This window comes from Mycolicibacterium brumae (assembly GCF_025215495.1).
GTDB lineage: Bacteria > Actinomycetota > Actinomycetes > Mycobacteriales > Mycobacteriaceae > Mycobacterium > Mycobacterium brumae.
This window is the reverse complement of sequence record NZ_CP104302.1, coordinates 1,752,732-1,807,533: the sequence shown is the minus strand read 5'-3', so window position 1 is coordinate 1,807,533 and position 54,802 is coordinate 1,752,732. Positions and strand designations below refer to the sequence as shown.

General features: G+C 70.0%; 59 protein-coding genes and 1 pseudogene (2 of these 60 only partly in view). 35 read left to right on the top strand and 25 right to left on the bottom strand.

The genetic code is table 11. The features are described 5' to 3' along the window. The 5 genes from L2Z93_RS08770 to L2Z93_RS08750 form a co-directional block, all read left to right on the top strand. Positions 1-650, top strand: the 3' portion of a protein-coding gene (locus L2Z93_RS08770; protein WP_090593100.1) for a MalY/PatB family protein. Its footprint begins 559 nt before the window's first position; 650 of the gene's 1,209 nt are visible here — the last part of the coding sequence; the start codon falls outside the window, past its left edge; it ends in the stop codon at positions 648-650. 39 nt (positions 651-689) lie between these two features. Further along, positions 690-1,016 (top strand): hypothetical protein, encoded by a 327-nt coding sequence (locus L2Z93_RS08765; protein WP_090593098.1) that lies wholly within the window; start codon positions 690-692, stop codon positions 1,014-1,016. A gap of 106 nt (positions 1,017-1,122) precedes the next feature. Then, complete coding sequence (zwf, locus tag L2Z93_RS08760; RefSeq protein WP_090593096.1) at positions 1,123-2,589, top strand: glucose-6-phosphate dehydrogenase; 1,467 nt, start codon at positions 1,123-1,125, stop codon at positions 2,587-2,589. Positions 2,590-2,617: 28 nt separating this feature from the next. Continuing rightward, positions 2,618-3,238: a class I SAM-dependent methyltransferase gene (locus L2Z93_RS08755; protein WP_090593094.1), complete on the top strand. Its 621-nt coding sequence runs from the start codon at positions 2,618-2,620 to the stop codon at positions 3,236-3,238. A gap of 15 nt (positions 3,239-3,253) precedes the next feature. After that, positions 3,254-3,850 (top strand): FKBP-type peptidyl-prolyl cis-trans isomerase, encoded by a 597-nt coding sequence (locus L2Z93_RS08750; RefSeq protein ID WP_090593161.1) that lies wholly within the window; start codon positions 3,254-3,256, stop codon positions 3,848-3,850. A gap of 113 nt (positions 3,851-3,963) precedes the next feature. On the opposite strand, the gene L2Z93_RS08745 is transcribed toward L2Z93_RS08750, so the two are convergent. Beyond that, positions 3,964-4,413, bottom strand: a complete 450-nt coding sequence (locus tag L2Z93_RS08745; RefSeq protein WP_090593158.1) for an Hsp20/alpha crystallin family protein — start codon at positions 4,411-4,413, stop codon at positions 3,964-3,966. Positions 4,414-4,555: 142 nt separating this feature from the next. Here L2Z93_RS08745 and L2Z93_RS08740 point away from each other — a divergent pair, with 142 nt between their 5' ends. Then, entirely contained in the window at positions 4,556-4,885 is a 330-nt protein-coding gene (locus L2Z93_RS08740) for a MerR family transcriptional regulator (protein ID WP_090593091.1), read from the top strand. Here L2Z93_RS08740 and L2Z93_RS08735 read toward each other — a convergent pair. Beyond that, positions 4,837-5,076, bottom strand: a complete 240-nt coding sequence (locus L2Z93_RS08735) for a hypothetical protein (RefSeq protein ID WP_234786263.1) — start codon at positions 5,074-5,076, stop codon at positions 4,837-4,839. The genes L2Z93_RS08740 and L2Z93_RS08735 overlap by 49 nt on opposite strands. Positions 5,077-5,163: 87 nt before the next feature. Here L2Z93_RS08735 and L2Z93_RS08730 point away from each other — a divergent pair, with 87 nt between their 5' ends. Then, a complete protein-coding gene (locus L2Z93_RS08730) occupies positions 5,164-6,162 on the top strand; it encodes an SMP-30/gluconolactonase/LRE family protein (protein WP_090593089.1) in 999 nt (332 codons plus the stop codon). A 10-nt stretch (positions 6,163-6,172) separates the two neighbouring features. Here the strand turns inward: L2Z93_RS08730 and L2Z93_RS08725 are convergent, their stop codons facing one another. After that, the gene (locus tag L2Z93_RS08725) at positions 6,173-6,700 is read right to left on the bottom strand and encodes a hypothetical protein (RefSeq protein WP_090593088.1); all 528 of its coding nucleotides are present in this window, start codon (positions 6,698-6,700) and stop codon (positions 6,173-6,175) included. Positions 6,701-6,888: 188 nt separating this feature from the next. Here L2Z93_RS08725 and mgtE point away from each other — a divergent pair, with 188 nt between their 5' ends. Then, on the top strand, positions 6,889-8,271 hold the full coding sequence (gene mgtE / locus L2Z93_RS08720) for a magnesium transporter (protein ID WP_090593087.1): 1,383 nt from the start codon (positions 6,889-6,891) through the stop codon (positions 8,269-8,271). 50 nt (positions 8,272-8,321) lie between these two features. Here the strand turns inward: mgtE and ripD are convergent, their stop codons facing one another. Both ripD and tpx read right to left on the bottom strand, forming a co-directional pair. After that, complete coding sequence (gene ripD, locus L2Z93_RS08715; RefSeq protein ID WP_090593086.1) at positions 8,322-8,960, bottom strand: NlpC/P60 family peptidoglycan-binding protein RipD; 639 nt, start codon at positions 8,958-8,960, stop codon at positions 8,322-8,324. 191 nt (positions 8,961-9,151) lie between these two features. After that, on the bottom strand, positions 9,152-9,643 hold the full coding sequence (tpx, locus tag L2Z93_RS08710; protein WP_090593084.1) for a thiol peroxidase: 492 nt from the start codon (positions 9,641-9,643) through the stop codon (positions 9,152-9,154). A 111-nt stretch (positions 9,644-9,754) separates the two neighbouring features. Here tpx and L2Z93_RS08705 point away from each other — a divergent pair, with 111 nt between their 5' ends. Beyond that, positions 9,755-10,588 carry a cutinase family protein gene (locus L2Z93_RS08705; protein ID WP_090593081.1) on the top strand — a complete coding sequence of 278 codons (834 nt, stop codon included), beginning with the start codon at positions 9,755-9,757 and terminating at the stop codon, positions 10,586-10,588. Here the strand turns inward: L2Z93_RS08705 and L2Z93_RS08700 are convergent. After that, positions 10,581-11,513 carry an enolase C-terminal domain-like protein gene (locus L2Z93_RS08700; protein ID WP_234786261.1) on the bottom strand — a complete coding sequence of 311 codons (933 nt, stop codon included), beginning with the start codon at positions 11,511-11,513 and terminating at the stop codon, positions 10,581-10,583. The genes L2Z93_RS08705 and L2Z93_RS08700 overlap by 8 nt on opposite strands. A 156-nt stretch (positions 11,514-11,669) precedes the next feature. Between L2Z93_RS08700 and L2Z93_RS08695 the strand changes: the two genes are divergently transcribed. Together L2Z93_RS08695 and katG are read left to right on the top strand one after the other, a co-directional pair. After that, positions 11,670-12,128, top strand: coding sequence for a Fur family transcriptional regulator (locus L2Z93_RS08695; protein WP_090593076.1), 459 nt, complete (start codon positions 11,670-11,672; stop codon positions 12,126-12,128). 90 nt (positions 12,129-12,218) lie between these two features. Beyond that, entirely contained in the window at positions 12,219-14,369 is a 2,151-nt protein-coding gene (katG, locus tag L2Z93_RS08690) for a catalase/peroxidase HPI (protein ID WP_162562030.1), read from the top strand. 50 nt (positions 14,370-14,419) lie between these two features. On the opposite strand, the gene L2Z93_RS08685 is transcribed toward katG, so the two are convergent. Then, positions 14,420-16,237, bottom strand: a complete 1,818-nt coding sequence (locus L2Z93_RS08685; protein ID WP_090593070.1) for a fatty acyl-AMP ligase — start codon at positions 16,235-16,237, stop codon at positions 14,420-14,422. Positions 16,238-16,448: 211 nt separating this feature from the next. On the opposite strand from L2Z93_RS08685, the gene L2Z93_RS08680 reads away from it, so the two are divergent. Further along, positions 16,449-16,865 (top strand): STAS domain-containing protein, encoded by a 417-nt coding sequence (locus L2Z93_RS08680; protein WP_090593066.1) that lies wholly within the window; start codon positions 16,449-16,451, stop codon positions 16,863-16,865. Between the two features lie 55 nt (positions 16,866-16,920). Here the strand turns inward: L2Z93_RS08680 and L2Z93_RS08675 are convergent, their stop codons facing one another. Further along, positions 16,921-17,715: a serine hydrolase gene (locus L2Z93_RS08675; RefSeq protein WP_090593155.1), complete on the bottom strand. Its 795-nt coding sequence runs from the start codon at positions 17,713-17,715 to the stop codon at positions 16,921-16,923. A 158-nt stretch (positions 17,716-17,873) separates the two neighbouring features. Between L2Z93_RS08675 and L2Z93_RS08670 the strand changes: the two genes are divergently transcribed. The 3 genes from L2Z93_RS08670 to L2Z93_RS08660 all read left to right on the top strand — a co-directional run bounded on the left by L2Z93_RS08670 (position 17,874) and on the right by L2Z93_RS08660 (position 19,213). Further along, positions 17,874-18,380: an Rv1352/Rv1906c domain-containing protein gene (locus L2Z93_RS08670; RefSeq protein ID WP_234786260.1), complete on the top strand. Its 507-nt coding sequence runs from the start codon at positions 17,874-17,876 to the stop codon at positions 18,378-18,380. Positions 18,381-18,396: 16 nt separating this feature from the next. Then, positions 18,397-18,735, top strand: a complete 339-nt coding sequence (locus tag L2Z93_RS08665; protein WP_090593057.1) for a DUF732 domain-containing protein — start codon at positions 18,397-18,399, stop codon at positions 18,733-18,735. A 64-nt stretch (positions 18,736-18,799) separates the two neighbouring features. After that, entirely contained in the window at positions 18,800-19,213 is a 414-nt protein-coding gene (locus L2Z93_RS08660) for a DUF5078 domain-containing protein (RefSeq protein WP_234786269.1), read from the top strand. 595 nt (positions 19,214-19,808) lie between these two features. Here L2Z93_RS08660 and L2Z93_RS08655 read toward each other — a convergent pair. Continuing rightward, a complete protein-coding gene (locus tag L2Z93_RS08655) occupies positions 19,809-22,727 on the bottom strand; it encodes an MMPL/RND family transporter (RefSeq protein WP_090593049.1) in 2,919 nt (972 codons plus the stop codon). Next, a complete protein-coding gene (locus L2Z93_RS08650) occupies positions 22,724-23,152 on the bottom strand; it encodes an MmpS family transport accessory protein (RefSeq protein WP_090593046.1) in 429 nt (142 codons plus the stop codon). The genes L2Z93_RS08655 and L2Z93_RS08650 overlap by 4 nt, the downstream gene beginning before the upstream one ends. Before the next feature lie 206 nt (positions 23,153-23,358). On the opposite strand from L2Z93_RS08650, the gene yaaA reads away from it, so the two are divergent. Both yaaA and L2Z93_RS08640 read left to right on the top strand, forming a co-directional pair. Beyond that, positions 23,359-24,162, top strand: a complete 804-nt coding sequence (gene yaaA / locus L2Z93_RS08645) for a peroxide stress protein YaaA (RefSeq protein ID WP_090593042.1) — start codon at positions 23,359-23,361, stop codon at positions 24,160-24,162. 37 nt (positions 24,163-24,199) lie between these two features. Further along, a complete protein-coding gene (locus L2Z93_RS08640) occupies positions 24,200-25,150 on the top strand; it encodes an alpha/beta fold hydrolase (RefSeq protein WP_090593038.1) in 951 nt (316 codons plus the stop codon). Here L2Z93_RS08640 and L2Z93_RS08635 read toward each other — a convergent pair. Next, a complete protein-coding gene (locus L2Z93_RS08635) occupies positions 25,147-26,421 on the bottom strand; it encodes a competence/damage-inducible protein A (RefSeq protein ID WP_090593033.1) in 1,275 nt (424 codons plus the stop codon). The two genes, L2Z93_RS08640 and L2Z93_RS08635, sit on opposite strands and share 4 nt — an antisense overlap. A 116-nt stretch (positions 26,422-26,537) precedes the next feature. Here L2Z93_RS08635 and L2Z93_RS08630 point away from each other — a divergent pair, with 116 nt between their 5' ends. From L2Z93_RS08630 to L2Z93_RS08620, 3 genes are read left to right on the top strand one after another with little or no spacing between them, the layout of a single operon-like run. Further along, positions 26,538-27,032, top strand: a complete 495-nt coding sequence (locus L2Z93_RS08630) for a hypothetical protein (protein WP_128111750.1) — start codon at positions 26,538-26,540, stop codon at positions 27,030-27,032. 38 nt (positions 27,033-27,070) lie between these two features. Then, positions 27,071-27,733 (top strand): hypothetical protein, encoded by a 663-nt coding sequence (locus L2Z93_RS08625; RefSeq protein WP_090593025.1) that lies wholly within the window; start codon positions 27,071-27,073, stop codon positions 27,731-27,733. Then, the gene (locus L2Z93_RS08620; RefSeq protein ID WP_090593021.1) at positions 27,697-28,041 is read left to right on the top strand and encodes a hypothetical protein; all 345 of its coding nucleotides are present in this window, start codon (positions 27,697-27,699) and stop codon (positions 28,039-28,041) included. Before L2Z93_RS08625 ends, L2Z93_RS08620 begins: the two co-directional genes overlap by 37 nt. A 12-nt stretch (positions 28,042-28,053) precedes the next feature. Here the strand turns inward: L2Z93_RS08620 and L2Z93_RS08615 are convergent, their stop codons facing one another. After that, positions 28,054-28,716, bottom strand: coding sequence for a GNAT family N-acetyltransferase (locus tag L2Z93_RS08615; RefSeq protein ID WP_090593017.1), 663 nt, complete (start codon positions 28,714-28,716; stop codon positions 28,054-28,056). A 154-nt stretch (positions 28,717-28,870) separates the two neighbouring features. Here L2Z93_RS08615 and L2Z93_RS08610 point away from each other — a divergent pair, with 154 nt between their 5' ends. Further along, the gene (locus L2Z93_RS08610; protein ID WP_090593013.1) at positions 28,871-29,464 is read left to right on the top strand and encodes a hypothetical protein; all 594 of its coding nucleotides are present in this window, start codon (positions 28,871-28,873) and stop codon (positions 29,462-29,464) included. A 287-nt stretch (positions 29,465-29,751) separates the two neighbouring features. On the opposite strand, the gene L2Z93_RS08605 is transcribed toward L2Z93_RS08610, so the two are convergent. Then, a complete protein-coding gene (locus L2Z93_RS08605; RefSeq protein WP_193438879.1) occupies positions 29,752-30,315 on the bottom strand; it encodes a hypothetical protein in 564 nt (187 codons plus the stop codon). Between the two features lie 67 nt (positions 30,316-30,382). Next, positions 30,383-30,937, bottom strand: a complete 555-nt coding sequence (locus L2Z93_RS08600; RefSeq protein WP_090593009.1) for a DUF7157 domain-containing protein — start codon at positions 30,935-30,937, stop codon at positions 30,383-30,385. 286 nt (positions 30,938-31,223) lie between these two features. On the opposite strand from L2Z93_RS08600, the gene L2Z93_RS08595 reads away from it, so the two are divergent. After that, positions 31,224-31,640 carry a transglycosylase family protein gene (locus L2Z93_RS08595; protein WP_234786268.1) on the top strand — a complete coding sequence of 139 codons (417 nt, stop codon included), beginning with the start codon at positions 31,224-31,226 and terminating at the stop codon, positions 31,638-31,640. 25 nt (positions 31,641-31,665) lie between these two features. Here the strand turns inward: L2Z93_RS08595 and bfr are convergent, their stop codons facing one another. After that, positions 31,666-32,145: a bacterioferritin gene (gene bfr / locus L2Z93_RS08590; RefSeq protein WP_090593001.1), complete on the bottom strand. Its 480-nt coding sequence runs from the start codon at positions 32,143-32,145 to the stop codon at positions 31,666-31,668. 259 nt (positions 32,146-32,404) lie between these two features. Here bfr and L2Z93_RS08585 point away from each other — a divergent pair, with 259 nt between their 5' ends. Further along, positions 32,405-32,611, top strand: a complete 207-nt coding sequence (locus tag L2Z93_RS08585) for a (2Fe-2S)-binding protein (RefSeq protein WP_090592996.1) — start codon at positions 32,405-32,407, stop codon at positions 32,609-32,611. A gap of 44 nt (positions 32,612-32,655) precedes the next feature. Next, positions 32,656-34,599 (top strand): FUSC family protein, encoded by a 1,944-nt coding sequence (locus tag L2Z93_RS08580; protein WP_090592992.1) that lies wholly within the window; start codon positions 32,656-32,658, stop codon positions 34,597-34,599. Between the two features lie 40 nt (positions 34,600-34,639). On the opposite strand, the gene L2Z93_RS08575 is transcribed toward L2Z93_RS08580, so the two are convergent. Further along, positions 34,640-35,650: an ABC transporter ATP-binding protein gene (locus L2Z93_RS08575; RefSeq protein WP_090592987.1), complete on the bottom strand. Its 1,011-nt coding sequence runs from the start codon at positions 35,648-35,650 to the stop codon at positions 34,640-34,642. Between the two features lies 1 nt (position 35,651). Beyond that, the gene (locus tag L2Z93_RS08570; RefSeq protein ID WP_090592981.1) at positions 35,652-36,701 is read right to left on the bottom strand and encodes an ABC transporter permease; all 1,050 of its coding nucleotides are present in this window, start codon (positions 36,699-36,701) and stop codon (positions 35,652-35,654) included. Positions 36,702-36,823: 122 nt separating this feature from the next. On the opposite strand from L2Z93_RS08570, the gene L2Z93_RS08565 reads away from it, so the two are divergent. The 3 genes and pseudogenes from L2Z93_RS08565 to L2Z93_RS08555 form a co-directional block, all read left to right on the top strand. Then, positions 36,824-38,122, top strand: a complete 1,299-nt coding sequence (locus L2Z93_RS08565) for an alpha-amylase family glycosyl hydrolase (protein ID WP_090592977.1) — start codon at positions 36,824-36,826, stop codon at positions 38,120-38,122. 178 nt (positions 38,123-38,300) lie between these two features. After that, positions 38,301-38,429, top strand: coding sequence for a hypothetical protein (locus L2Z93_RS08560; protein ID WP_260575548.1), 129 nt, complete (start codon positions 38,301-38,303; stop codon positions 38,427-38,429). A gap of 48 nt (positions 38,430-38,477) precedes the next feature. Further along, positions 38,478-38,588 (top strand): annotated as a pseudogene (locus L2Z93_RS08555) (hypothetical protein); the annotation flags it as partial. 124 nt (positions 38,589-38,712) lie between these two features. Here L2Z93_RS08555 and L2Z93_RS08550 read toward each other — a convergent pair. Next, entirely contained in the window at positions 38,713-40,461 is a 1,749-nt protein-coding gene (locus tag L2Z93_RS08550) for a Rossmann-fold NAD(P)-binding domain-containing protein (RefSeq protein ID WP_090592972.1), read from the bottom strand. Between the two features lie 189 nt (positions 40,462-40,650). Here L2Z93_RS08550 and L2Z93_RS08545 point away from each other — a divergent pair, with 189 nt between their 5' ends. Together L2Z93_RS08545 and L2Z93_RS08540 are read left to right on the top strand one after the other, a co-directional pair. After that, the gene (locus L2Z93_RS08545; protein WP_090593151.1) at positions 40,651-41,439 is read left to right on the top strand and encodes a CPBP family intramembrane glutamic endopeptidase; all 789 of its coding nucleotides are present in this window, start codon (positions 40,651-40,653) and stop codon (positions 41,437-41,439) included. A gap of 82 nt (positions 41,440-41,521) precedes the next feature. Then, positions 41,522-42,511, top strand: coding sequence for an Acg family FMN-binding oxidoreductase (locus L2Z93_RS08540; RefSeq protein WP_090592967.1), 990 nt, complete (start codon positions 41,522-41,524; stop codon positions 42,509-42,511). A gap of 42 nt (positions 42,512-42,553) precedes the next feature. Here the strand turns inward: L2Z93_RS08540 and L2Z93_RS08535 are convergent, their stop codons facing one another. Beyond that, on the bottom strand, positions 42,554-42,880 hold the full coding sequence (locus L2Z93_RS08535; RefSeq protein WP_090592963.1) for a GlsB/YeaQ/YmgE family stress response membrane protein: 327 nt from the start codon (positions 42,878-42,880) through the stop codon (positions 42,554-42,556). 154 nt (positions 42,881-43,034) lie between these two features. Then, positions 43,035-44,030, bottom strand: a complete 996-nt coding sequence (locus tag L2Z93_RS08530) for an APA family fibronectin-binding glycoprotein (RefSeq protein ID WP_234812022.1) — start codon at positions 44,028-44,030, stop codon at positions 43,035-43,037. A gap of 178 nt (positions 44,031-44,208) precedes the next feature. Between L2Z93_RS08530 and L2Z93_RS08525 the strand changes: the two genes are divergently transcribed. The 3 genes from L2Z93_RS08525 to L2Z93_RS08515 all read left to right on the top strand — a co-directional run bounded on the left by L2Z93_RS08525 (position 44,209) and on the right by L2Z93_RS08515 (position 47,300). Further along, positions 44,209-44,886: an SDR family oxidoreductase gene (locus tag L2Z93_RS08525; RefSeq protein WP_193438882.1), complete on the top strand. Its 678-nt coding sequence runs from the start codon at positions 44,209-44,211 to the stop codon at positions 44,884-44,886. Between the two features lie 55 nt (positions 44,887-44,941). Then, positions 44,942-45,853, top strand: a complete 912-nt coding sequence (locus L2Z93_RS08520) for an LLM class F420-dependent oxidoreductase (protein WP_090592929.1) — start codon at positions 44,942-44,944, stop codon at positions 45,851-45,853. A gap of 82 nt (positions 45,854-45,935) precedes the next feature. Further along, positions 45,936-47,300 (top strand): type II NADH:quinone oxidoreductase Ndh, encoded by a 1,365-nt coding sequence (locus L2Z93_RS08515; RefSeq protein WP_090592925.1) that lies wholly within the window; start codon positions 45,936-45,938, stop codon positions 47,298-47,300. A 12-nt stretch (positions 47,301-47,312) separates the two neighbouring features. Here the strand turns inward: L2Z93_RS08515 and L2Z93_RS08510 are convergent, their stop codons facing one another. After that, positions 47,313-47,726 carry a PaaI family thioesterase gene (locus L2Z93_RS08510; RefSeq protein WP_090592920.1) on the bottom strand — a complete coding sequence of 138 codons (414 nt, stop codon included), beginning with the start codon at positions 47,724-47,726 and terminating at the stop codon, positions 47,313-47,315. A 188-nt stretch (positions 47,727-47,914) separates the two neighbouring features. Further along, entirely contained in the window at positions 47,915-48,655 is a 741-nt protein-coding gene (locus L2Z93_RS08505; protein WP_090592916.1) for an iron reductase, read from the bottom strand. Between the two features lie 226 nt (positions 48,656-48,881). Between L2Z93_RS08505 and L2Z93_RS08500 the strand changes: the two genes are divergently transcribed. From L2Z93_RS08500 to L2Z93_RS08490, 3 genes are read left to right on the top strand one after another with little or no spacing between them, the layout of a single operon-like run. Further along, positions 48,882-49,298, top strand: a complete 417-nt coding sequence (locus tag L2Z93_RS08500; RefSeq protein WP_090592911.1) for a BlaI/MecI/CopY family transcriptional regulator — start codon at positions 48,882-48,884, stop codon at positions 49,296-49,298. 15 nt (positions 49,299-49,313) lie between these two features. Beyond that, positions 49,314-50,231 (top strand): M56 family metallopeptidase, encoded by a 918-nt coding sequence (locus tag L2Z93_RS08495; protein WP_090592908.1) that lies wholly within the window; start codon positions 49,314-49,316, stop codon positions 50,229-50,231. A 21-nt stretch (positions 50,232-50,252) separates the two neighbouring features. Further along, positions 50,253-51,689 carry a GuaB1 family IMP dehydrogenase-related protein gene (locus tag L2Z93_RS08490; RefSeq protein WP_090592904.1) on the top strand — a complete coding sequence of 479 codons (1,437 nt, stop codon included), beginning with the start codon at positions 50,253-50,255 and terminating at the stop codon, positions 51,687-51,689. A gap of 78 nt (positions 51,690-51,767) precedes the next feature. Here the strand turns inward: L2Z93_RS08490 and L2Z93_RS08485 are convergent, their stop codons facing one another. The 3 genes in view from L2Z93_RS08485 to L2Z93_RS08475 are tightly spaced (at most 5 nt apart) and all read right to left on the bottom strand, a layout consistent with a single transcriptional unit that may run on beyond the window. Then, positions 51,768-52,787 (bottom strand): ABC transporter ATP-binding protein, encoded by a 1,020-nt coding sequence (locus tag L2Z93_RS08485; RefSeq protein ID WP_090592901.1) that lies wholly within the window; start codon positions 52,785-52,787, stop codon positions 51,768-51,770. After that, a complete protein-coding gene (locus tag L2Z93_RS08480) occupies positions 52,780-54,300 on the bottom strand; it encodes an ABC transporter permease (RefSeq protein ID WP_370745787.1) in 1,521 nt (506 codons plus the stop codon). The genes L2Z93_RS08485 and L2Z93_RS08480 overlap by 8 nt, the downstream gene beginning before the upstream one ends. Before the next feature lie 5 nt (positions 54,301-54,305). Next, on the bottom strand, positions 54,306-54,802 hold the 3' portion of the coding sequence (locus L2Z93_RS08475; RefSeq protein WP_234786258.1) for an iron ABC transporter substrate-binding protein. Its footprint extends 547 nt past the window's final position; 497 of the gene's 1,044 nt are visible here — the last part of the coding sequence; its start codon lies beyond the right edge, outside the window — the gene reads right to left on this strand; it ends in the stop codon at positions 54,306-54,308.

Below are 54,802 nucleotides of genomic sequence, written 5' to 3'. Positions count from 1 at the left end.
CCACGCTGGCCGACCGGCACGGACTGCGGGTGGTCTCCGACGAGATCCACGCGCCGCTGATCTTCGACGACGCGGTGTTCACCCCGTACCTGTCGGTCGACGGATCGGAGGCGGCGTTCGCTCTGCTCTCGGCGACCAAGGGCTGGAACCTCGCCGGCATCAAGTCCGCCCTGATCATCGCGGGCCCGGCCGCGACCGCGGATCTGCGGGCGCTTCCGGAGGTGGTCGAGTACGGACCCAGCCACCTGGGCGTCATCGCCCACACCGCCGCGCTGCGCCACGGCGGCCCGTGGCTGGACGACCTGATGGCCGACCTGGAACGCAATCGAACGCTGCTGGGCGAGCTGCTCAGCGCGCGGCTGCCCGAGCTGGGCTACCACCGGCCCCAGGGCACCTATCTGGCCTGGCTGGACTGCGCGGCGCTGGGCGTCCCGGATGTCGATCACCCGACGCCGGGGGTGCTTGATCCCGGCGCCGGACCGGGCGCCTTCTTCGTCGAGCGGGCCCGGGTGGTGTTGAATTCCGGCCACGCTTTCGGCGCCGGCGGACGCGACCACGTCCGGCTCAACTTCGCCACCTCGCCCGACATCCTCACCGGGGCGGTCGAGCGGATGGCCGAAGCCGTGCGCACCCACCTGGACCAGCGGTGATGGTTGCCCGAACCCCGCCGGCGGTGTACTAGTCGAGGTATGGGGTTCTGGCGATGGGGACGCACCCGGGCCGACGGCGATCACGCCGTCGTCGGCGTCGTCGCCCCGGCCGAGTCGCTGTCGCCGCCCGAGTTCGCCGTCGTCGCCTACCTATTCGCGGCGCCCGGGCACATCGGTTCCGCGCAATGCGCCCGCGCGCTGGGCCGTGACGTGACCGACCTGCTCACCACCTTCGCCGACCTCGCCGAGCGGGAATTGATCGAGACTCGCCACGACAACGCAGGCGATATCGACTACGTCGCGGTCACCGACGCCGGTCGGCGCGCGTTCATCCGGGCCCAGAGCCCGTGCTGCGCCCGGTTCTGACGCCAGTCAACTTTGGGCTTATCCTGCGCGATCGGCGCGCAGTCACGATCATTGTCCAAGGTCGAAAAAGAGTCCCCTCGCCGCCGGTGACCGCGCCGCACAGACCATCGCCTACCCGAGTCCCACCGCCCGTTCACGCAAGGACGGTCCGGAGGCCGGGCCGCACGTCGTCGTGCTGTTCGGCGCGACCGGAGACCTGTCCCGCCGGAAGCTGCTCTGCGGACTGGGATTCCTGGCCGTCTCAGGGCTGGTCGCCGGTCTGCGCGTGGTCGGCACCTCGCTCGACTACATGTCCGACGACGAGTTCCGGGAGTTCGTGCGCACGTCCATCGAGGCCGTCGGCGCGCGGAAGCTGACCGACGAGCAGTGGGCGGTGTTCGCGCCGATGCTGTCCTATGTTCCGCAGACGGCGGGCCCGAAAGCGTTGGCGGACAAGGTCGCCGCCGCCGAGGCCGACCTCGGCCCCGGTGCCCGGCGGCTGCACTATCTGAGCGTGCCGCCGCGCGCGGCGACCGCCTGTATCGAGACGCTGCGGGAGTCGCAACTGGTCAAGCACGCGGGCGTCATCATGGAGAAGCCGTTCGGCCAGGACCTGGAAAGCGCGGTCGCGCTCAACGCCGACATCCACCGGACCTTCCATGAGAATCAGATCTTCCGGATCGACCACTTCCTCGGCAAGGAGGCGGCGCAGAACATTCTCGCGTTCCGGTTCGCGAATGGCCTGTTCGAACCGATCTGGAGCCGCAACTTCATCGATCACATCCAGATCGATGTTCCGGAGTCGCTCGGACTCGACGAGCGCGCGGCGTTCTACGAGCCGACCGGCGCCTACCGCGACATGGTGGTCACCCACCTGCTCCAGGTGATGGCGTTTGTCGCGATGGAACCGCCCACCGCGCTGGAGTCGGGCCCCATCTCCGAGGAGAAGAACAAGGTCTTCCGCTCCCTGGAGCCGATCCTGCCCTCGGATGTGGTGCGCGGCCAGTACAGCGGGTACCGCCAAGAGCCCGGTGTGCACCCCGAATCCGACACCGAGACATTCATCGCCATGCGCGCCCGCATCGACAACTGGCGCTGGGCCGGTGTCCCGTTCTATCTGCGCACCGGCAAGCGGATGGCCGAGGGCATGCGGATCATCTCCATCGCGTTCAAGGAAACCCCGAAGTCGATGTTCCCGGCCGGCTCGGGGATCGGCGGCGAGGGCCCCGATCACCTGACCTTCGACCTGGCCGACGAGACGAAGGTGTCGCTGTCGTTCTACGGCAAGCGTCCCGGGCCTGGCATGCGCCTGCAGAAGCTGTCCATGCAGTTCTCGGTGCGTGAGACCGACCACGCCGACGAGGTGCTGGAGGCCTACGAACGGTTGATCCTCGACGCGATGCGCGGCGACCACACTCTGTTCACCACGGCCGACGGCATCGAGTCGCTGTGGGACCGGTCGATGCCGCTGCTGGACAATCCGCCGCCGGTGAAGATGTACGCGCCCGGCACCTGGGGTCCCAACGCCATTCACCAATTGGTCGCGCCGCATGCGTGGCGGCTGCCGTTCGAGCGGTCCTCGCGCGGCGCATAGCGTTCGGGGCGCCTGCGACAATGGGCTGATGGTCGAGCAGAGCTTGTGGATGCGGAAGGTCGCTGAGGATCCCGGACACTCGAGCTGGTACGTGGAGCGTTTCCGCGCCCTGGCCCGCGACGGACAGGATCTGGTCGGCGAGGCCCGCCTGATCGACGCGATGGCCGCCCGCGGCTCCCGGATTCTGGACGCCGGCTGCGGCCCCGGGCGCGTCGGCGGCTACCTGGCCGCAGCCGGTCACGACGTCGTCGGCGTGGACGTCGACCCGGTGCTGATCGAGGCGGCCGAGGTGGACCACCCCGGACCCCGCTGGTTGGTCGGCGATCTCGCCGAACTGGATCTGCCCGCGCGCGGGATCCCGGAGCCGTTCGACCTGATCGTGTCGGCCGGCAACGTGATGACGTTCGTCGCGCCCAGCACCCGGGTGGCGGTGCTGTCCCGGCTGCGCGCGCATCTAGCGCCCGAGGGGCGGGCGGTGATCGGGTTCGGGGCCGGCCGCGATTACGAGTTCGGCGATTTCTTCGCCGACGTCTCCGAGGCCGGCCTGACCCCGGAACTGAAGCTGTCCACCTGGGACGTGCGACCGTTCGCGCCTGACTCGGAGTTCCTGGTCGCGGTGCTGCGCGCCGCCGCGGGCCGACGCCGCTGAGGTAGCGTGGCCCGGGTGACTTCCTCTCGCGTTAGCGCTCCCCTGGTTCTCGCGGCCGGCGCCGCCCTCGTCCTGACGCTGGGCGCCTGTAGCTCCGGCTCGGACAACTCCGCGTCCGTCACCCCGGTGTCGACGGAAACCGCGTCGGCCGAGGGCTGCCCGATGGCGGCGCCGACCGACACGGGCACGCCGGAGTGGACCCTGGATGGCGCCACCGGCAGCGTCGCGGTGATTGGTTCGACCGACACCGCCGCCCCCAGCGTAGCGGTGCAGACGCCCTTCAGCGTGACCGAGACCCAGGTGAAGACGCTGCACGCCGGCGACGGCCCGGTGGTCCCGGACACCGCGATGGTGTCGGTCTGCTACCTCGGCGTCAATGGCCGCGACGGGTCGGAATTCGACAGCGCCTACAAGCGTGGCGAGCCGGCCGAATTCCCGCTCGACGGTGTGGTGCCGGGCTTCCAGAAGGCCATCGCCGGGCAGACCGTCGGCTCGACGGTGGCGGTCGCGATGACGCCGGCTGACGGCTACCCGCAGGGCATGCCCGCCGCCGGCATCGAGCCCGGCGACTCACTGGTCTTCGCGATCAAGATCCTGGATATCACCGGCTGACGTGATTCGCGCTAACGAATCCGCTCGGGACTCCGGAGAGTCCCGAGCGGTTGGTTCCTGATTGATTTCGTAGCGCTTTCCGATCCGGTCCTCCTCTCACTCGTTATCAAGGCCTAGGTGCTGACAGGCTCGCCGGCGAGCGAATCCGCGTCGATCACCTTCGGCTGATCAGGGCGATCGATGGCGATCTTGCGCGGCTTCGCCCGCTCCGCCACCGGAATTCGGAGAGTCAGCACGCCGTCGGCGTACTCGGCTCGCACCCGCTCGGTGTCCAGGTTGTCCCCCAGCACCAACTGGCGGGAGAAGACGCCGCGCGGCCGTTCACTGGCGAGCATCTCGCGGTGGGGGTTCACGCCCGGGCGCTCGGCGCGGACGGTGATCACGTTGTGCTCGATGTCCAGATCGAGTGAGTCCGTCGCGATGCCCGGCAGGTCGAACTCGACGATGAACTCCTGGCCTTCGCGCCACGCGTCCATCGGCATCGCCGCCGGGCGCGCAGCCGTCCCCAGCACCTGTTGTGTGAATCGCTCGAAGTCCCGGAAGGGATCCGTGCGCATCAACATGGTGGCCACCTCCCACATATCCTTCCTGTGCAGTGTCAGTTGATTACCTATGCCAGCCGACATTGAGTATCTATGCCAACTGTCATAGATTTTTATATAGCACTGCCGCAGTGGCGACGCAAGAGCGGATCGAGGACGCACTATGGACACCGGAGAACGCCCCTCCCCACGGTCTGATCAAGGCGTCTACGGCATCTCGGTGGCAGCCGAGCTTTCCGGCGCCGCGACTCAGTCGCTGCGCTTGTGGGAACGCCACGGCCTGCTGGCCCCCGCGCGCACCGACGGCGGAACCCGTCGTTACAGCGCCGAGGATCTGGCCCGTATCGAACGGATCGTCGCCCTCGTTGGCGAGGGGGTCAACATCGCCGGGATCGTGCGCATCCTCGACCTGGAGGACGCCAACGCCGCGCTACACGCGCGTTATCAGCGAACGATGATCTCGCAGGTGCCCGTCCACGGATTCCACCAATGATTCGGTCCGCAGTTCTGCGGGTTGGTGAAGTTCGAGTTCGGGACGCAGATCCCCTGGTTCGGATCCCAGATCCCGTTGCCGCAGTTCGGCACTGCGTTGGCCACTGGGCTCACGCCCATCACCGCGGCCATCGGCAGGGTCGCGATCGCGGCGGCCGAAGCCATCTTCTTGAGCATCATCTTCTTCGTCATCAGCGTGCCTCCGACTTCAGTTTTGCTTCTATGGCTTTACTGAGCTTACCCATGCGGGTCGTCAGTTAATCATGCGACGATCCACCGATGCCCGCACCTAAACCGTCGCTGAAGGCAGTCCGCCGCACCGACTTTCCGCCGCGCCCGAAGCGAGCCGACGATCAGCGCAGCCGAACAGCGTTCCCGCAAGCGCGGCTGATCCCAGTGCCCGGGCACGGCCCCGAGGACGTCGTGTTCGACGATGCCGGCCGAGCGATCACCGGGCTGGAGACCGGCGCCATCGTCGCCGTCGACCTCGACACGTCGAAGACTTCTGTCCTCGGCAACACCGGCGGCCGTCCGCTCGGTCTGGAAATGCTGCCCGACGGACGACTGATCATCTGCGACGCCCACCGCGGGTTGCTCCGAATGGATTGCGTGACAGGGGAAATCGAAGAGTTGGTCCGCACAGTCCAGGGCAAGCCGCTGGTGTTCTGCTCGAACGCCACCGCGGGATCCGACGGAACCATCTGGTTCACCGAGTCCACCAGCCGGTTCACCTTCGAGCACTATCTGGGCGCGGTGCTCGAACAGCGCGCGACCGGCCGGCTGATGCGCCGCGATCCCGACGGTTCGGTGCACGTGCTGTTGGACGGGCTGGACTTCGCCAACGGCGTCACCCTGACCGGCGACGAGTCCGCCGTGATCTTCGCCGAAACCATGGGCCCGACGCTCAAGCGCTATGACCTCGCCTCCGGCGAGGTGACCGTGCTGGCCGACAACCTGCCCGGCTACCCGGACAATGTGTCCCGGTCTGCCGACGGCCGGTTCTGGGTGGCGATCTGCAATCTCCGGGACAAGCTGCTGGAATCCCTGGCGCCACGTCCGACGTGGATCCGCCAGGCGCTGTGGGCGCTACCGGACCGGTTCAAACCCGAGGGCGTGCGCACCACCTGGGTGATGGCCTTCGGCGAGAACGGCGAACTGCTGGCGGACCTTCAGGAACCGCGCGACGACTTCCACATGGTCACCGGGGTGGCCGAGCGCGGCGGGCGACTGGTGCTGTCCAGCATCAAGCGCGACGGGCTGCTGGTGCTGGACCGGTGAGGGCGCCCGGCTACTGCGCCGGGGTCTCGGCGGGCGGCTGAACCGGCACCCCGCCGGGAACGAACTCGTAGTCCGGCGGCGGCGGCCCGTCGAGGGAGTAGTACCCCTCGGGCAGCGCGGGACCGGTGACGGTCTCGTCGGGCGCCTTCGCCGGCGCTTCCGAACCGGGGGCGTTGGTCGACAGGTACCCGGGCGGCAGTTGCGGGGCCGGGCCGGCGCCCGCGGGCGGCGCGGCGCCGACGACCTGCGCCTGCTCCGGGTTGGTCATCCCGTAGGGGTCCTGCGCCTGGTGCCACAGATCCCGGATGGTGCCGAAGAACCCGACGCCGTTGCGGTCGGCGCCGTAGGCGGCGTTGGGGATCTCGGGCACCTGCTGCGGCATGATCGGGCCGGGCGCGGGCTGCTCGGCGGGCGGCGGCCCGGGCGGGGCCGGCTCGTTGTCGGCGGCGGCCGATCCGGCGGCGGCCAGCGCGGCGCCGGCCATCAGCGCGCCGGCCACCGCGATCTTCACCCCGCGCGCGTGTGCTGGAAATGTCATTGCCCTCAGCCTTCCGTACTCCGGGCAAGGCTAGTACGCCCGGGGCCGGCGCGCGCGGCTTCGCCCTGGTTGAACGGCGTCTGAACCCCCGCCCAACAAGCGGCGCCCACCTCGGCGCCGACCGTCAGGCTCGGGCGCGTCGACTTATGCTCGTCGGGCCCGCCGCCACCGCAACCACGAGGACGAGCATGGGGAACCCGCAGAGCCACCTTCACCCCGCGGATCTGGACGACGTCGTCGCGACCGCCGACCCAGCCGCCGTGACCGACTGGTTGCGTCGCACTCCGCTGCCCGCCGACCGCTCCCACGAGATGGCGCGATTGTCCCGCGAGCAACTCGCCGAGCTCGCTGCGACCGCCTCCGACGAGGACGCGATCGACATCCTGGAGTCGGTTGACGAGGAGCTCGCCGCCCGGCTGCTGCGCGTGGCCGATCCCGCGACCGCGGCCCGTTTCCTCGACGCCAGCGACAGCGACCGCGCCGCCGAGATTCTGCGCGAACTCAAGGAGGGCCCGCGGCAACAGATCCTGGACGCGCTGCCGCCGGAGCGGGCGGCCGGGCTGGCCGGGTTGCTGAGCTGGCCGCCGGACAGCGCCGCGGCGCACATGGTGCCCGAGGCGCTGACGGTTCCGCTCGCGACCACCGCCGCCGAGGCGATCGACCGAGTGCGCGCCGAAGCCGCGGCTCTGCGTTCCGACGCGCGCACCGGTGCCTACATCTTCATCGTCGACGAGGGTTCCCGGCTTCTTGGCGTGGTGGGGTTCCGGGACCTGGTGCTGGCCGAACCGGGACGGCCGCTGCGGGAGTTGATGGACACCGAAGTCCACTCGGTGCGCGCCCTCGACGACGCCGAGGACGCCGCGCGCACACTCGACGCCTTCGATCTGGTGGCGATCCCGGTGCTCGACGCGCACGGCCGGCTGCTGGGCATCCTCACCGAGGACGACGCCGCCGACATCGCCGAGGAGGAGGCCACCGAGGACGCCGAACGCCAGGGCGGTTCGGCCCCTCTCGAGGTGCCGTACCTGCGCGCCTCGCCGTTTCTGCTGTGGCGCAAGCGGATTGTCTGGCTGCTGCTGTTGTTCGTGGCCGAGGCCTACACCGGCACGGTGCTCCGGCATTTCGAGGAGGAGATGGACGCCGTCGTCGCGCTGGCGTTCTTCATCCCGCTGCTGATCGGCACCGGCGGCAACACCGGCACCCAGATCACCACCACCCTGGTGCGCGCCATGGCGCTCGGCCAGGTGCGATTGCGCGACGTGCCCGCCGTGCTGGCCAAGGAACTGTCGACCGCGTCGATGGTGGCGGTGACGATGGCGCTGGCCGGGCTGATCCGCGCCTGGACACTCGGTGTCGGCATGGAGATCGCCATCACGGTGACGCTGACCATCGCGGCGATCGTGCTGTGGTCGGCGTTGGTCTCCTCGGTGCTGCCACCGCTGCTCAAGAAGCTCCGGATCGATCCGGCCCTGGTCTCGGCGCCGATGATCGCAACCATCGTCGACGGCACCGGTCTGATCATCTACTTCATGATCGCCCACGCGACCCTGTCGCAGCTACAGGGGCTGTGACCCCCGTCGGCTGCGACAGCGTCGTGGTGAATTCGGTTGGGACTTAACGCTCAGGCGATGATCCGGACGAGGTACGGCGTCATGTCGTTGGTGCGCACCGGGGACACGGTGACGCCCGCACTGCCCACCTCCAGCATTTGGGCGTTGCCCAGGAACATCGCGACGCTCTGGGTGCCTTCGGGCCCGTAGAACAGCAGGTCGCCCGGCAGCGCCTGGGACGGCAACACCTTCTGGCCGACCTTGTACTGATCGCCGGAGGACCGCGGCAGCTTGATGCCGGCGCCGGCGTAGGAGTAGACCATCAGGCCGGACGCGTCGAAGCCCGCGACGTCGGGGACCGCCGGCGCGGCGGGGGTGTTGCCGAGGTTCAGCCCCGGGATCTGCAAGGTCGGCGCGGGCGCCGGGTTCAGCACCGAGGCGTCGGTCTGGCCGGGGCCGAGCTGCGGCGCGCCCTGAGCGCCCGGCGCCGCGGCGGCCGGCGCGGTCGGTGTCTGCGCCCGGGCCTTGGTCGGCCCGTTGATGTCGCCTCCGCCGTAGACGAACGGCACCCCGCGCTGGGACAGCCCGCGTTGGATCACCTGAGCGATCGCCTGCTGGTTGGCCGGCGATCGGTAACTGTCCGCCGACGCGATCCCGGGCAGGGACACCAGCATGATCGCAGCGGCTACTAGGGCATATGCGCGCTTCATTTGAATCGACCTTCTCTCCGCACAGCGCACCATGTGAATCTGTGGTCACACTGACCACACCATTCACTTTTACAACAGGTGCGGCAGAGCAGGCCAATCGCGGCGAGGGCATCGGCCGAGAGGTTCTCAGACCGTGACGCAACGGCAACGGGGTCGCGACCCTGAGGCGGGACCCTTACCCGCAGAACGGACTACAGAGCGGCGAGCGCTGCGTCGTAGTTCGGCTCGCTGGCGATCTCGGGCACCAACTCGGTGTAGACCACATTGCCGTCGGCGCCCACCACGACCACCGCGCGGCCCAGCAGACCGGCCAGCGGCCCGTCGGTCATGGTGATGCCGTAATCGGACCCGAAGTCACTGCGGAACGTCGACGCCGAGGTGACATTCTCGATGCCCTCCGCGCCGCAGAACCGCGCCTGGGCGAACGGCAGATCCGCCGACACGCACAGCACCGACACACCGGTGCCGGCGACGCGCTCGTTGAACGTGCGCACGCTCGTCGCACACACCCCGGTGTCGACGGACGGGAAGATGTTGAGCACGACCGGCTTCCCATCGAACTGTCCGTCGGTCACCTCGGCGAGGTCGCTGCCGGTCAGCGTGAAGGACGGCGCCGGGCTGCCGACGGCCGGCAGTTCGCCGGAGGTGTGGACGGGGGTTCCGCGGAATGTGATCTGAGCCATGGGCCCAGTCTGCCAACATCGGCGGCATTTGTTAACCACCGAGCCCCGCTGAACCACCGGTAGCATCGATTGGGGCCGAGGGTCGGGGTGATTCCAAGGTGGTGGTTGACCATGCAAGGCACGCTCAACAAACCGAGCGACAATCGATGGCGGTCCAGGGGGTGCGCGTCGTTGCTCTTCGCGGTGGCGCTGTCACCGCTCGGCGTCGGCCAGGCCGGCGCGGAGCCGGAGCCCGAACCCGCGGTCGAGCCCGGCTGTCCGCAGACCGAGGTGATCTTCGCTCGGGGCACCGATCAAGCACCGGGCCCCGGTGACGTCGGCCAGTTGTTCATCAACGCCTTCCAAGCGCGCACCGCCGGCATCGCGTCGGACGTGTATTCGGTCAACTATCCCGCCTCGCAGCAGTACTCGCTGGCCATCGACGGCGTCGTCGACGCGCGAAACCGCTTGCTGGACATGGCCAATCGGTGCCCGGACACCCAATTGGTGCTCGGTGGCTTCTCCCAGGGCGCCGCGGTGATCGGCTATCTGACCGCCGACAAGGTCCCGCCCGGGGTGACGCTGCCGGACGGCGTCGACGGGCCGCTGCCCAACGCGATCGCCGATCACGTCGCCGCCGTGGTGCTGTTCGGCAAGCCGGACAAGGACTTTCTGACGAGCTTCGCCGGCGGGGCGCCGGAGATCATCATCGGCGAACCGTTCAAGGCCAAAACCCTCGAGCTTTGCGCCCCGGGCGATTTCGTCTGCAGCGATGGCGGCGACCTGTTCGCGCACACCACCTACCCGTTCAACGGGATGATCGATCAGGCCGCCGATTTCGCCGTCCCGCGGGTGCGGGCGGGATTGGGCATCGACGGCGAGCCCGCCGCGCCGTCCGCCGACGCCGCGCCGCCCGCCGACGTCGCGGCCCAGGCGCCCGAGGGCACTCCGCACGGGGTCAACTGACCCGGCGCAACCGCTCGCGCCACCGGGCGAGCTCGGTGGCGTCGGTGATCGCGAAGCGCTCCAGCATGGCCGGATCCGGCGCCGGCGGCATCGGCGCCACCGGCAATCGGCCCGCCCGCGGACGTAATTGCCGCGCGGACTCGACCAGATCTCCGGCCAGCCACCCGAGGTCGCCAAGCGCGCAGGCGTAGGGCAGTTCCGGCAACGCGCCGGCCAGCGCCAGTCCGGCCGAGAGTCCGATGCTGCTCTCCCCCGCGGAGGCCACCACGACCGGTTTGCCGATCTGCTCGGCGATCCGCAGGCATCGGCGGGCGCCGCCGAGGGCCGCCACCGACAGCACCACCACGTCGAGGGACCGGGCGAGCTCTGCCCATTCGGCGCCGGTCAGGTGCGCGGCGATCGGCGCGCCTGTGCTGCGGCGCAATTCGACCGCGCGGTGCGCGCTGCCATGACCCAGTTCGATGAATTCGACGCCACCGGCCGACTCGGTCAGCGCGGCGAGCCCCGGCCCGGGGTCAGCAGAATCGGCGGCGAGCACCAGGCGCAGCCCGCCGTCGGCGCCGAGCGCGGCGCGCACCGACCGGATGGCCGCCGACTCGGCGGCGGCCAACTCCGCGCGGCCGGTGACCGGCAGCCGGACGGTGCGGCAACCGCTGTCGGCGATCCGGCCGGCAGCGCGCTGCGCGGCGCCTACCGGGATCGTCAGCGCCACCGGCGCCCAGCCGCGGACCGGATCCGGCCAACCCACGGTCCCCGGCTCGATCGCCGCCACCACGGCGGCCGCCGCATCGGCGTCACCGCGGGGGCTGAACTCGCCCCACCCCTGCGGTCCCTCCAGCAGCAGTCCGGACACTCCGGGAATACCGGCGTCGGTCGACGGCACCGAATACGCCGGGGCCGCTGTGAAATCCACCAAGGCTCGCACCGACGCAGACGCTAATCCGGAAAAGCCGCACATGCCCCCGGTTTTCTCTCTACCGTCGAACACACAGCCCCGGTTCCCGCCCATACAGCACGCGTGCGGGTCGATACATCCAGCCAACTCTTGACTCAGTCCAGAAAAGGGCGTAAGTGTGAAGAGGTGAACGTGCCGTCGGATTTCCCGGCTCAGCTGCGCGCAGCCCAGCTGCGCGTCACCCAACCACGGCTGGCCGTGTTGGAGGCCGTTCACGCCCACCCGCACGCCGACACCGAAACCGTCCTGACCGCCGTCCGCGAACACCTTCCGGCGGTGTCCCGGCAAGCGGTCTACGACGTTCTCAACGTGTTGGCCACCACCGGGGTGCTGCGCCGGATTCAGCCATCCGGCTCATTGGCCCGGTACGAGGCGCGGGTCGGCGACAACCACCACCACATCGTCTGCCGCTCCTGCGGCGTCATCGCCGATGTGGACTGCGCGGTCGGCGAGGTGCCATGCCTGACCGCCGCAGACGATCTCGGGTTCGTGATCGACGAGGCCGAGGTCATCTACTGGGGCATCTGCCCCGATTGCGCGGCCGCACCGGCCGCGCCCGCACAAATTTCGGGATCACAACCGTGATCACAGCCCGATTCACCCCTCCCGAAAGGAAATGCAGTGCCTGAGGAAACCCCTCCCATCGGAGAAGCCCAGACCGAGAGCGGCTGTCCGATGCGGATCAAGCCTCCCGTCGAGGGCGGCAGCAACCGCGACTGGTGGCCCAACCAGGTCAACCTGAAGATCCTGCAGAAGAACCCCGACATCATCGATCCCGAGGATGAGGGCTACGACTACCGCCAGGTCGTCCAGACCCTCGACTTCGAGGAGTTCCAGGCCGACTTCGACGCGCTGCTGACCGACTCGCAGTCCTGGTGGCCGGCCGACTTCGGCCACTACGGCCCGCTGTTCGTCCGGATGAGCTGGCATGCCGCCGGCACCTACCGCGTTCAGGACGGCCGCGGCGGCGCCGGACGCGGCATGCAGCGCTTCGAGCCGCTGAACAGCTGGCCGGACAACGTGCTGCTGGACCAGGCCCGTCGCCTGCTGTGGCCGCTGAAGAAGAAGTACGGCAACAAGATCTCCTGGGCAGATCTCATCGCCTACGCCGGCAACCGCGCGATGGAGCACATGGGCTTCAAGACCGCCGGCTTCGCCTTCGGCCGCGCCGACTGCTGGGAGCCGGAGGAGGACGTCTTCTGGGGCGCCGAGGCCGAGTGGCTCGGCTCGCAGGACCGCTACCAGGGCAGTGACCGGACCAAGCTGGACAACCCGCTGGCCGCCACCATGATGGGTCTGATCTACGTCAATCCCGAAGGCCCCGAGGGTGTTCCGGATCCGCTGGCCGCGGCCATCGACATCCGCGAGACGTTCGGCCGGATGGCGATGAACGATGTGGAGACCGCCGCGCTGATCGTCGGCGGGCACACCTTCGGCAAGACCCACGGCAACGGCGACGCCGAGGCGCTCGGCCCCGAGCCGGCCGCCGCTCCGCTGCAGGAGATGGGCCTGGGCTGGAAGAACCCCAACGACACCGGCAACCCGAACGACCGGGTCGGCAGCGGTCTGGAGGTCATCTGGACCCACACGCCGACCAAGTGGGACAACAGCTTCCTGGAGATCCTGTACAGCAACGAGTGGGAGCTGTTCAAGAGCAAGGCCGGCGCGCAGCAGTGGCGTCCCAAGGACAACGGCTGGGCGAACTCGGTGCCGACCCCCGATCTCAAGGGCCGCACCCACCCGGCGATGCTGACCACCGACCTGTCCATGCGCGAGGATCCGATCTACGGCAAGATCACCCGTCGCTGGCTCGATCACCCCGACGAGCTGGCCGAGGAGTTCGCCAAGGCCTGGTTCAAGCTCATGCACCGCGACATGGGCCCGGCGGTCCGCTACCTCGGGCCGTTCGTGCCCAAGGACACCTGGGTCTGGCAGGACCCGGTGCCGGCTGGCAACGCGAATCTGTCCGACGCCGACGTCGCCGCCCTCAAGGCCGCGATCGCCGACTCCGGTCTGACCGTGCCGCAGCTGGTCTCCACCGCGTGGAAGGCCGCGGCCTCCTACCGCAACAGCGATATGCGCGGCGGGGCCAACGGCGGCCGGATCCGGCTGCAGCCGCAGCTGGGCTGGGAATCCAACGAGCCCGATGAGCTGGCTCAGGTGATCCGCAAGCTCGAGGAGATCCAGGCGTCCTCCGGCGTCAACGTCTCCTTCGCCGACGTGGTGGTGCTGGCCGGCAATGTGGGCGTTGAAAAGGCCGCCAAGGCAGCCGGATTCGACATCGACGTGCCGTTCACCCCGGGTCGCGGTGACGCCACCCAGGAGATGACCGACGCGGACTCGTTCTCCTACCTGGAGCCCAAGGCCGACGGATTCCGCAACTACGCCGGCAAGGGCCTGAACCTGCCCGCGGAATACCACCTCATCGACCGGGCCAACCAGCTGAACCTGTCGGGTCCGGAGATGACCGTGCTGGTCGGCGGCCTACGGGCGCTGGAGGCCAACCACGGCGGGTCAAAGCTGGGTGTGCTCACCGAGCGTCCGGGCGCGCTGACGACGGACTTCTTCGTCAGCATCTGCGATATGGGCCTCAAGTGGGCGCCGTCGTCGGCCGACGACGGCACCTACGTCGGTTCCGATCGCGCGACCGGCGAGCCGAAGTACACCGCCAGCCGGGTGGACCTGCTGTTCGGCTCCAACTCGCAGCTGCGGGCGCTGGCCGAGGTCTACGCCGCCGACGACGCGAAGGAGAAGTTCGTCCGGGACTTCGTCGCCGCGTGGACCAAGGTGATGGACGCCGACCGGTTCGATGTGAAGAACAGCTAGTCGCAAGGAACAGCGCCCCGCAGGCCTCGGCCTGCGGGGCGCTGTCGCGTTCAGCTCTTCTTGCCCAGCGTTCCGTCGAGGTAGCTCTCGCGGCAGGCGCGTCGGCGCAGCTTGCCGCTGGTGGTCCGCGGGACGGCGCCCCCGGGCAACAGCAACACGTCGGCGACGGACAGCCCGTGCCGCTTGGCGACCGCGGCGCGCACCGCGTCGATGCCCGGCTGCGGGTCCTTGCGGGCGGTGCCCGGGGCCCGTTCGCAGGCCAGCACCAGCTTCTGTCCCCCACTGCCGTCGGGAACAGAGAAGGCGATGATGTAGCCACGGCGCAGCAGCGACGACGCGTCGGCGGCGGTCAGCTCGATATCGTCCGGATAGTGCGCGCGGCCGTCGATGGTGATGAGGTCGATGAGGCGGCCGGGCACGAACAACTCGCCGTTCAGGAAGAAGCCGAGGTCGCCGGTGCGCAGCCAGCGGGCGTCGGTGGGCACGGCGCGGGCCCGACTGTGCGCGCCGTCGCGCGCAGTCAGCCGCGCGCCGAAGGTCTGCTCGGACTCGGCGCGCCGCCGCCAGTAGCCGCGCCCGATATTGGCCCCGTGCAACCAGATCTCACCCACCGAGCCGTCGGGCAGTTCCGCGCCGGCGGCCGGGTCGACGATGACCGCCTGCAGGTTGTTGGCCAGCCGCCCGCACGACACGTGCGGCACCGCGGCGGGATCGTCGGCGTTGACCGGCGCCGCTCGGCCGCGACCCAACTCGGCGCGATCGAAGTGCACCACGGCGGGCGCCTGTTGCGGCCCGGTGGTGGCCACCATCAGCGTCGCCTCGGCGATCCCGTAGGACGGCTTGATGGCGGAGGCCGGAAGCCCGTGCGGCGCAAAGGCGTCGGTGAACGCCGCGATCGCGCCGTAACTGACCGGCTCGGAGCCGATGATCATGGTGACATTGCTCAGGTCCACGGTCTCGCCGTCGTCGGGCAAGCCACGCTGGGCCGCCCAGTCGTAGGCGAGGTTGGGCGCCGCGGTCACCACCGGCCGGCCGAGCCGGATCTCGTCGGACATCGCCTTGATCCAGCGCTGCGGCCGACGGATGAAGGCCGTCGGCGACATCAGGGTGGTGTGACCGCCGTAGACCGTCGGGAAGCCGATCATCGACAGGCCCATGTCGTGGTAGAGCGGCAGCCAGCTGACGCCGTGGGTGTTGCGGTCGTGCAGGTCGATCGCCAGGATCATCTGCACCAGGTTGGTGACCATCGCCCGGTGGGTGATCTCGATGCCGACGGGCGCGCGGGTGGCGCCGCCGCTGTACTGCAGGTGGCACACATCGCCGATATCGATGTGAACCGGATTGAAGTCGCGTGCGCTGGTGTCGGGAAGCTCGTCGAGCAGGATCACCTGCGGCCGCGGCATTCCGGTCAGCCGGTCCAGGAAGCCAACGATGAGGTCACGGACCGAACTGGTGGTCAGCACCACCGACGGGCGCGCGTCGCGCATCGCGGTGTCCAGCCGCTCGGCCTGGCCGGCCAACTCGGGCGCGAACAGCGGGACGGCGACCGTGCCGGCCTTGATCGCGCCGAAGAAGCCGGTGATGTAGTCGAGGCCCTGCGGCGCCAGCACCGCCACCCGGTCGCGAGGATGAGCGTGGCGCTGCACCGCGGCGGCGACCGCGGTGGCCCGCACCCCCACCTGATTCCAGGTGATCTCGGAGACCACGCCGTCGGAGACCCGGGAGAAATCGATGTAGCGATAGGCGGTCTGCTCCCCGACGCTGTAGATGCAGCGCTCGATGAGGGCGTCGATGGTCAGGGTCGGCGGTACGACGACCAAACCGTCGCCGTCCAGGCAATCGTCGACCTGCAGCAAACCGGGATACATGCCAGGCAGTCTATGAGCCGCCGGATCCGGTCCCCGAAGCGGCTGCGTTCGGCGCTACCCGTAGGTAGCTGGGCAAACACCGATTTCGTTTCTTAGCAAAGCGTTAGATGCTGCTCCCCAAGACCTTAAATTCGGCGCATACCGTCATTGTCATATCGCGGCGACGTTGCGATTGAACCGTCGGCAAACCGATCTCGAAGCGAGGCTCGACATGACTGGTTACGGAAATCCTGCGATCATCTGCGGCGGCGCCCAGATTCGGGTGCAGTGCCGGCATCTCGCCACCGTCGTGACCATCAGCGGCGTGCTCGACGAGGCCAACGCCGCGCAAGCCATGACCGAGACCCGCCGGTTCGTCATCGCCGAAAAGCCGGTGGTGCTCGATCTGACCGCCGTGGAGTCCGCGCCGGATGACTACCTGCCGGTGCTGGAGTCGGTCGACTCCGCCTGTGCCGCAGCCGGTGTGGAGTGGCTGCTGGTCACGTCTCCGGCGGTGGCCGCCCAGATCCGGATCGGCGAGGACGGCTTCGCGGTCGCGACCTCGGTGCCCGAGGCGCTGCAGTGGCTCGCCGACGACGTGTTCATCCGCCGCCGGATGCTGCTGCCGCTGCTGCACCGCACCGCGTGAGTCGAGGAGCAAGCGAAAAAGGCGCCCGCCCACCCGGCGGACGCCTTTTTCGTCGTCAAGGCCCGAGCAGAATCTTGCTGAGCCCGGTGGTGGTGGTGACGCCGTCGTCGTAGCCGCCGGCGTCACCGAGCGCGTTGAACACCACCAGGGTGAAGCGCTGCCCCGGTCCGGCGAACCCCACGGAGTTGACCACCCAGCCTCCATGCTCGGGAGACCAACCGTTCTTCACCCCGGGCGCCATCGCCGGGCCGGCGCCCCAGACGCCCCATTGTTGTGCGCCGCCCACGCGCTGCATTTCCGCGACGATCGCCGCGGTGTCGGCCGGGTTCATCTGGGACAGCATGAAATTCAGCATCCGGTCGAAGTCGTCGGCAGTGCCCTTCTGAAACCCCCAGTAGGGAAACACGTCGCCGAACCCGGGTTGCGGCGCGAGGTTCGTCATTCCGTAGCGGGCGAAGTCCACGTTGAACGTTCGATGGTCGTCGCCGCCGTAGCGGTCCCAGAGGGTGTCGGCGGCGTCATTGTCGGAGTCGCGCAGCATGCCCTGCATGAGCTGGCGGTCCTGGGCAGACAGCCGCAGTTTGCCGGCTCGCTCCCGGGTGAGCAGATCCACCACCATGGCCAGTTTGATGGTGGACGCGGTCCAGATCATGGCGCCGGCGTTGTCGTTGCGATAGCGCAGACCGGCGGTGCGATCGCGCAGCACGTAGCCCACCACACCCGGTCGGGTGGCCAGGTAGGCGTTCGCCGCGCTGATCCGGGTGGCCAGATCGCATCCCGACCCAGTGGCGGCTTCGCAGCGGGCGGCGGCCGTTCCGGCGGCCCCGAGTTGGGCCCCGACGAGCGCCATCAGCGCCACCAGCACGGCCGCGACGGCGCGGACGCCCGGGATCCTCACGGCGGGAATGCTAGGGCGGGGCCATCGCTCGCTCCGGGGGACGCACCGGCGACGAAGGTCACGGTTGTCCAACATCCCGAAATGAGCTTAGACAGGCTAAACTGACGATCATGTGGCTGCGATCCGTGACTATGCTGGGCGCTTCCGCGCTCCTGGCGGCGACGGTTTCCGCCGGTTCGGCCGGCGCTGACCCCGAACCGACTCCGGCCCCCGGACCCCCGCCCGGCCCCGTCGCCGAGGACACCGCTGCCCAGGACACCGCGGCCGCTCCGGAGAACACCGACGGCCCGAAGACCGTGATCGATTCCGACGGCACCTTCAGGGTGGGCGCCGACATCGTCCCGGGCACCTATGCGTCCCAGGGCCCCCGCGACGGAGTGGCCTGCTACTGGAAGCGCATCGGCGGCCCGAACGGCGACGAGATCCTGGACAACGCGCTGACCAAGAAGCCCCAGGTGGTCCGGATCGAAGCGACCGACCTGAGCTTCAAGACCAACGAATGCCAAACCTGGACGCTGACCGATCAGCAGCCTCAGCAGCCCGGCGCCGGCGGCTTGCTGATCGGTTTGGCCGATATCACCGCGCGCCTTGGGTCGGCTCCCAAGCCTGGAAACTGAGAGATATACTTAGACCATGAAACTACTCGGCATCGCCACCGCGACCCTGACCGCAGCAGCGATCGGGCTGGCAGCGCCGGCGCACGCCGACGTGGACACCGATTTCGCGAACACCCTGCACACCTTCGGGATCTACGGGCAGCGCGACTACAACGCCTGGATCGCCAAGCTTGCCTGCAAGCGACTGCGCAACGGGGTGGACACCACCGCGCAGGCGTCGGCCACCTTTGTCGGCAACCAGCTGGACCGCAAGCTGTCCGATCAGCACGCCTGGCAGTTCCTCGGGCTGGGCATCGCCACCTACTGCCCCGACCAACAGCACGTGTTGCAGTCGGCCGTCGACCAGCAGAACTGACGCAAGGAGAACGCCGATGAGCAAGCGCGCCAAGAACACCCTGCGGATCAGCGTCGCGGCCGCGATGCTCGGCATCGGCCTGGCCGGCGCCGGTGTGGCGTCTGCCGACGCCACCGACAACTACCCGATCCCGAAGCGGATCCTGGAGACCCCGTGCACGGCCCAGCAGATCATGCTGGCCGTCCGCGACACCCGGCCGGTCTACTACGAGCGCTACATGACCGACTACAACAACAAGCCGGTCGCCGACCAGCAGGGCGCGCGAGACCGGATCAACTGGTTCTTCTCACTGCCCTACGAGGGACGCCGGCAGTACTCCGAGCAGACCGCCACCGACGCCTTCTTCGAGTCGATGTCCTGGCGCTGGCCGAACTGGGCGAAGATCTTCTTCAACAACAAGGGCGTGGCGGCCGCCGCGACCGACGTCTGCATGAACTACCCCGACGACTACAACGTCTGGAACTGGGCGACTCGCTAACCGGGTTCGCAACGCGCGCAAAGGATCCCCACCCGCTCGGCGGGTTCGCATGGTCGTCGCAACACTCTCGATCGAGTGGTTGCGGCGACCATGTCGCGTTCGGACACCGATTCCTGGGCGTCCCCGGGCGTCGGGCGCGCTCATCGAGTGAGACACCAGGTACGTCGGTGAGACGTGACGGCGGAGCCCCTCATCGGCTGAGGAACCAGGTACGTCAGTGAGACGTCAGGGATGCCAGTGAGACACCAGGGCGGTGATCTGCATCGAGTGAGAATCTAGGGACACGTTGTTCGAGTAACCCCCACCCGTATGTCTCACTCAATGAAGAACCCCGCCCTCACGTCTCACCGAGCTACCTCAGTTCTCAAACGCCTACCTGACGCCTCACTCGACGAGCGACCCCGCCACCAGTTCTCACAAACCGCCATCACGCCTCACTCGATGAACCACCCCGCCACCACCCCGCCAAATGCCGCCTTGAGCTCTCACACGACGGGCCCCGCCGAGCGGAACTGTGGACAACCCCCAGATGGCGCGCCATGGCATAAAGAATCCCCGCCCTCTCGACGAGGGCGGGGATTCTTCTGCGTCAGGCTCAGGCCGTCGGGACCGGCGTGGTCTCGTCGTCGCGGGCCGGCGGCTTGGGCCACGGCGAGGGCAGCGGACGCTGCCGAACCCGTTGCGGCCACCAGAACCACTTGCCCAGCAGCGCGGCGATCGCCGGCGTCATGAAGGACCGGATCACCAGGGTGTCGAACAGCAGGCCCAGGCCGATGGTGGAGCCGACCTGGCCGATGATGGCCAACTCGCTGACCACCATGCCCATCATGGTGAACGCGAACACCAATCCCGCCGCGGTCACCACCGAACCTGTGCCGCCCATGGCTCGGATGATGCCGGTGTTCAGGCCGGCGTGTATCTCTTCCTTGAATCTGGCCACCAAGAGCAGGTTGTAGTCCGCCCCGACGGCCAACAGGATGATCACCGCCATGGCCAACACCATCCAGTGCAACTCCAGCCCGATGATGTGCTGCCATATCAGCACCGATAGGCCGAACGACGCCCCAAGCGAGAACACCACCGTCCCGACGATCACCGCCGCGGCCACGATAGCCCGGGTGATGATCAGCATGATCAGGAAGATCAGCGCGAGCGCGGCGATCCCGGCGATGATCAGGTCGAAGTTCGCGCCGTCCTGCATGTCCTTGAAGGTCGCCGCGGTGCCGCCGAGGTAGATCTTCGAACCCTCCAGCGGCGTGCCCTTCACGGCTTCCCGCGCGGCCTGCTTAATGGAGGCGATCTTCTCGATGCCCTCCGGCGTCATCGGGTCACCGTCGTGGGAGATGATGAACCGCACCGCGTGCCCATCCGGCGACAGGAACATCTTGATGCCGCGTTTGAAGTCCGGATTGTCGAAGACCTCCGGTGGCAGATAGAACGAGTCGTCGTTCTTGGCGTCGTCGAACGCCTTGCCCATCGCGGTGGAGTTCTCCTGCATGGACGAGATCTGGTCCTGCATGCCCTTCTGCGTCTGATACATGGTGAGCATGTAGTTCTTCATCCGCTTCATGGTGTCGATCATCGACGGCATCAACGCCACCATCTGCGGCATCAAGGTGTCGAGGCGCTCCATGTCCGGGACGATCTGCTGGATGTCGTCGGTCATCACGTCGATGCCGTCCAGGGTGTCGAAGATCGACCGCATCGCCCAGCAGACCGGGATGTTGAAGCAGTGCGGCTCCCAGTACAGATAGTTGCGGATCGGGCGCATCAGATCGTCGAAATCCGAGATGTGGTCACGCATTTCGGCGACGTCGAGCACCATGTTCTTCATCTTGGTGACCATGCTGTGCGTGGTCTCGGCCATCTGCTCGGTGATCGACGACATCTTGGTCATGTTGTCGATGGTGACCTGCATGTCCTCGGCCTGCTTGAGCATGTTGGCCATCATGTCCTGCTGATACTTCTCGTTCATCTGCTGCGTGACGCCGTTCATGGAGATCTGGAACGGGATCGACGTGTGCTCGATGGGTGTGCCCTGCGGGCGGGTGATGGCCTGCACCCGACCCACCCCGGGCACCCGGAAGATCTGCTTGGCGACCTTGTCGATGACCAGGAAGTCCGCCGAGTTCCGCAGATCGTGATCGGTCTCGATCATCAGCAGTTCCGGATTCATCCGGGCCTGGGAGAAGTGCCGGTCGGCGGCGGCGTACCCGGCATTCGCCGGCAGGTCGTCGGGCAGATAGTGCCGGTCGTTGTAGTTGGTCCGGTAGCCCGGCAACGCCAGCAGGCCGACCAGCGACAGCGCGATGGTCGCGATCAGGATCGGGCCCGGCCAGCGGACCACCGCGGCGCCGACCTTGCGCCAGCCGCGGGTGCGCACCGCACGCTTGGGTTCCAGAATCTTGCCGAACCGGGTGGCGATGCTGATGATCGCCGAACCCAGCGTCAGCGCGCACACCACCACGATGGTCATGCCGACGGCCAGCGGGAAGCCCAGGCTCTGGAAGTACGGCATACGGGTGAAATGCAGGCACGCGGTGGCGCCGGCGATCGTCAGGCCCGAGCCCATGATGACGTGCCCGGTGCCGTGGAACATGTCGTAGTAGGCCGTCTCGCGGTCCATGCCGCGCGAACGCGCCTCCTGATATCGGCCGATCAGGAAGATCGCATAGTCCGTCGACGCCGCGATCGCCAACGTCACCAGCAGGCTCGTCGCGAACGTGGACAGCCCCATGATGTCGTGGTAGCCGAGGAACGCGACCGCTCCGCGGGCTGCGGCCAGCGAGAAGACCACCATCAGCAGCGCCAGGGCCACTGTCACGAAGGATCGGTAGACCAGGAACAACATCGTGATGATGATCGCGAAGGTGACCAGCTCGATGCTGCGCATGCTGCGGTCACCGGCGATGGTCTGGTCGGCGCTCAGCGCCGCCGGGCCGGTGACGTAGGCGGTGACGCCCGGCGGCGCACGCTCGGCCTGGACGTCGGCGACGATCTTCTGCACCGCCTCGACGGATTCGTTGGCCAGCGCCTCACCCTGGTTGCCCGCGGTGTAGATCTGCACGTAGGCGGCGTGCCCGTCCGGGCTCTGCGAGCCGGCCGCGGTCAGCGGGTCGCCCCAGAAGTCCTGCACGTGCTCGACGTGGACATCGTCGGCCTCGAGCCGGCGGATGATCTCGTCGTAGAAGTCGTGTGCTTCCTGCCCGAGCTGTTCCCCCTCGGACTCCAGCACGATCATCACCGAGCTGTTGGATTTGAACTCCTGGAAGGTCTCGCCGACCCGCATCATGGCGATCACCGACGGCGCGTCGTTCGGCGACATCGACACCGAACGCATGGCGCCGACCTTCTCCAGCTGCGGGACCACGGTGTTGAGCACCACGACCAACAGCACCCACGCGATGACGATCGGCACCGCCAAGGCTCGGATCAGGCGCGCCAGACCGTCGCGCTTGACGTGGCCGAACGGCTCCTCGCCGGGCTTCTGGGTCTCCGGGGCGGGTGCGGTCATGCGGACTTCACCAGGCAGAAGGTGTAGGCGCTCGCGCCGGTGTTGGTGCGTTCGTCCTTGATCTCGTCATCGACGGTGATCCGGCAGGTGATGTTGGAGCTGTCACCCTGGGCGGTGATGTTGGGGAACACCGACGGCGCGGTGGACTCCAGGGTCAGCTCCCACGGCAGTCCGGCGCCGGGGACGCTCTGCGGTTCGGCGTCGAGGTCCAGGTAGCTGATGTCGGCGTAGGAGCCGTTACCCCAGACTTCGTACTTGACCCGCTTGGGGTTGAACGGCTTGGTGTCCTCGAACACGGACCCACCGGAATTGGAGCCGTCGTCGGCGCCGAAGAAGGTGCGCACCCGGGCCACCGAGACGGCGGCGACGGCGACCACGGCGACGATCACCAGCGGCAGCCAGATCTTCTGGATCAGCTTCAGCATTCGGCGTCGACCCCATTCCGGCAACGGTGTCCCTCGGCCCACATTCGATACATGACAAACTCTCATTCGCGCGGCAGCGGCATCAGCTTAGCTAATTTAACTTATCTGTCGGCAGACGCGGCGGCCTACCGCTGTGTCGGCCATCACCCCCCCGCCGACGGCGCCCGTCGGACGGAGCGACCGGACCGGGTATTACCGTCGCCGAGGTGATCGTGCTGCTGCCGCCGTCGGAGACCAAACGCCCGGGTGGCGACGGCCCCCCGCTGGATCTGGCGGACCTGAGTTTCCGCTCGCTCACCGCGCTGCGCGCCGAACTGGTCGACGACCTGGTCACACTGGCCGCCGACCCCGCCGCCAGCCGCGCCGCGCTGGGCATTTCGGCCAAGCAGGACGACGAGATCGAGCGGAACGCGACACTGCGCACCTCCCCCACCATGGCGGCGATCGACCGGTACACCGGTGTGTTGTACGACGCCCTGGACGTCGACTCGCTCAAACCGGCGGCCGCGGCCCGGGCGCGGGCCCGGTTGGTGGTGTGCTCGGCGTTGTTCGGCCTGCTGCGCGCCGACGACCCGATCCCGGCCTACCGGCTCTCGGCGGGTTCGAAGCTGCCGAGCCGTCCGGGTTCGACGAGCGAGGAACGAGCGAGGAAGAGGCCCGGCGCATCGACACCGCGTCCGGGTTTGGCGGTGCGCTGGCGTCCGCTGCTGGAACCCGCGCTCGCCGCGCTGGCCGCCGACGAGCTCGTCGTCGACCTGCGCTCGGGCGCCTACGCCGGTCTGGGCAAGGTCCCCGGAGCGGTCACGGTCGACGTGCTCAGCCAGGCGCCCAACGGTCAGCGCAGCGTCGTCAGCCACTTCAACAAGGCGCACAAGGGCCGGCTGGCGCAGGTGCTCGCCACCAGCCGGGCCGACCCGGACGACGCGGCCAAGGTGGCCGGCATCGCCCGCCGGGCCGGGATGCGCGTCGAGCGCGACGGCGATCACCTGACCCTGGTGCTGCTGCCCTGAACGGCCGACCGACCGCGCGCGTGTGACACTTTCGGACATGCAGAGCCCGCTGTCGGTACAGAAGGTCGCGCGTCCGCGGTTGGAGGGTGTCGTCACCGTCAGCCCCACTCGGCGGTTGAGCTTCGCCGAATTCGGCGACCCGAAGGGGCGGCCGGTGATCTGGCTGCACGGCACTCCCGGTTCCCGGCGGCAGATCCCCCTGGACGCCCGCCGCTACGCCGAGCAGCACGGCATCCGCTTGATCGGGCTGGACCGGCCGGGCATCGGCGCGTCCACCCCGCACCGGTACGCGCGGCTGCTGGACTTCGCCGCGGACCTGGCCGTCGTCGCCGACGCCCTGCGCGTCGATGAGATGGCCGTGATCGGGTTGTCCGGTGGCGGGCCCTACACGCTGGCCGCGGCGGTGGGCCTGCCGGACCGGGTGTTGGCCGCCGGGGTGCTCGGCGGTGTCGCGCCGACCACCGGGCCGGACGCGGCCGCCGGCGGGATGATGTCGCTGGCCGCCCTCACCGCTCCGCTGCTGGCCGTCGCCGATGTGCCGGTGGGCGCGATGCTGTCCCAGGTGGTGCGGCGCGGGCGGCCGCTGGCCACCGCGGCCCTGCAGTTCTACGCCGCGGCCAACCCGAAGCCGGACCGGGAGGTGCTGCGCCGTCCGGAGGTCAAGGCGATGGTCCTCGACGACCTGCTCAACGGCAGCCGCACCCAGGCGATCGCGCCGTTCGCCGACATCGTGGTGTTGTCCCGGGACTGGGGTTTTCGGCTGGGTGAGGTCGCCGTCCCGGTTCGGTGGTGGCACGGCGACCGCGATCACGTGGTCCCGATCGGGCACGGCGAGCACTCGGTGGCGCTGCTGCCCGACGCCGAGCTGATCGTGTGGCGGGGCGAGAGCCATCTGGCGTCCTTCGGCCGCGGCGCGGAGGTGCTGCGCGGGGTCGAGCAGCTGCTCGACGGCCCCGGGCCGACCCTCGCCGAACCGCCGGGGGCTTAGGACAGCGCCCGGCGCAGCATGTGCATCGCGATGGTGGTCGAGAAGTCCCGGACGTCGGCCCGATCACCGGGCAACCTGACTGTGCGCAGCGCCGGGGGCGCGTCGCCGACCGCGACGCAGAAGCACACCGTCCCGACGGGTTTTTCCGGCGAACCGCCGCCGGGACCGGCGACGCCGGTGGTGGACACCGCGACGTCGGCGCCGAATCGTCGCTGCGCGCCGCGCGCCATCGCCTCGGCGACGTGCTCGGACACCGCGCCGTGCGTCTCGATCAACGCCGGGTCGACCCCGAGCAATTCGGACTTGGCGGCGTTGGAGTACGACACCACCCCGCCGGCGAGGTAGTCCGAGGATCCGGGGCGGTCGGTGAGCCGGGCCGCCACCAACCCGCCGGTGCAGGATTCGGCGGTCGCGGCCCAGTGCCCGGTGAGCAGCGCGGCGACCTGGTCGTCGACGGTGGATCCGTCGGTGGAGTAGACCGCGGCGCCGAACCGCTCCCGCAGGTGGTTCCGCAGCCGCTGGTAGGCGGGCGCGTCGTCGGCCCGGTATCGGGTGACGATCTCCAGCTCGCCGCGGCGCAGGCAGGTGGTGATCTCCAGCGCGTCATAGCCGGGGAGATCCTGCTGCGCCTGGCGCAGCGATTCGGCCAGCGCGGACTCGGCCGGGCCGAACATCCGGATGGTCTCCTGGCGGTACACCGTCCGGCCGGCGATGGCGGCCGCGACCTCGTCGGTGGCCAGCGCCGCCGGCCACATCGCCTGCAGTTCGCGAGGGGGCCCGGGCAGCACAACCACCGTGGGTTTGCGCTGACCCGCGGCCGGGGTGACGACGACCCCGGGCGCCGTGCCGACCGGGTCCAGCACCGTCGCGCCCTCCGGGATGATGGCCTGCTTGCGGTTAGCGGCCAGCACGGCGGAGAAATCGAAGTCCGGCATGCGTGACGTCAGGCCGCGCAGGATCTCCGCGATGCGTTGTTCAAGATCGTTGTCCAGCACCGTGTTTCGGCCGCAGAACCGCGCCACGGTTTCCACCGTGAGGTCATCGGCCGTGGGCCCCAGGCCGCCGGTGGTGACAATGAGGTCCACCCCCTGGCCGGCCAGGAACGCCAGCTGGGCCTCGATATCGTCGGGCCGGTCGCCGCAGATGGTGATGTGGGCCAGTTCCACGCCCAGTTCCAGCAGCCGGTCGGCCAGCCATGGGCCGTTGCGGTCGGTGATCCGTCCGGTCAGCACTTCGGTTCCGGTGACGACGATCCCTGCGCGGCTGCTCACCCGCGTGAGCCTACGCGCCGCCGTCGGGCCCCCGAGCCCGGAATTGGCGCCGGCGCCGGCGCCCGAACCGCGGTTACGCTCAGCGATGTCTTGAACAGTGACAGGGGGGAACACGGATGCGCACAGCGACACTGTGGGCGACATGGGCGATGGCGGCGGGGACCGCGCTGACGGCGGCGACAACCGCGCCCGTCGCGGCGGCCGACGTGATTTTCGTCCGCTGCTCCTTCAGCGTCGACCAGCCCTTCGTCTATGAGCTCAACGGCGCCTCCTATGTCGGGGCCCGGATGCGCGCGGACAACTGCGAGACGAATCTGCCGAGCACACCGCTGAAGTTCGGCCTGGACATCCAGGCCGGCTACGGAACTCAGGATGCCGGGGTCACCGAGTCCTTCACCAACGCCTACGAGAAGTGGATCGACGTCTCCAACGGCGGCTCCTACGTGGTGGACTTCCCCAGCGACGACCGCCTGGTCGCCCTCCGACCCGGAGTGTTCCTGGCCAGCGGGCGGGTCAGCTCGAACATCGAAGGGTGGGAGCGCCCGAAGTTCATCGACGCCAAGGCGGTCACCTGGGGTGTCGACTGGGGGACGATGACACGGATCGGCTGATCGTTGGGCGGCCGCGGACATGGTGTTGACTGGGGCACGTGACGGTGACTCAACGCAATCGCTTCCGCAACGCCTCGGTCCTGCTCGTCGGCGCGCTGTTGATCGGTGGCTGCTCGACGAATTCGGCCGACCCCGTCGTGGACGCGGCGCCCGCTTCGACCTGCGTGGCGCCCGCGGATGGGGATAAGGCCTGGTTCGCGGTCCCGCCGATCGGTGACGACGCGCCACGGGTATGGTTGCCGGAGGTCAAGGGCTGGACCCAGCGGGACGCGCCGAGCCCGGATTACCAGATCCTGTTGGAGAACAAGGACATGGCGGCCGACGGCACCCACCCGATGCTCACCATCACCGTCACCGAATTGGCCGACAAGCCGGATCCCAGCGACGCGCTCAAGGACTTCGTGACCGGCATGCAGGCCAAGTACGCGGAGGCGGGCGGCACCGCCCCTGACGGTGTGGAGGCGCAGCCGGCGGACGTGTGCGGGCTGCCGGCCCGGCGGGTCACCTACGCGCTGCCGTTGCGCGACGAAGGGACCCTTGATGTACTCGCGATGTCGACCGCGATGACGGTCGGCGACGAGGTGTACATCGTCTCGATGGGGATGCACTCCCCCGTCGGCAAGGACGAGAAGTACCGGGCCGACGCCCGGCGCTTCCAGAACGAGTGGCGCGTCGTCGTCCCGGGCGAGGCCCAGAACTGACCGAGGCCGGCTCAACCCGCGTCTTCTGGATCGGCCTGGGCTGCTGGGCCGCCGGGTTCTGCTGGCACTGGTCCCGGCAATCGGTGTGGTTCCTGGCGCACCGACCGCTGTTCGAACTGGCCCGCGCGACCGATCCCGGCTCGTCCTACTACGGCGCCGAATTACCTTGGGGGCTGCCGTTTCTCAGCTCGACGGGCCAGGCGTCAGGGTCGCCGGAGGGCGCCGACAAGTACGGCATGATCTGCTCGGCGCCCACCGACCTGGGCCGGGGTTGGTGGATGTGCGGGTTGGCCGGCTCCGGTCTGTGAGCCGGCCGCGGCTCAGGCCGAGGCGCCGGGGGCCCGGATCACCATCGGGACGGCCGGGAAGTACGCCGCCATCTCGGCGCGCGACTTGCGCAGCGCCGCGGTGCCGAGGCCCTTCTTACGGTGCTCGGGCTGGATCCAGATCCGCACGTTGACCTCGCCGTCAACCAGGTCACCGAACACCAGGCCGACCTTGTCGTCGTTCTGCAGCGCGACGAACAGGACGGCGTCCTCGCTGTCCACCCGGTCGACGGCGACGCGGATCTCGTCGTCGATGCCGCCGGCCGGGGCGCCGGAGCCGTCGCCCGCGGTGGCCATGTTGTCGGTGCGGGCGGCGAAGATGTCGCGGTCGGCGTCGGCCGAGAACGGCCGCAGCCGCAGATCGTCGCCGAAGCTGCCGGGACGCTGCTCGACGGTGAAGGTGAGCTGGCTGTTGAGGTCCTCCAGCTCGGCGGCGATGCGCTCCCGGGAGTCCTTGGTGACCTGGCCGAAGGACAGGCCGATGACGGCCTCGGCGCCGGCCTGAGAGGTGCCGAGCATCGCCGAGATCGTGGCAACCGCGGAGGCGTGGTCATCGGAGTCGACGATGGCGTCGAGCACCTCGTGACGGCGGTCGAGCGCTTTGAGCAGGGCAACGGCGATCTCGCGGCGGGCCGCGGCGATATCGTGAGCAGGCATGCCCCGACAGTAATGCAGATGTCGGCGGATCGCCGCTTCATTCGGCGGCTTCTTCTTCTCACGGCCCGTCGGGCGCGCCACCACCTGATTCGGCGCCGCGGGTGGTTTGCTTGGGCGACACCCAAAGGCGTTCCACCAGGAAGGATTTGCGCTCATGGCTCCCACCGCCCGCAATCTGTTGGCGATGACCGGTTTCGGGGCCGTCGTCGCCACCGTCGTGACGGTCGGGATGACGGCCAGCGCCGAAGGCGGTCCCCTGCTGCCGTCGGCGGGGGCCGCGCCGGACAGCAGCTCCACCGCCACGACGACCTCGGGTTCCGCCGCAACCACCCTGCAGTCCGACGCCGGGGGTTACGCCGGCACCGAGGCGTACTGCCCCTCCGGCGAGGTGTCCGTCGCGCACGGGCGCACCGCGCGGTCCATGGTGGTGATCTGCTCGGACAGTGATGGCGCGCTGCAATACCGGGGCGTGCGGATCAGCGACGGCGCCCTGCTGCTCGCCACCGCGAAATCACTGGGCGGCGGCAGCTACAAGGCCGTCAACGAAGGCGTGGTCTACACCGTCACCCCGGGTGAGCTGAAGGTGACCTCCGGCGGGTCGGTGATCTACCGGGACGATTGGAGCGAGTTCGTCGCGCCGCGCTGGGCCGCCGAGAGCGACGACGGCTCCTCGACCGAGGATTCGGGCGTCGCGTCGACCACGACGAGCAGCGCCGCGGCGCCGACGTCGACGACGACCGCGGGCTGAGCGCGGGGGCATACCGCGGGCTGAGTGTTGCGATGCGAGCCGATGGCGTTGCGGCGCGTCCACCAGTGACGTCAGGACGAGGGAATGGCGGTGTGACGCCTTCGCGAGTGACACCAGGACGACGACGCTCGTCGTGAGTGACCCCAGGACGCTGTGCGGGCGTTTTTCGCCCTCCAGTCACTGACGGAGCGACGTATCGCCCTGAGGTAACTGGCGGCAGTTCATCGGCCGCCCGCCACGCGTCGAACTGTGATCCGCGTGACTGCTGTTGCGCCTGCGACGCCGGATCAGCCCGCGGGGGCCGGCACCGGCTGACTGGCCGGCAGTTCGGGGCCTGCCGGCGCCACGGGGGCCACATCGGCCGGCGCGCCTTCCACCGGGGCAGCCGGAGCGCCCTCAACCGGAGCGACCGGAGCGCCTTCCACCGGGGCGACGGGCGCGCCCTCAACCGGAGCGACCGGGGCTCCCTCAACCGGGGCGACCGGGGCTCCCTCGACCGGGGCGGCCGGCGGGGCCATGCTGGAGATCGGCGGCGGCGCCCCATTGCTCATCGGACGCTGCGACAGCAGCAGCAGCAGTTCGGAACCGGTGACTTCCTGGGTCTTGTAGGCGTGCCACAGCTCGCGCAGATACGTCCCGCCCGCGCTGCTCTGCTGCGCCGGGGTGTTGCTCGTTCCCGGCGGGAGGTTGTCGGGGCTGCTCAGGTGGGGCACACCTTCCTCGGGCGCCGCGGCGGCGTTCACCGTGCCGGGGTCGACCGGGGGCTCCGGATCGGCGAGCGCAGGCGCCGCGAAGAGCAGGGCAATTGATCCCAGCGCGCCGACCGCGCCGGCCAGGTGCTTGATGGCCATACCTGATTCTCCCATCCCACCGAGGATTTCGTTACTTGAAGGGGTTTCGACGCACCGGGGCGCGGCGTTACCGGCCAAAACCGGGCACTCGCTCGATCCCGGGGATCCGCCCCAGTATCCGGTCTCGCAGCCGCGGCTGCTGCACCGGCGGCGGTGACTGCTGCTGGACGGGGGCTGGGGCCGGGGCGTAGACCTGGGCCTGCTGCGCCTGCTGAACCTGTTCGGCCGGCGGGGCGGCGGGCGCCACGGTGGCGACCTGCTCGTAGGCGGCCGCGGCGGGTTCCGGCGGGGCCGGCGCAGCCGGCTGCTCCACCGCAGGCGCCGCGGCGACCTCGACCGGAACGTCGGCGGGCGGAACGTCAGCAGGCGCAGCTTCGGCGGGCGCGATCTCCGGCGGCGCGGCTGGGGCGGGCGGGACCGCGGCAGGCGCCGGCGGATTCTCGGCGGCGGCCTGCTCGACGGCCGCCGGGTCGGGGGCGCCGGGGTTGACCGCCGCTTGGCTGACCACCAGCGTGCCGGCCGCCACCAGCGTGACCAGGCCGCCGACCAGCATGGTCATCGGGCCGCCGGCCGACGGCGGGGTCGGCGGCGGGTCATAGTCGGCCCAGAAGTCCGAGGCCACGGACCGATCCGGTCCGGGCTGCGAATGACTTAACAACAGGTGCTCCGAAACGTGCGATAGGCGACTGATGCTGCGGGCGTACCGCAGAGGCTACTCGGGTAGTGGCTGCGGCCACACCCGTACGGCGACCTCGACGACGGTTCGCCGGTATCGAGATCGTAGTGACCCACAGAACACAAACGACACGCCGTAGCGTTGCGAAAGTGTTTTGTGTGATTTGTGTAACGGCTGGGACTCAAGTGTCGAACAACCACACATGACCGGCTTCCAGAAGTTCCTGGCCCTGATGGCGATGAACACCGCGGCGCTGCTCGGACTGCTGACGCTCGGGACGGGCGCCGCCGCCGCAGACGCGGCGGTGAACTGGGACGCCGTCGCGCAGTGCGAGTCAGGCGGCAACTGGGCGATCAACACCGGAAACGGGTTCTACGGAGGGTTGCAGTTCAAGCAGGCCACCTGGGAGTCCAACGGCGGCCGCGGAAACCCCGCGCAGGCCTCCCGCGAGGAGCAGATCCGGGTCGCGGAAAACGTGCGGCGCACCCAGGGCATGAAGGCCTGGCCCAAGTGCGGCAGCCGCGGCGGCGACCTCTTCGCCGGCCCGACCCAGCCGATTCAGGCGCCGCGCCAGGGCGTGACCGCGGGCGAATACATGAAGAACACCGTGCGCGAGATCATCGGCCTGATTCCCGGCCTGGGCCGATAACGACCCAGGCCGAGAATCCGCGCGATCAGCTGGGCGGACGCGCCACGCACTGGGCCGAGTACAACTCCACACCGAGGGTGTCCATCAACTGGAGCTGGGTCTCGAGGTAGTCGACATGGCTTTCCTCGTCGGCGATGATTTCCTCCAGCAGCGCAGCGCTGGTGCTGTCCTGACGCTCGCGGCACATGATGATGCCCGGCTTGAGCCGCTGCACCACCTCAACCTCGATGGCCAGATCGGACTCGAACTGCTCCCGCAGCGTCTGGCCGATCCGCAGCGAGCCCAACCGCTGGTAGTTGGGCAGGCCCTCGAGCAGCAGGATGCGGTCGGTGAGCTTCTCCGCGTGCCGCATCTCATCGAAGGACTCGGCGCGGGTGTGCGCCGCGAGTTCGGTGAAACCCCAACTGTCCTGCATCTTGGCGTGCAGGAAGTACTGGTTGATGGCGGTGAGTTCACTGGTCAACTGTTCGTTGAGCAGTTTGATGACTTCGGGATCGCCTTGCATGAATAACTCCTGCAGATGGGCCGTTTCAGTGACGGCGCGCCGGGCTGTGGCGCAATCGCCGCATCTCAAATCTAGCGCGTTCATAGGCCGTTGGCCTGCATAAACAGCCATAAGATCGAACATAGGTTCGCCTTAGTTAGGCCAGTCTGCGCTACCCCAGCAAACTCCAAAAACGTGGCGTTAACCACACCTAACAAAGGGTAGGTAAAGTTAGGTTAGACTCACCGAAAAGTTCCGGACGGGAGAAAGGCTGACCGCGATGTTCGTGTGCCTGTGCACCGGCGCTACCAGCCACGCGGTCACCCACGCCGTCGCCAACGGCGCGAGCACCTCCCGCCAGGTCGCGGAGTCCTGCGGCGCGGGCGCGGACTGCGGCCGCTGCCGACACACCGTCCGCGGCATCATCGAGTCGTACTTCCGCGAACAAACCGCCGCGCTCGTCCACCGCGCCCCCGCCGCCGTTTAGCGACACGCCGACGCCTGCCGCGGCCACCGGGCAATAATGGCGACATGATCAAGGGCCTCGCGCTGCGGCCGCTGTGGCCGTATGTCAGCGAAGTCACCGCGGCGCTGCTGGGGACGCTGGCCGCGATCGCGATCGCCCTGCAGATCGGGCCGCCCGGATCGGCGATGGCCACCGGCGGCGCAGCCGCGATCGTCGGCGCGACCGCGTTGAAGGACACCCCGCACCGCCGCTGGCGACTGGCGGCCATCGCGTCGCTGTGGATGGCGTCCGCAGTGCTGCTCGGCTGGCTCAGCTCCCCCTACAGCGTGCTGTTCGTGCTGATCGCGGGCATCTGGTCGCTCGGGGCCGGCCTGACCTGGGCGCTGGGCGGCAACGTCGGCCTGGTCGCGGCGACCGCGACGGCGTTGCTGGTCACCAGCCCGGACTGGGGGTCCTGGACGGACGCGTTCACCGTCGCCGGGCTGACGCTGGGCGCCGGATTGTTGCAATCGGTGCTGGTCGCCAAGGCGCCGCGGCCGCAGCGCCAGGCGCAGAGCGCCGCGCTGGCCGTCGGATACCGCCAGGTGGTCGCCGACGCGCGCCGGCTGGCCAAGGACCCGGACGCGGTGCTCGACCACCGGCCGCTGATCGCCCTGCGGCAGCGCTACACCCCCACCGACAATCAGGCGCGCCGCCGGCCGATGGCCTTCCGCGGGCTCTATGCCCTGCCCGAACGGATCGGCATGACGCTCAATGTGCTGCGCCCCGCGGCCGGGACCCGGGCCGGTGAACAGTCGCTGCGGGCCGCGGCGAACATGCTGGAGGCGGTCGCGGAGAATCCGCCGGGCGCCCGGGACGAGGCGACGGCCGCGCTGGCCGCGCTCGACGGCGCCATCGACGGGCTGCCGGCGCAGACCGTGCCGAACGGCCGTCGACTGCGCCGGCAGGTGATGGAGGCCGCCACTCTGCATTTCCACGGGTCGGCCACCCCGCGGCGCCCACCGCAGGCGGTGCTGCGGGAGCAATTGACCTTCGATTCGCCGATCTTCCGGCACGCGCTGCGCCTGGCGGCGGCGGTGACCGCCGGCGTCGCGGCCGCGCGGATCAGTGGCGTGCACGACGGCAGTTGGATCGCGCTGACCGTGCTGCTGGTGCTGCGGCCGGAGACCGCCCACACCTACACCCGATGCACCACCCGGTTGGCCGGCGTCCTGATCGGGGTGGTGCTCGCCACCGCGGCGACCATGCTGGTCCATCCGGTCGGGCTGGCCGCCGGTGTGCTGGCGGTGATCTTCCTCGGACTGACCTTCGCCGTCTCCGGCATCGGCTACGCGCCGCTGAGCGCAGCCGCCGCGGCCACCATGGTTTTCCTGCTGGACATCGACGGCGCGTCCGCCTCCCCCTCGCTGGGCACCCGAGTGGTGGCCGTCATCCTCGGCGGCGCCCTGGCCATCGCCACCCACGTGCTGCTGCCCGACCGCCCGCTGGTTCGACTCCGGCAACGCGCCGGCGAGCTGCTCAAGGATGAAATCGACTACGCGGCAACGGTCATCCGGGCGTTCGCGCACTCGGCCGATGATCACGACGCCGCCGTCGAGGCCGCCTGGAACCGGGCCGCGCGGGCCCGGTCGGCGTTCGAGGCGGCCGGCGGCGGAATCCGCGCGGACAACCCCGAGGTCCGGCACTGGCTCACCGCCTACCGCGCGGCGCTGAACACCATCACCAGCGTGTGCGCCACGCTGGAATCCCAAACGCCGAATGTCAAGGACGCGGACCTCGATCTGCGGTTCGTGGTGGCCGTCGACGATTACGTCGACGCGCTGCGCGGCGAGGCGCCCCGGGCCGGCCAGCCGTGGCGAGTGGACGCCCGCCACCTCGCCGAGGCCGACCAGCAGGTGCGCGAGTGCGCGGCCTACCTGGACCGCCAGGACACCGCGCAACGCGTGCTCGTCGGCGAGATCGAGGCGATCACCCGGGTACTGCTCAACGTCGCCGAAACCGGTTCCTAGCCGGGTTCGACAAGCGAGGAAAAGGCCAGGCTAGGTGGTGCTAACCCTCGTCGGCGACCTCATCGAGGCGCACGGGTTTGCGCTCGATCAGGTCCTTGACCCCGGTGGCGCCCAGCCGCTCCCGGAACGCCTGCACGGTGTAACCGACCAGCACCCCGTCGGTCACCGCCTGCACGGTCGCCGACCGGGGTAGGCCGAACAGTGGACCGATTTCGCCGAAGTACTGACCAGGGCCGACGGTGGCGAGTGCCTCCGACGATCCGTCGGGCAGGTGCCGGATCACCTCGAAGCGGCCTTCGGAGACGACGTAGATCAAATCGCCCATGGTGTTCTGCTCGAACACCACCTCTCCGGCGGCCACCTCACGCAACTCCGGGTCCCGGTTGACCGTTTCCAGCGCGGGCACCATCTCGATCACCTGGTCGGCCATCGGCAGGATCCGGCTGTCGTGGGTGGACACCACCACCACGCGGTCGTCGTCGGCAAGCTCCCGAATCAGTCGCAGCACCTCTTCTACCTGGATGAAGTCCAGGTGCGCGGTGGGCTCGTCGGCGACGATCAGCGGCGGGTCCAGCGCGATCGCCCGCGCCACCGCCACCCGCTGCTGCTGGCCGCCGCTGAGATCACCGGGCCGGTGTTCCATCCGCTCACCTAAGCCGACGCGGTCCAACAGTTCGGCGGCGCGCTGCCGCGACTTGCGGCGGTCGAAACCGGCCGCGCGCAGCGGCACCATCACGTTCTCCAGCGCGGTGAGGCTGGGGATCAGATTGAACGCCTGGAAGACGATCCCGACGGTGTTGCGCCGGTATTCGGTGAGTCCCTTGGCGTCCAGCGCGGTGACGTCGACGTCGCCGAAGGTGATCTGCCCGGCGGCCGGCTTGAGGATGCCGCCCAAGCACGACAGCAGCGTCGTCTTCCCACAACCGCTGGGGCCCAACAGAATTGCCAGGGACCCGGCCTCGACCTTCACGTTGAGATGGTCGATGGGGCGGATCGTCTCGGTGGGGCCGGCGTATTCCACCACCAGGTCGTTGATCAGCAGATCCGGCATGTCAGGGGCCCCCAAACGCGATAGCGGGATCGACCAGCACGGCGCGCCGCAACCCGGCCACGCTCGCCAACAACCCGATGCTGACCGCCACGACCGGCAACAGCAGGTAGGCGCCGTCGGGCACCACCACGATCATCGGGAACAGCGGGCCCAGCACCAGCGACAGCGCCACGCCCAGCAGCGCCGAGATCACCGCGACGATCACCGCTTGCAGCGCCAGTCCGGCCAGCACCGAGCCGGACCGCACCCCAACCGCTTTGAACACCGCGAAGTCGCGGGTGCGTTCCAGCGCCGACATGTAAATGATGGAACCCACGATCAGCGCGGCGACCAGCCACAGCAGCATGGCCATGATGGAGATCGCCTCGACGGCGACCTTCAGCGGGCGCATCATGTCGTCGACGCCGCCCTGCCGATCCACCTTGACGAAGCCGGGCGGCAGTTCCGCCGGGTCGCCCCGGATCCCGATCGAGGAGATCACCGGCTTGTCGCCGTAGACCATCTGCTGCGCGCCACGCACGGTCAGGAACAGGTTCGGCTGCTTGGCCAGCACCGTCGAATTGTCCACGATCCCAACAACCTTGAGATGATTCGAGCCGATCTCCAGGGTGTCGCCGATCTGCCGGCCCAACGTCGAGGACACCGCCACCTCATCCGGGTCGGCGGGCGGGCGGCCGCGGTCCATCTCCGGCATGCCCGGACCGTCGGTGGGCGCGCCGAACAGGTTCATCGTCCGCGCGGTGTGGCCGTCCATGGCGGTGGTGCCGGCGTAGACCAGCGGGGCGGCGGCCCGCACGCCCGGCAACCGCTGGGCGCGGGCGACCTCTGCCTCAGAGAACGGCGAGGACCCCAGGAACGGGCCGACGGTGCCCTCCTGGATGAGGAAATAGTCGACGCCGAAGGAGTCGACGGTGTTGCGCGCCTCGACCCGGAAGCCGTTCGCCAAACCGGTCAGCACCAGCGTCATCGCGAAGACGAAGGCGGTGCCGACGACGGCGATGATGAACCTGCGTTTGCGCCATTGCAGGTCCCGCAGAGCCGCGATCAGCACGGACCGGTCCCACGACGGAGTCGACTCACGGAACCGAACCTAGCCGCACCGCGGAGATCGCACCGGGTTTTCCCATCCGTCACAGCGCCCCGCCGTAGTGATGGTGGCTACACTTGGCGCCCATGGCAGAGCCGGATTGGGTGCAGCATGCGATCTGGTGGCAGGTCTACCCGCTCGGCTTCGTCGGGGCTTTTCCGTCCGATGACCCACCCGGCGCGGACCAGCATCGGCTGCGCCGCGTCACCGCGTGGCTCGACCACGCGCAGACGCTCGGCGCCTCCGGTGTGGCACTGGGCCCGGTGTTCGCCTCCCGCAGCCACGGCTACGACACCACCGACCATTTCCGCATCGATCCGCGACTGGGCGACGACGCCGACTTCGACGACCTGGTGGCCCAGGCCCGATCGCGCGGGCTGCGGGTGCTGCTCGACGGTGTGTTCAACCATGTCGGCCTGGACTTCCCGGCGCACCGGGCGGCGCTGGACGGCGACGAAGGAGCCCGGCGCTGGTTCCGCGGCCGCCCCGGGCGGTTCTCCAGCTTCGAAGGCCACGCCGACCTGGTGGCGCTCAACCACACCAACCCGGCGGTCGCCGACTACGTCACCGAGGTGATGACGCACTGGCTCGACCGCGGCGCCGACGGGTGGCGCCTGGACGCCGCCTATGCGGTCGCGCCGAAGATCTGGACCCAGGTGCTGCCGCGGGTGCGGGCCGCCCATCCCGACGCCTGGATCGTCGGCGAGGTCATCCACGGCGACTACCCGCAGATCGTCGCCGACGCCGGATTCGACGCCGTCACCCAGTACGAACTGTGGAAGGGGATCTGGAGTTCGCTCAACGACGGCAACTTCCACGAGCTGGATTGGGCGCTGCGCCGCCACGACGGATTCTTGGATTCCTTTGTGCCGCAGACGTTCATCGGCAACCATGATGTCACCAGGATCGCCAGCAAGCTGGACAATCCGGCGCACGTCGAATTGGCGCTGGTGCTGCTGATGACCGTCGGCGGAGTCCCGACGATCTACGCCGGCGACGAGTTCGCCTTCACCGGCGTCAAGGAGGACCGCGCCGGCGGAGACGACGCGGTGCGACCCGAATTCGGCGCTCCCCCACTACCGGTCGACGAGACCGGGCAGCAGATGTTCGCGCTGCATCAGTTCCTGATCGGCCTGCGCCGCCGGCATCCGTGGCTGCACACCGCCCGCACCGAGGCGCTGAGCCTGGACAATCGACGCTATCTCTATCGCTGTCACGCGGGCGATCAGGAGCTGTTCGTCGCCCTCAACGCCGGCGACGAGCCGTTCACCGTCGCATTGCCGCGGCGGGCCCGGATCCTGGCCGGCGCCGGGGCGCCTGTCGAGGAACTGGTCGACGAGGTCACCACCCCGCCGCACGGTTGGCGAATCCTGGGTCCGGCCTAGCCGATTCGCCACTCAACAGCGACGATGGCGGGCTATGGTCACCCGCACCACGACTACCTCGAATCCTGAACCCGACCCGGGTGGAATCGCCTGCCACGGCGGCCAAGCTCCTCGGGATGTCGCTGCGCAGGCAGGGCCGGGTCAGCATCCAATCCAAGCTGCTGATCATGCTGCTGGCGTGGCCACCGCGCTGGACGCGTTCACCGCGGGTTTCGACGTGCCCGCGCTGATGCCCATCGGCAACGCGCAGAAGTACCCGCAGGCGCTCTGCACCGCCCCGCTCTCCAGTTGGGAAGAACACCGGTGAGGCTCTCCTGGTCGGCGACGACCAGACGATGCGGTCGCCGTCATGAACCGACTGGTCCGCCAATTCGACTCCGCCGCAGACAAACACGGCATCGAGCGGGTCCGCACCCCGCACAACGGCTATCTCGGCGGGTGCGGCCTCACCGTCCCGCGGATCGAGTGCCGCACCTGAACCGATCCGACGTCGACGAGATCGTGATGAGCAACCCGCGGCTGCTGCCGGATATCGACCGGGTGATAGTGGAGGGCCGCCATTCGGTGAGCAAGGCGTTCGCCGACCTGCGCTAGCCGGTGTCCTGCTGCGGCAACGGATTCCAACGGCCGTCGATGTGGGTGGGAAACGGCTCAGCCGCCAGCCGCTGGGCGTCGTCCTGCCGACGCTTCACCCGCAGCCGGGTGTCCAGCGGCGCGGCGGTCAATTCGTCACAGGTCAGGAAGTGCACGTCGGCCGGTTCGGCCAGCGAGCGGACCGCGGCCAGCCGAATGCCGGCCTCCTCGACCAGGGTCGCCAGCCGGGCGAGCTCGGCGTGGGTGATCCCCCAGCAGCGGTCCCGCCCGGAGCGGGCCGCGGCCAGAAGTCGGCGGGTCAGCGGGTCCCGGGCGGTGATCGGTTCGGTCGTGGTCTGCGGGGCGACGGACTGCGGTGGCGCCCGCAGATCGAGGCGCTGGGCGGCGGCGGCCAGTTCGCCCAGCCAGCGCACCGGCGCCCGGCGACGCTCGGCGGGGCCGAGCGTCTCCTCGATCAGCACACCGAGCCCCGTGGTCGTCCAGCCCTGCCTGATCCGGTCTGCCGTGGCGTTGATCGCCACGCCCAGCTGCGCGTCGGTCAGCGCCGCGGCGGGGACCTCGGCGAACGGGTCGGTGGCGGCGTCCAGCGCCAACGCGTCGCAGTCGGCGCTGAATCGCCGGGCCGCGGCCAGCAGCCGGGTGTTCATCGCGGCGAGCGCGGCGGGCCGGGCGCGCAGCGCGGCCACCGCTTCGGCGGCCGACGTGCCGACGTAGAAACGCTGTCCCACCACCGCGACGCCGCGCTGCGTCCACTCGGCCGACAATCCGCCGGGCAGGCCCATGACGGCCGCCATCGCGGCGCGGGCGCAGCCCAGCGCGCCGGCCTGCAGATCCAGCGACAGCGGCGGCAACGCGGCGGGCACGTCGGGTCCGCCGTCGGAGGCCGCCGCGAACTCCGGAAACCGGTGGTCGATCAGGGTGTCGAATTCGCCGGCCCGACCGGGCGGAGCCGGGTCGATCAGGTGCTCGCCCGCGATCGGCGGAAGCGGCCGGATCGCCGGACCCATCCGGCGGGCCAATCCGCGGGCGGTGTCGATCACCGCCGCCGCGGGCTCCCAGCCACAGGCAAACTCCCAGTCCCGCAGGGCGCTCAGATCCAGCGCACACCCGGGTTCGGCCCAGCCGGCCCCCGGGGGCAGCACGGCGCGGGTGAGCCAGCGGCGAGCCGCCGCGGTGTCGACGGGCTCCGGCATCGCCAGATCCACCGTTCCGGTGCGGTGCGAGCCGATCGCTCGGGTCAGGAATCGCAGCAGGTCCTCGGTGTGCAGCGCGGGCATCGACGCCACCGCGGCGCGGCGGCGCAGCGTCGCCACCGTCCGGTCGACCATCCAGTTCGCGTCCCGGCCCAGCAACGGCGCGACCCGGATCAGCAGGCTCGGCGCCCAGCAGGAGGTGACCAGTTGCTCGGCGTGCCGGTGCCGAGCAGGGCTGCCGGCCAGGGGTGTCACGACCAGCAGCCGCGACCCGGATCGCCCGGCGGCCTCGGTGACCGCCAGCACCCCGCCGATGCCCGAGGATTCCGGCGCGCTCGGCTCGACGGCGCTCAGGTGCACGATGACGTCGGCGTCCTCGGCCAGGGCGTAGAGCGCGCCGCCGGACGGCCCGGCGATGGTCAGCCACACCCGCGGGTCCAGCCGTGGCTGGTCGGCGGGGGCCACGGCGCTCACCTCATTGCCGGCGGCCAGCAGTTGCCGGGCGGCCGCCCGGCCGAGGGCGCCGTGGACGCCGGTGAGCAACACGCGCATGCCAGCCCCCGATCGCCGAATGAACTAGAGGATAAGAGTTTCTCAGTTATACCGTGCGGGTTTGGCCGCGCGGGCTGCTCCCCTGGCCCGTTCCAGAGGGTGAGTCCGCAGGTCACGGCATCGCGGATCGGTGTCTGGGCGAGTTCCCGGTATGCTCTCCCGGTGATCATCGACGCCCCTGCCGCCGCGCTGCCCGCCAACGGGCCCGCCGTCGGGGACCATTCCGTCGATCATTTCACCGCCGCGCACCCCTTGCATTCGCTGTTGTCGGCGCTGCAGCACGCCCGTGTCCACGTCGATATCGCGGTGGTCGTGGTGGTGCTGGCGATGACGAACCTGATTGCCCACTTCACCACCCCGTGGGCGAACGTGGTGACCGTGCCGGCGGCCGCGCTGGGTCTGGTGCTGCTGGTCCGCTCACGCGGCCTCGGCTGGGCCGAACTCGGGCTCGGCCGGGAGCACTGGCGCTCCGGAGCGGTGTACGGGCTGGGCGCTTTCGGCCTGGTCGCCACCGTTGTCGCGGTCGGCGCGGTGCTGCCGTGGACCCGCCCGCTGTTCCTCAACGACCACTACGCGACGTTGTCCGGCGCGCTGATCGCCTCGATGGTGATCATTCCGCTGCAGACCGTCATCCCCGAAGAACTGGCGTTTCGCGGGGTGCTGCACGGCGCGCTGGACCGGGCCTGGGGCTTCCGCGGGGTGCTCGCCGTCGGGTCGCTGCTCTTCGGCTTCTGGCACATCGCCAGCTCGCTGGGCCTGACCGCGGGCAACGTAGGGTTCAGCCGCATCCTCGGCGGCGGCGTCTTCGGCACCGTCGTCGGCATCGTCGGGGCGGTCATCGCCACCGCGGCGGCCGGTTTCGTGTTCAGCTGGCTGCGCCGGCGCAGCGGCAGCCTGATCGCCCCCATCGCGCTGCACTGGTCGCTGAACGGGATCGGCGCGCTCGCGGCGGCGCTGGTCTGGCACGCCGCCTCCTAGAAATCCCGGAAGTGACCAAAAGCCCCCTGATCGGGGCCTTTTGCGCACCCCCTGATCGACCTCGCGGCGCCACTGTTTGGGTATGAGCTTCGACCTGCCGGACCAGGACACGGTCCGCGCCGCCTTGGCCCTCGCGATGCGGGCGCCGTCGGTGCACAATTCCCAGCCCTGGAAGTGGCGGATCGGTCAGGAGTCGGCGCACCTGTACGCCGACTCCGCGCAACACCTGCCGCACACGGACCCGGCGCGGCGGGACCTGATCCTCAGTTGTGGGGCGGCCCTGCAGCATTTCGTCGTCGGCATGGCCGCCCTGGGCTGGCAGACGCACGTGCGACGGATGCCCGACCCGAGCGAGCCCGATCACCTGGCCAGCATCGAGTTCTGCGACCGCGGCGGCAGTGAGCAGGACATCGCGCTGGCCGCGGCCATCCCGCGGCGGCGCTCGGACCGCCGGATCTACAGCTCGTGGCCGGTGCCCGGCGGCGATATCGCGCTGATGGCGGCCCGGGCCGCGCGCCTCGGCGTCACCCTGCGCCGAGTGAAAACCGGCCAGATCAGCCGGGTGCTGGCGGCCGCGGTGCGGCATCGCTCCGACGACGCCGACTACCTGGCCGAGCTTGCGCAGTGGAGCGGACGGGTGGCCGGCGACGTCGGCGTGCCCGCGCGCAACACTCCCGCCGTCGATCGGCAGGCCGCGTTCCCGGCGCGCCGCTTCGCCAGCCCCGATCTGGCGCAGCCGGCGGGCGTCGACGCCCGCGATGACGCCGGCATCGTGGTCGCGCTCGGCACGGCCAACGATGACCCGCTGACCGTGCTGCGCGCCGGTGAGGCGACCGGCGCCGTCTTGCTGACCGCCACCGCGCTGGGTCTGTCCAGTTGCCCGTTGACCGATCCGCTCGAGGTGCCCAAGACCCGGGACCTGGTCCGCACCGTGGTGCTGGGCGGCGCCTGCGAGCCGCAGATGCTGCTGCGGATCGGCTGGGCTCCGATCAACGCCGACCCGTTGCCCGCCACGCCGCGCCGCCCGCTCGACGATATGGTCACCACGCTCGACGGCGCGCCAATCCGCTGATTTCAGCGGGTCGACGCGCCGTCGTCGGACCGTGCCAGGCGGCTATTTGTTCTGCACCTTCCCGACCACCGTCAACAGGATCACCGATCCGAGGATTGCGGTGAACAGGGTGAACCACCAGCCGCCACCGGCGGTGTCCAGGAAGAAGCTCAGCAGGAATCCGCCGATCAGCGCGCCGACGACGCCGATCACGATGTTCATCAGCAGGCCGGACCCACCGCCCTTGACCAGTTTGCCGGCAATCCAGCCGGCCAGGGCGCCGATGATGATGTAGCCGATCCAGCCGACGCTGGTCAAGGTGGTCGACCGTTCGGCGAGCAGTTCGACGGTCGGCCCGGAAGCCAGGGTCGTCACAAGCAGGGTGTCCATCGCGGTCTCCTTGTCCGTTTCGGGTCCGGCGGACCCGGGTCGTCCCTTCAGCTATACCCGCCGCGGGTAACGATTCAACATCCACTTTGGCGACGGCAGAGAAAACCCCGGTCCGCGTTCGCACGCGGACCGGGGTTTGCTCGGAGCTGTTCGGTCAGGCCGGGGGAAGCATGGCCGGATCCGGGTTCTCGACCGGCCGGACCTCGCCGGGCTGCATGGCGCCCGGGGGCAGGTCGGCGGCCGGCGCCGCGTTGGGATCGGCCGCGGGGGCCGGTTCGGCTGGCGGCGGGGTCCACTGCCGGATCGAGTTGGCCAGCGCGGTGGCGGCGGCCTGGTCGATCGGGTCGTTGGCGGTGCCCAGCCACACCACGAACCAGCGCTGATTGCGCTGCTCGCGCGGCAGGTTGACGCCCGCGTCGCCGACCACGCCGGCCCAGATCTGGCCGGCCGGCTTGCTCTCGTCGGTGAACTTCACCTCGTAGTACTCCGCGGAGCCGGTCATCCCGCCGGCGTCCAGCGGGGCGCTGGACTGGTTCAGCCGGGTGCCGGGGAACGGCATGAAGAATTCGCCCATGTCCGAGGCGAGTCGGCGGGCGGCCTTGGCGTTGTCCGGCTCGGCGCCGGCGAACAGCTTCAGGTCCAGCCGGCCCAGCAGGATGCTGGTGTCGGTGGCGGGCTCCGGGGCCGGGGCGCCAGGGGCGGCCGGCTCGACAGTCTTGGTCAGCAGCGCCTGGCCGTAGTTGAGCCGGCTGGCGTCGCCGACGGTCCAGCCCGGGGGCGGCACGAAACTGAATCCGCCCGCCGCGTTGTTGACCCGGTTCGGGTCGGCGAGCGCCGGGTCCTCGGGCGCGGCCGGCGCGGCATTCGGATCGGCCGGCGCAGGGGCGTTCGGGTCCGCGGGGGCGGCGGGGTCCGCTGGCGCTGCGGGGTCAGCCGGGGCGGCCGGATCGGCGGGAGCGGCCGGGTCGGCCGGCGCAGCGGGAGCGTTGGGGTCGGCCGGCGGGGCCGGTTCCGCCGGCGCCGTCGGGGCATTGGGGTCGACCGGCGGCTCCGGGTCGGCGTGGGCGACCGACATGGGCAGCACCAGCGCGATCACACCGGCGCCGGCGATCGCGGACAGCCGGGAATGCTTGCGGGCAAACGAAGACATGCCCATGAACCTACCGTGTCCAGGGCCCGCCGCAAACGACCGCGCGGCTGTGAGGTGATCTGGTGTCGCCACCGGGAGCCGTCCGGCTCACCGTCGGAAGAATTTCGCAGGATAACTACCGTCCAGTAACGTGTACTGCGATTTCACGTTCGCCGGCGCACGCAAGGAGACCAGGACTATGGCGATGGAGGTACTCGTCACCGGGGCCGACACCGAGGTGGGGCGCGCGGTCGCGGCCGGATTCCTCGACGCCGGCCACAACGTGGTGGTGTCCGGGCGGTTGCGCGACGATCTGGAGATCCTGGCCAAGGAACTCGACGTCGACTACGTGGTGTGCGACACCGCCGACGCCGCGGGCCTGGCCGAGGCGCGCAGCCTGTTCCCGCATCACCTCGACGCCATCGTCAACGTGCCCGCGCCGCGGCGCGATCCCGGCGATCCCCGCACCTACACCCTGGCCCAGACCTCGGCGGCCTGGCATGAGGCGCTCGACACCACCGTGCTGGCCCCGATCCTGATGCTGCAGACCATCGGCGATCACCTGCGCTCCGGTGGCGCGATCCTGTCGCTGGTGCCCGAGCCGGTCCGCGACGGCAGCATCGCGGCCGCGGTGAAATCGGCGCTGTCGGACTGGACCGCCGGCCAGGCCCAGCACTTCGGCACCCGCGGCATCACCGTGAACGTCATCGCCGCCGGCCGCAGCATGGAGACCGGATACGACGGCCTGTCCGCTCCGCAGCCGACGGTGCCGGCTGAGATCACCCGGCTCGCGCTGTTTCTGACCAGCCCGTCGGCCCGGCACATCACCGGGCAGACCCTGCACGTCAGCAACGGGGTTCCCGCACACTTCGGCTGAGTAGAGGATCGCCGCTCACGAGCCCCGCCGCCGTTTCGCGGTTAGGGTCGAGCAGGTGACCTTCCGACTCGCACTGCAGATCCCGAACTTCTCCTACGGCTCCGGCGTCGAGAACCTCTTCCCCACCGTCGTCGCACAGGCCGCCGAAGCCGACGCCGCCGGCTTCGAGGCGCTGTTCGTGATGGACCACTTCTATCAACTGCCCATGCTCGGTGAGCCCGACCAGCCGATGCTGGAGGCCTACACCACCCTCGGCGCGCTCGCCGCGCATACCCAGAACCTGCAGCTGGGCACCTTGGTGACCGGCAACACCTACCGCAACCCGACGCTGCTGGCCAAGCAGATCACCACGCTCGACGTGATCAGCGCCGGCCGCGCCATCCTCGGCCTGGGCACCGGCTGGTTCGAGCTGGAGCACGACCAACTCGGCTTCGACTTCGGCACCTTCACTGAACGGTTCGCCAAGCTCGGCGAGGCGCTGGAGATCATCCTGCCGATGCTGCGCGGGGAACGGCCCACCTTCTCCGGCGAGTACTACCGGTGCGATCAGGCGATGTCCGAGCCGCGCTACCGCGACCACATTCCGCTGATGATCGGCGGCAGCGGTGAGCGCAAGACCATCCCGCTGGCCGCCCGGCACTTCGACCACCTCAACCTGATCGCCGGATTCAGCGAGCTCGCGCACAAGGTGGGGGTGGCCCGACGTTGCTGCGAGGAGATCGACCGCGATCCGGCGACGCTGGCCACCAGCATCCTGGCCACCGCGATCGTCGACGAGAACTTCGACGTCGACGCGCTCGGCGACCGGGCCGACCGGGTGCTGGCCGGCAGTCCGGACTCGATCGCCGAGCAGATCCAGCGCAAGGTGCTCGACGCCGGCGTCACCGGCATCGCGGTCAATATGCCGTTCTACCGGCCCGGGGCGATCACCGAACTCGGCGCCGCGCTGACTCCGATGCTGCGATGATCGGGACTTCCCCGGGACGCTCCGGCCGCGGACGGCTACGGTATAGGCGGTCGATTTCAACAGCCTGTTCTAGGAGCCAAAGGTGAGCCATCCCGGTGCCGTTCAATCGGATAAGCACAAGGTCGTCATCATCGGTTCCGGCTTCGGCGGCCTGAACGCGGCGCAGAAGCTGCGGCGCGCCGATGTCGACATCAAGCTGATAGCCAAGACGACACACCACCTGTTCCAGCCGCTGCTGTACCAGGTCGCCACCGGAATCCTGTCCGAGGGGGAGATCGCGCCGCCGACCCGGCTGATCATGCGCAAGCAGCGCAACGCCCAGGTGGTGCTCGGCGAGGCCACCCACATCGACCTGGTCAACCAGACCGTGGACTCGGTGCTGCTCGGGCACAGCTACCGCACGCCGTACGACAGCCTGATCATCGCCGCCGGCGCCGGGCAGTCGTACTTCGGCAACGACCAGTTCGCCGAATGGGCGCCCGGTATGAAGACCATCGACGACGCGCTGGAGCTGCGCGGCCGGATCCTCGGCGCGTTCGAGCAGGCCGAACGGTCCAGCGACCCGGTGCGCCGGGAGAAGCTGCTGACCTTCGTCGTCGTCGGCGCCGGCCCCACCGGCGTGGAGATGGCCGGCCAGATCGCCGAGCTGTCCGACAGCACCCTCAAAGGCGCCTTCCGGCACATCGACCCCACCCAGGCCCGGGTCATCCTGATCGAAGGCGCCGACCAGGTGCTGCCGCCGATGGGACCCAAGCTGGGCGCGAAGGCGCACAAGCGGCTGGAGAAGCTGGGCGTCGAGATCCAGCTGAACGCGATGGTCACCGACGTCGACCGCAACGGACTGGTGGTCAAGTACAAGGACGGCACCAGCAAGCGCATCGAGTCGGCGACCAAGGTGTGGTCGGCCGGCGTGGCGGCCAGCCCGCTGGGCGCGGACCTGGCGCGGCAGTCCGACACCGAGATCGACCGGGCCGGCCGGGTCAAGGTGCTGCCCGACCTCACCATTCCCGGGCACCCGAACGTCTGGGTGGTCGGCGACATGGCGTTCGTCGAGGGCGTGCCCGGACAGGCCCAGGGCGCGATCCAGGGCGCCAAGTACGCGGCGGATCTGATCAAGGCCGAACTCAAGGGCGCCTCCCCGGACAGCCGGGCCCCGTTCAAGTACTTCAACAAGGGTTCGATGGCCGCGGTGTCGAAGTACTCGGCGGTGGCCCAGGTCGGCAAGCTGGAGTTCGGCGGCTTCCTGGCGTGGCTCGCCTGGCTCGGGTTGCACCTGATCTACCTGGTCGGGTTCCAGTCCAAGCTGATGACGGTGCTGTCCTGGACCCGGTCGTTCCTGTCACCGGGCCGCGGACAGCTGACCATGACCGAGCAGCAGGCCTACGCCCGCACCCGGATCGAGCAACTCGAGGAGATCGCCGCCGTCGAGAACGAGAAGGCCGGCTAACCAGCCGGCCGGCTACTCCGGCGGCAGGTTCTGCAGTCGAACCTGGCCGCGCGCGACGGCGCGGTCCTTCTCATCGCGGATCGTCACCAGCCAGAGTTGTTGACGACGGCCGCGGTGGATCGGTTCGGTGGCGCCGTAGACCGTTCCGCCGGTCAGCGCGCGCAGGAAATCGGTGTTGTTGTTGACCCCGACGACCGTTCCGCCGCCGTGCTCGAGCAGCCAGGCGTAGCCGGACACGCTGGCCATCGACTCGATCATCGCGCAGTAGACGCCGCCGTGGATGAGTCCGGCTGGCTGCAGCAGGGTCGGGTTCACCTCCAGCTGGGCCTTGGCGCCGTCTGGGCCGACCTCGGTATAGGTGAGGCCGATCACGTTGTCGAACGGCGCGGATTTGTCCGCGGGCACCGGTGACGAGTTCGCTTCCACGGTTTCAGGTCTACACCTAACGGCCGCCGAATCGCATCTCGAAACCGCGCATCGGCGCAAAAAGCGATTGGGGCCCCGCGCCTTTCGGCGCGGGGCCCCAACCTTCGGAGTGGACCGGCGGTCCTGCAGCCCTCAGGACTCCGGCTCGGTCCGTTAGCCTCGCACCTATAAGTATAGGCAAGGCTGCCCTAACTTGCAAGTGCCACTTTCATCGGCGCGCGGCCGCGCACCGGCAGGCCGAATCCGACCAGCGCGTCGAGCACGCACTGACCCCGGCGCATACCGGCGTTTTCGCTGACCCCGGCCAGCAGCGGCACCTGAGTGGCCGCGACCACCACGGCGGTGCCGACGATGCGCCACATCGCCGGCACGCTCACAGCGGCCCCGCTCACCCGGCACAGTTCGGCGAACAGCGGTTCCAGCGTGCGATGGCAGCGATGCGCAATCCAGGTCGCCAGGGCCGGCTCGCTGGGCAGCTCGACGGCCCCGGCCCGTCCGGTGTCCGGATCGTCGGGCAGCACCCGAACCGTCGGGTCCACCACGCCCAGCCAGTCGATGGCGCCGTCGGAGTCGACGTGCACCCAGAGATTCTCCAGTCCGGCGTCCCAGGCGCGTCCCTCGGAAACCACCAGCGCTACCACCCGCCCGATCACCGCGTGGGCGAGGCTGGCGGCCAGCTGCTGCGCGGCGGCGGTCGGATTGTCGATCTCGGCGGCGGCGTCGGCGTACATCTGCGCCAGCCGTCCGTCGGTCAGCGCCTCGGCCAATGGCCACCAGCGCCGCCGGGAGACATCGCCCATCACCGCGACCCCGTAGACCCGCGGACACTCCGGATAGAAGGCGCGCAGCCGTCGCGCGGATTCGTGCAGCGGCAGCTCCTCACGGATAGCCATCGCGGAGATCAACGGGTCCTCGGTCAGGACAGTCATCACGCCTCCTGGTTAGGATAGGTAAACCTAACCATAGAACCTCGGTGGTTCAGCGTTCCAAACGCTGTGACAGCTTTCACACCCGAGTTTCGGCGAATCTGCCGCTGACCAGCGGCGACGCCGAACCGGGCGGAAGCTCCGCCGGACCGAACATCTTGATAACGACGACCCGTAGTAACGCGGGTACGCTAGAGAGCGCGCATAGCGCTGGGGAGATGAACAGATCATGAGCAGAACGGCCCGCTTGGGCGATTTGGAGCAGGCGGTCATGGACCACCTATGGTCCTCCACCGCGCCGCAGACCGTGCGTCAGGTCCACGAGGCGCTGTCCGCGCGACGCAACCTCGCCTACACCACCGTGATGACCGTGCTGCAGCGACTGGCGCGCAAGAACCTCGTCATCCAGCACCGCGACGACCGCGCGCACCGCTACGCCCCGTCCCACGGCCGCGACGTGCTGGTCGCCGGATTGATGGTCGACGCGCTGGACCAGGCCGCCGACACCGGCAGCCGACAGGCCGCGCTGATGCACTTCGTGGAACGGGTCGGCATCGATGAGGCCGACGCGCTGCGCCGGGCCCTCGACGAATTGGAAACCAAGCACTCATTTGACCGATCCGCTGGCGGCGCCGCGACCGGGTAGGGGACACTAGAAGGCGTGTCCGCGCCGGCCTTCGCTCTGCTCGCCCTGCTGCTCGCCGGGCCGATCCCGGAGTTGCTGGCCCGATCCCAATGGCCGCTGCGGGCACCCCGCGCGGCGTTGACGCTGTGGCAGGCGATCGCCATCGCCGCGGTGTTGTCGGCGTTCAGCGCCGGACTGGCCGTGGCCAGCCGACTCTTCCTGCCCGGCCCGGACGGACTGCCGTCGCACGGGCTGGCCTCGGCGCTGGACCGCCTCGGCTGGCCGCTGTGGCTGCTCTACGTCGGCGCCCTCGGCGTGACGCTGCTGGTCGGCGCCCGTCTGGCGGTCGCCGTGGTGCGGGTCGCGGTGGTCACCCGCCGCCGTCGGGCACACCACCGCATGTTGGTGGACCTGCTGGCCGCCAACCGCGGAGCGCTGCGCATCCTGGACGTCGACCAACCGCTGGCCTACTGCCTGCCCGGCGTCCGCAGCCGCGTGGTGGTCTCCGAGGGCACCCTGAACACCCTCGACGACGCCGAGATGGCCGCCATCCTCAGCCACGAGCAGGCCCACCTGCGCGCCCGCCACGATCTGGTGCTGGAGGCGTTCACCGCCGTGCACGCGGCGTTCCCCCGGTTCGTCCGCAGCGCCAGCGCCCTCGGCGCGGTCCGGCTGCTGGTCGAGCTGCTCGCCGACGATGCCGCCGTGCGCACCGCCGGGCGCGCTCCCCTGGGCCGCGCGCTGGTCGCCTGCGCCGCCGGACCGCGACCGGCCGGAGCGCTGGCCGCCGGCGGCACCAACACCGTGCTGCGGGTGCGACGGCTGGCCGGCAAACCCAACAGCGCGGCGCTGTCGGCCGGGGCCTACCTGGCCGCCGCCGCGGTCCTGGTGCTGCCGACCCTGGCGGTGGCCATCCCGTGGCTGACCGAGCTGCGCCTGCTGCTCGGGCGCTGACTCCCCGATTAGGCTGACCGCGTGCGCTTCCTCGACGGCCAGCAGCCGCCCAACGACCTGACCTACAACGACGTCTTCATCGTGCCGAACCGCTCGGAGGTCACCTCCCGGTTCGACGTGGACCTGTCCACCGCCGACGGCACCGGGACGACGATCCCCGTCGTCGTCGCCAATATGACCGCGGTCGCCGGACGCCGGATGGCCGAGACCATCGCCCGCCGCGGCGGCATCGTGGTGCTGCCCCAGGACCTGCCGGTGGAGGCCGTCGCCGAGACCGTCGACTTCGTGAAATCCCGCGACCTGGTCGCCGACACCCCGGTCACCCTGGCGCCGGACAGTTCGGTCTCCGACGCCATCGCGCTGATCCACAAGCGCGCGCACGGCGCCGCGGTCGTCGTCGCCGACGGTCGACCGGTCGGACTGGTCACCGAGGCCGGCTGCTCCGGAGTGGACCGATTCGCCCGGGTCCGCGACGTGGCCGTCACCGACTTCGTCACCGCCGACGTCGGCGCGGACCCGCGCTCGGTGTTCGCGCAGCTGGAGCACGCGCCGGCGCCGGTCGCGGTGCTCACCGACGCCGACGGGCGCCTGGCCGGGGTGCTCACCCGCACCGGGGCGATCCGGGCCGGCATCTACACCCCCAACACCGACAACCGGGGCCGGTTGCGGATCGCCGCCGCGATCGGCATCAACGGCGATGTGGCGGCCAAGGCCCGCGCCGTCGCCGCGACCGGGGTCGACGTGCTCGTCATCGACACCGCGCACGGGCACCAGGCCAAGATGCTCGACGCCATCGCCACCGTCGCCGCCCTGGACCTCGGCCTGCCGCTGGCCGCCGGCAACGTGGTGTCCGCCGCGGGAACCCGGGACCTGGTCAACGCCGGGGCCTCCATCGTCAAGGTCGGCGTCGGACCGGGCGCGATGTGCACCACCCGGATGATGACCGGGGTGGGCCGGCCGCAGTTCTCCGCGGTGCTGGAATGTTCGGCCGCCGCCCGCGAACTGGGCGCCCACGTGTGGGCCGACGGCGGCGTGCGGCACCCCCGCGACGTCGCGCTGGCGCTGGCCGCCGGGGCGTCGAACGTGATGATCGGCTCCTGGTTCGCCGGCACCTACGAATCCCCGGGCGACCTGCTGCGCGACCGCGACGGCCGGCCCTACAAGGAGAGCTACGGGATGGCGTCCAAGCGGGCGGTGGCCGCCCGCACCGCCGCCGACTCCGGCTTCGACCGGGCCCGCAAAGCGCTGTTCGAGGAGGGCATCTCCAGCTCGCGGATGGCGCTGGACCCCGAACGCGGCGGCGTGGAGGACCTGCTCGACCACATCACCTCCGGTGTGCGCAGCACCGCCACCTACGTCGGGGCGGCCAACCTCGCCGAACTGCACGACAAGGTGGTCATCGGGGTGCAGTCCCCCGCCGGGTTCGCCGAGGGCCACCCGCTGCCCACCGGATGGTAGACCGCTGGGTCGCAAGCAAAGCCGGAGGAACGGAGGCTTTGCGCAGCGGGCCCAGCGCGACAAGCTCCGCCGCACCGCCTAGTAGGCCAGCACCGACCCCTCGACCCGGATCCCGATCCGCTCCCCCGGCTCCGCGGCACGCTGCGCCGGGCCTGCCAGGGTCAGCGCGGCGCCGTCGTCGAGCACCACCTGCAGCGCGGTGGCCGATCCGTAGAACCGCCGCGCGGTGACGGTGGCCTGCGGGTCGTCCCCGTCTCCCCGGACCAGCTGTTCGGGGCGCAGCACCACCGTCGCGGGACCGTCGGCGCCCGCGTTGCGGACCGGGTGCGCCCCGAGCGCGGTGCGCGCCACCGACCCGTCGCGGCGCCCGGCCAACTCCATCGCGTCGCCGACGAAGCGGGCCACCTCCAGGTCGGCCGGCAGCCGGTACAGCTCGTCGGGGGCGCTGTGCTGAGCCAGCCGGCCGTCCAGCAGCACCGCGACCGACTCGGCCAGCGACAGCGCCTCGGACTGGTCGTGGGTGACCAGCACCGACGTCGTCCCCGACGCGCGCAGGATGTTCGCGATGTCCTCCCGGACCCGGACCCGCAGCCCGGCGTCCAGCGCGGCGAACGGCTCGTCGAGCAGCAGGACCTGCGGCCGGGCGGCCAGCGCGCGGGCCAGCGCCACCCGCTGCTGCTGGCCGCCGGACAGTTCGTGCGGGCGGGCGCCGGCCAGACCGTCCAGGCCGACCAGCCCCAGCCAGCGCCCGAGCTCCGCCGGGCTGCGTCGCGCGGCCGGGATCCCGTACTCGACATTGCCGGCAACGCTGAGCTGCGGGAACAGCGCCCCCTCCTGCGGCATCAGGCCGACCCGGCGGCGGTGCGCAGGCACCCCGCGCCCCGGCTCGGCCACCATTCGGCCGGCGATCCGCACCGCGCCCGCGTCGGGGTCGCAGAACCCCGCCACGATGCGCAGCAGGGTCGTCTTGCCGCACCCGGAGGGCCCCAGCACCGCGGTCAGCGTGCCGTTCGGGACCGCCAGGTCGATGCCGCGCAGCACCTGGCGCGCCCCGAACGCCTTGGCCAGACCGGCGATGTCGACCCCCGGCTCAGACATGGGCCACCGCCGGCGCCCGGGTGGTCCAGACGCCCAGCGCCGCGGTCGGGATCGCGGCGAACAGCAGCAGCGCCAGCGCGTACGGCGCGGCGGCCGCGTAGTCGCTGACGAAGCTGTGCCCCCACATCCGGGTGGCCAGGGTGTGTGTGCCGGTCGGGTGCAGCAGCAAAGTCACCGGAAGCTCCTTCATGCAGGTCAACAGGACCAGAATGGCCGCGGCGGCGATGCCGGGCGCCGAGATCCGGGCGCTCACGCCGAGGAATGCGCGCAGCGGCGGCCGGCCCAGCGATCGGGCGACCTCGTCCAGCCGCGGCGGGACCGCCTCCACCGCGGCGCGGGCCGAACCCAGCGCCAGCGGGATGAACAACACCGCGTACGCCAGGATCAGCAGCGGTTCGCGCTGGTAGATCGGGCGCAGCAGCGCCACTCCCACCGACACCATGGCGATGGCCACCACCACGCCCGGCAGGCCGTGGGACAGGTAACTGACGCTCTCCAGCAACCGGACCCCGGGGCTGCGGTAGCGGGCGGCCAGCACCGCCAGCGGCAGCGCGGCCACCGTGGTGACCAGCGCGGCGGCCGCCGACAGCCACACCGTCGCCGCCATCGCCGACACCCAGGCCGGGCCGTCGAACCGCAGCCCGCCGGCCGACAGCCACACCGATAGCGCGTAGCCCGGAACCGCCAGCGCGACCAGCAGCACCGCGGCCGCCGCAGCCTGCGCGACGGGCTGCCGGCGCCCGAGCCGGCTCACCGGGGCGGGTCGCGGCGCGCCCGAGCCGACCCGGGCCTCGGCCCGCCCGCGGGCCCAGCGCTCGCCGGCCACCAGAACCATCGCGAACACCAGCAGCAGCAGCGAGAGCACCGCCGCCCGGGCCGGGTTGAACCCGGACCGGTAGGCGCCGTAGATGACCCAGGTGAAGGCCTCGTAGCGCATCGCCGCGACCGCGCCGAAATCGCTGAGCACATACAGCGCCACCAGCAGCGCCCCTGCGGTGACGGCCGGGCGGACCTGGCGCAGCGTGACGCCGAACAGCACCGCCGCGCCACCGCGGCCCAGGGTGCGGGCGACCTCCTCCTGGCCGGGGTCGACTCGGGTCAGCGCGGCCAGCGTCGTCATCAGCACCAGCGGATAGCAGACCAGGGTCAGCGTCAGCGCCGACCCCCACAGGCCGCCGAATCGGGGGAACAGCGACACCCACAGGAACGCCATCAGGTAGCTCGGCACGGCCAGCGGCAACATCAGCGCCACCGCCCACACCCGCCGGGCCGCCAGGTCGGTGCGGGCCAGCAGCACCGCCAGACCCACCCCGAGCAGCACCGACGCCGCGGTGACCACCGTGACGAGCAGCAGGGACCGCCCGATCAGCGCGGCGGTGCGCGGGGCCAGCAACTCGGCGACGACGAACCCCGCGCCGCGGCTCATGGCCCGCTCGGCCAGGTAGACCAGCGGGATCGCGGTGGCCGCCGCCACGGCGACCGCCGCCAACAGCAGCGGTCTCGGCGCGCGCACGCCGCTCAGCTGGTCAGCAGCCCGGTCTCCACCAGCATCTGCTGGGTGGCCTCCAGGTCGTCGAGTTCGGAGAGGTCCACCGCGGGCGGGTTCAGATCGGCCAGCGGCGGCATGTCTCCGTCGGGCTCCACCCCGGCGATCAGCGGATACTCGGCGGTCTCGGCGGCGAAGTACTTCTGCGCGGACTCCGAGATCAGGTAGCCGGCGAACTGCTGCGCGGCCGAGGGGTGCGGCGCGGACTTCAGCACGCCGACGCCGGCGACGTTGACCAGCCCGCCCGGATCGCCGGGCGCCATGAACTGGTTGCGGGCGGTGACGTTGTCGGCGCCTTTGCTGTCGATCAGCTCAGAGAGGTAGTAGTGATTGACCAGGCCCAACGGCAGGGTTCCGGCGTCGACGGCGTCGCGCACACCGCCGTTGCCCTCAAAGGGCTGCGGGTCCTGGGCCTTGAACGCCGTCAGCCAGTCCCGGGCGCCGTCTTCGCCGCGCAGCACCCGCAGCC

Excerpts from the sequence above, each read along its gene's own strand:
- L2Z93_RS08765 (WP_090593098.1), top strand. The coding sequence starts at position 690 with ATGGGGTTCTGGCGATGGGGACGCACCCGGGCCGACGGCGATCACGCC.
- L2Z93_RS08755 (WP_090593094.1), top strand. The coding sequence starts at position 2,618 with ATGGTCGAGCAGAGCTTGTGGATGCGGAAGGTCGCTGAGGATCCCGGA.
- L2Z93_RS08745 (WP_090593158.1), bottom strand. The coding sequence starts at position 4,413 with ATGTTGATGCGCACGGATCCCTTCCGGGACTTCGAGCGATTCACACAA.
- L2Z93_RS08740 (WP_090593091.1), top strand. The coding sequence starts at position 4,556 with ATGGACACCGGAGAACGCCCCTCCCCACGGTCTGATCAAGGCGTCTAC.
- L2Z93_RS08735 (WP_234786263.1), bottom strand. The coding sequence starts at position 5,076 with ATGACGAAGAAGATGATGCTCAAGAAGATGGCTTCGGCCGCCGCGATC.
- L2Z93_RS08730 (WP_090593089.1), top strand. The coding sequence starts at position 5,164 with ATGCCCGCACCTAAACCGTCGCTGAAGGCAGTCCGCCGCACCGACTTT.
- L2Z93_RS08725 (WP_090593088.1), bottom strand. The coding sequence starts at position 6,700 with ATGACATTTCCAGCACACGCGCGCGGGGTGAAGATCGCGGTGGCCGGC.
- mgtE (WP_090593087.1), top strand. The coding sequence starts at position 6,889 with ATGGGGAACCCGCAGAGCCACCTTCACCCCGCGGATCTGGACGACGTC.
- ripD (WP_090593086.1), bottom strand. The coding sequence starts at position 8,960 with ATGAAGCGCGCATATGCCCTAGTAGCCGCTGCGATCATGCTGGTGTCC.
- tpx (WP_090593084.1), bottom strand. The coding sequence starts at position 9,643 with ATGGCTCAGATCACATTCCGCGGAACCCCCGTCCACACCTCCGGCGAA.
- L2Z93_RS08705 (WP_090593081.1), top strand. The coding sequence starts at position 9,755 with ATGCAAGGCACGCTCAACAAACCGAGCGACAATCGATGGCGGTCCAGG.
- katG (WP_162562030.1), top strand. The coding sequence starts at position 12,219 with ATGCGGATCAAGCCTCCCGTCGAGGGCGGCAGCAACCGCGACTGGTGG.
- L2Z93_RS08685 (WP_090593070.1), bottom strand. The coding sequence starts at position 16,237 with ATGTATCCCGGTTTGCTGCAGGTCGACGATTGCCTGGACGGCGACGGT.
- L2Z93_RS08680 (WP_090593066.1), top strand. The coding sequence starts at position 16,449 with ATGACTGGTTACGGAAATCCTGCGATCATCTGCGGCGGCGCCCAGATT.
- L2Z93_RS08675 (WP_090593155.1), bottom strand. The coding sequence starts at position 17,715 with ATGGCGCTCGTCGGGGCCCAACTCGGGGCCGCCGGAACGGCCGCCGCC.
- L2Z93_RS08670 (WP_234786260.1), top strand. The coding sequence starts at position 17,874 with ATGTGGCTGCGATCCGTGACTATGCTGGGCGCTTCCGCGCTCCTGGCG.
- L2Z93_RS08665 (WP_090593057.1), top strand. The coding sequence starts at position 18,397 with ATGAAACTACTCGGCATCGCCACCGCGACCCTGACCGCAGCAGCGATC.
- L2Z93_RS08660 (WP_234786269.1), top strand. The coding sequence starts at position 18,800 with ATGCTCGGCATCGGCCTGGCCGGCGCCGGTGTGGCGTCTGCCGACGCC.
- L2Z93_RS08655 (WP_090593049.1), bottom strand. The coding sequence starts at position 22,727 with ATGACCGCACCCGCCCCGGAGACCCAGAAGCCCGGCGAGGAGCCGTTC.
- L2Z93_RS08650 (WP_090593046.1), bottom strand. The coding sequence starts at position 23,152 with ATGCTGAAGCTGATCCAGAAGATCTGGCTGCCGCTGGTGATCGTCGCC.
- L2Z93_RS08640 (WP_090593038.1), top strand. The coding sequence starts at position 24,200 with ATGCAGAGCCCGCTGTCGGTACAGAAGGTCGCGCGTCCGCGGTTGGAG.
- L2Z93_RS08630 (WP_128111750.1), top strand. The coding sequence starts at position 26,538 with ATGCGCACAGCGACACTGTGGGCGACATGGGCGATGGCGGCGGGGACC.
- L2Z93_RS08615 (WP_090593017.1), bottom strand. The coding sequence starts at position 28,716 with ATGCCTGCTCACGATATCGCCGCGGCCCGCCGCGAGATCGCCGTTGCC.
- L2Z93_RS08610 (WP_090593013.1), top strand. The coding sequence starts at position 28,871 with ATGGCTCCCACCGCCCGCAATCTGTTGGCGATGACCGGTTTCGGGGCC.
- L2Z93_RS08605 (WP_193438879.1), bottom strand. The coding sequence starts at position 30,315 with ATGGCCATCAAGCACCTGGCCGGCGCGGTCGGCGCGCTGGGATCAATT.
- L2Z93_RS08595 (WP_234786268.1), top strand. The coding sequence starts at position 31,224 with ATGGCGATGAACACCGCGGCGCTGCTCGGACTGCTGACGCTCGGGACG.
- bfr (WP_090593001.1), bottom strand. The coding sequence starts at position 32,145 with ATGCAAGGCGATCCCGAAGTCATCAAACTGCTCAACGAACAGTTGACC.
- L2Z93_RS08585 (WP_090592996.1), top strand. The coding sequence starts at position 32,405 with ATGTTCGTGTGCCTGTGCACCGGCGCTACCAGCCACGCGGTCACCCAC.
- L2Z93_RS08580 (WP_090592992.1), top strand. The coding sequence starts at position 32,656 with ATGATCAAGGGCCTCGCGCTGCGGCCGCTGTGGCCGTATGTCAGCGAA.
- L2Z93_RS08575 (WP_090592987.1), bottom strand. The coding sequence starts at position 35,650 with ATGCCGGATCTGCTGATCAACGACCTGGTGGTGGAATACGCCGGCCCC.
- L2Z93_RS08565 (WP_090592977.1), top strand. The coding sequence starts at position 36,824 with ATGGCAGAGCCGGATTGGGTGCAGCATGCGATCTGGTGGCAGGTCTAC.
- L2Z93_RS08550 (WP_090592972.1), bottom strand. The coding sequence starts at position 40,461 with ATGCGCGTGTTGCTCACCGGCGTCCACGGCGCCCTCGGCCGGGCGGCC.
- L2Z93_RS08540 (WP_090592967.1), top strand. The coding sequence starts at position 41,522 with ATGAGCTTCGACCTGCCGGACCAGGACACGGTCCGCGCCGCCTTGGCC.
- L2Z93_RS08535 (WP_090592963.1), bottom strand. The coding sequence starts at position 42,880 with ATGGACACCCTGCTTGTGACGACCCTGGCTTCCGGGCCGACCGTCGAA.
- L2Z93_RS08530 (WP_234812022.1), bottom strand. The coding sequence starts at position 44,030 with ATGTCTTCGTTTGCCCGCAAGCATTCCCGGCTGTCCGCGATCGCCGGC.
- L2Z93_RS08525 (WP_193438882.1), top strand. The coding sequence starts at position 44,209 with ATGGCGATGGAGGTACTCGTCACCGGGGCCGACACCGAGGTGGGGCGC.
- L2Z93_RS08505 (WP_090592916.1), bottom strand. The coding sequence starts at position 48,655 with ATGACTGTCCTGACCGAGGACCCGTTGATCTCCGCGATGGCTATCCGT.
- L2Z93_RS08500 (WP_090592911.1), top strand. The coding sequence starts at position 48,882 with ATGAGCAGAACGGCCCGCTTGGGCGATTTGGAGCAGGCGGTCATGGAC.
- L2Z93_RS08485 (WP_090592901.1), bottom strand. The coding sequence starts at position 52,787 with ATGTCTGAGCCGGGGGTCGACATCGCCGGTCTGGCCAAGGCGTTCGGG.